The organism is Pseudomonas sp. AU11447 (assembly GCF_001672555.2).
Classification (GTDB): Bacteria; Pseudomonadota; Gammaproteobacteria; order Pseudomonadales; family Pseudomonadaceae; genus Pseudomonas; species Pseudomonas nitroreducens.
In genome coordinates this window covers 1-44,934 of record NZ_LZDG02000060.1, presented here as the reverse complement: position 1 = coordinate 44,934, position 44,934 = coordinate 1, and the positions used below count along the sequence as shown (strand labels likewise).

Sequence of the window (44,934 nt, the reverse complement as noted above, 5' to 3'; positions counted from 1 at the left end):
CTCCAGGTGCCGTCGGGCTGGACTACGGTGGTGCCAAGAGTGTCCGCACCTTCATGGAGGGTGATGGTGGCATTGACCGTGCCGGTGCCGATGATCTCCGGGTGGGTATCAGGGGTCGTACCATCAGGTTCGATGTCCCCTTGCAGGGGATAGACGTCATTGAGCAGCCGGCTGATGGCGACCTGGGGGGCTTCGTCCGGGAGCGGCTCGACGATTGGCGCATCGATGATGACGATCACGAAGGCAGCGGTTGACTGGCTGGAGTGGCCGTCGGCGTTCGTGGCGGTGGCGGTAATGCTGTGGGTGTCCAGCGTCAGCGCTTGTGYGGGGGTGAAGCTCCAGGTGCCGTCGGGCWGGACTACGGTGGTGCCAAGAGTGTCCGCACCGTCATGGAGGGTGATGGTGGCGTTGACCGTTCCGGTGCCGCGGATTTCCGGGGTGGTGTCGCTGGTGGCGCCATTGGGCACGATATCGCCGGCGTCAGTGCCGGAGTCGCTGACCAGCCGGGTAATGGCCACCTGTGGCGCTGCAGCCGTGTCGTTTCCCGAGTGGCCCGAACCGCCCGAGGAGTGCAGCGAGGTGGCCAGCACGCCCAGCGCGCCCGCACCGGCGAGGATCGGCCAGGTGATGAACCCGGCGCTGTAGTCCTGTGATGCGGTGATAACCGGGGTATCGCTCAGGACGGGACCGTTCAGGGCGATGTGCGTCGACTCTCCGTCCAGCAGTGTCAGGTGGCCGCTGATGGCTCCACCATCGGCAGGTATATAGGCACGTGGCTGGCCGTCGTCATCGAGGCCGTAGAGCTGCGCATTCATGCCGGGGTCGAAGTAGCCCAGAAGGGTCAGCTCGGGCGTGCTGTCGTCCTTGAGGAAGACCAGCAGGTCCTGGCCTTCGCGCTTTACCTCGATGGGATCGACCAGGGTACTGGCGGCAGCGGTTCTGAAAATGTATCGGGTGCCCCGCTCTACTTTCACGCCACCGCCACCCTCGACGATCATGCGAGTGGCTGAGTCTTCTTTGGCGGCGATGAGGACGATCTGTCCCATGGGTTGTTCTCCGGATGTCGATAGAGTGGGAAAGCCGCCCAGTATTGACTCGCCATTTCTACCCCGATATCCGAATTCGCCGGGATAGTTGGCGTAGAAGCCCATGGCTGCGTAGGAAATGGCAGGATTGTTTGCCCCGCATGGGGCACGACGCAAACCCGCCGCCGGAGGGGCACGGGCGGGGAAGGCAGTTATGCCGTTGGCCAACGCCACCCATAAAAAAGCCCCCGCACCATGAGGTGCGGGGGCGTCGGCGCCGATGGGGGAAAGCGCCAGGTCCAGTGACCCTCAGCTCAGCGAACCACCGCCTGTACTTCGACGTTCTCGGTGGTACGGCCGTAGACGTCTTCCAGACGCTCGATGTCGTCCTCTCCCAGGTAGCTGCCCGATTGCACTTCGATGATTTCCAGCGGGATCTTGCCGGGGTTGGCGAGGCGGTGGACCGAGGCGATCGGGATGTAGGTGGACTGGTTTTCGGTCAGCAGGAAGGTCTTGTCGTCGCAGGTCACCTGGGCGGTGCCGGACACGACGATCCAGTGCTCGGCGCGGTGGTGGTGCATCTGCAGTGACAGGCGCGCGCCCGGCTTGACCGAGATGTGTTTGACCTGGAAGCGGCCGCCCATGTCCACCGAGTCGTAGGAGCCCCAGGGACGGTAGACCTGGCAGTGGTTCTGGGTCTCGCTGCGGCCGGCGGCGTCGAGCTGGTTGACCACCTTCTTGACGTCCTGCACGCGGTCCTTGTGGGCGATCATCATGGCGTCCTTGGTCTCGACGACCACGATGTCTTCCAGGCCGATCACCGACACCAGCTTGCCGTTGCCGTGCACCAGGCAGTTGTGGCTGTCGTGGACCATCACGTCGCCCATGGTGACGTTGCCGTCGTCGTCCTTGTCATGCACTTCCCAGATCGACGACCAGCTGCCGACGTCGTTCCAGCCGGCGGACAGCGGCACCACGCAGGCGCGGCGGGTCTTTTCCATCACGGCGTAGTCGATGGAGTTGTCCGGGCAGCATTCGAAGGTGGCGGCGTCGATGCTGATCAGGTCGCCGTCGTGCTGGCTGCGCTCCAGGGCCAGCAGGCAGGTGTCGTAGATGTCGGCGTCGTGCTTCTTCAGCTCCTCCAGGAAGCGGCTGGCGCGGAACAGGAACATGCCGCTGTTCCAGAAGTAGCCGCCGTCCTCGACGAACTGCTGGGCGCGGGTTTCGTCGGGTTTTTCGATGAAGCGCTCGACGCGGATAACGCCGTCCGGCAGGCCGCGCTCGTCACCGGCCTTGATGTAGCCGTAGCCGGTTTCCGGGCGATTGGCGGGGACGCCGAAGAGCACCATCTCGCCCTTTTCGGCGGCGTTGGTGGCCAGCGCCAGGGCGCGCTGGAAGGCCCGCTGGTCTTCGATCACGTGGTCGGCCGGGAGGATCAGCAGCAGCTCGTCGCGGCCCTCGGCCATGAGCTTCATGGCGGCGATGGCGACCGCCGGCGCGGTATTGCGGCCGAAGGGTTCGAGCAGGATCGATTGGGTCTTGAGGTCCAGCGCTTCGAGTTGCTCCTGGACGATGAAGCGGTGCTCCTGGTTGCTGACCACCACCGGCGGCTCCATCCCTTCGAACACCAGGCGCGAGAGGGTCTGCTGGAACAGGGTGTGTTCACCGGTCAGGGCCAGGAACTGCTTGGGATACTGTTTGCGCGAAAGAGGCCAGAGTCGCGAGCCGCTGCCACCGGAAAGAATTACTGGAATCATCGGGTTTCTCCTTAAGCGTTTGCGTTCTGTCTGCCGGACCACATCGTGTGGGCCGGCCTGCGGTTTGGGTGACCTCTCCAGTGCTTGCCGTCGCTGCGGCGCACGGGTCTTGCTGCCGGTGTGGGGCCGGTCTTGTTGTTTTGCATCGTTGTTTGGGAGCGGGGTCTAGCACCCTCTCCCCAGCCCTCTCCCTGAAGGGAGAGGGAGTTGTTCGTGCCGACTGATGCCATGGTTTCCACCTGCGCCAATCCAGTCCCCTCTCCCTTCGGAGCGGGGCGCGCAGCCAGGGTTAGGGAGAGGGCGAGTGGTACGCGTTGGCACGTCATCGCCGACCTACTCAGTCCGCCTTCACCGGACGCTTCACCCACACCGGGTTCAGCTTGCTGTCACCGGTGACGTAGAGGCAGACCACTTCGCCGCGCTCGAGGGTGACGGGCTTGAGGTCGCTGACTTTCTTGGCGCCGTCGAACAGGGCGAGGTTGACTTTCACCGGGTTGATCTCGCGGTCGCCGTGGCTTTGCGGGGCGACGTTGCTGACCACTTCGGTCTTGCCATCGGCGGTCTTCAGGGTGAGGGCCTTGCCGCTGAGGTTCTGCACGCGAACCAGGGCCTTCTGCTTGTTCTTGAACGGCGGCTCGGGCACCAGGCGCGGCTGGCCGCCGGGCTGGCTGACGAGGGTGTAGTAGGCGTCCGGATCAAGCTTCACCGGCAGGCTCTGGGAGCCGACCTTGGCGGTGTAGTTGCCCGGCGGGAGGAACTTGAAGTCGCTGGAGCCCAGCGGCGAGATGTCGTTGAGGGTGGCGTTGCCGACGCTGACGGACAGCTCCGAGCTGCCGGCGTTGTAAGCCCGCACGAAGGTGGAGCCCTTGGGTGCCTGCGGGCCGTAGAGCGCGCCTTCACCGCCGGCGAAGGCGCCGAAGGAAGCGGCGCCCAGGGCGAGGGCGAGGGCGGACGACTTCAGGGTGCGAATGCTCAGTCGGTTCATGGGGTGTACCTCCGTCTTTCTCTCTTGGGGGGCACAAGAGGTGCCCAGTTCCAGCGCTTGGTGCGCCGTGGGTGTTCGGGTCAGTGAGCGGCCTGGTTGGAAGCCAGGCGTTCGTCGCGGTTACCGTCCGCACGCAGTTGCGCCAGCCAGTCCTGGTTGAACTGGCTGAGGTCGCTGTGCATCGGCAGGTAGCGTTCGGGGAATTCCCAGACCAGCAGCTTGGCCGGGGCTTTCTTGAAGCCTTCGTCCTGCAGCAGTTCGAGCATCGGTTCCAGGGGGCCCTTGCCCTCCTTGGCGTAGTTGATGACGTCCGCCGACAGCGCCTGCTTCAGCGCGCCAGCGAAGTTCCAGCGCGGGTTGGCGCTGTAGCTGGTGCCGACCAGGGCGATCTGCGGCTGGGCGCTGTCGCCGAACAGGTCGCCGCCACCTTCGGATGCCGCCGTGGCGTCGTCGGCCGGATGGGTCTGGCGCTGTTCCAGCTGGTCTTCGGGCGGCAGTAGGTCGGTGAACAGCGGGTCCAGCGGCAGGAAGGTGAGCAGGTCGCCCTTGTGCGCGCCGCTCTTGCCGGCTTCGGTGACGAAGGTTTGGGTCGGCAGGTCGGCGCCCTGGCCCTGGCGGATGCTTTCACCCAGGCGCTGGGCCACGGCTTCGGCGCCCAGCGGGGTCCAGTGGGTGTCGGTACGCAGGAACACCTGGCCGTTGTCCTTGGCTTTCTCCAGCGTCCCCAGCAGCTCGGGCGCGGCCATGCCGGCCTGGCGGGCACGCTGCAGGAAGTCGGTGTAGAGCGAGGCGTGCAGGGTGGCCGGTTGCTCCTTGCCGACGAACTCGGGATACAGGCGTGTCTTGGCCGGGATGATTGCCAGCACCAGCTTCACGCCGCGGCGTTCCAGCTCCTGCTGCACACCGCGCACCAGCGCCCAGTTGTCGTCCAGCTGCTGCTGGGTCGGCGCGGGCTTGAACTCTTCATCGGTGAACAGCCAGCCGTCCTTGCCGATCACCACGCCGGGGCGGCCCTCGTCAAAAACGGTGTAGTCCAGCGCGGCCCAGAGGTTGGTGCCCAGGCGCTTGATGGGGAATTCGTCGTCGTAGTGGCCTTCGAAAGCGTGGGCCAGCTTGCCGTTGAGCACGGTGGTGCCTTCGGCGGCGGAGAAGCTCGGGAAAGCCTTCAGCGACCAGCCGGCCAGGCCCAGCAGCATGCCGCCGAAGGCGGCGATGTAGGCGTACTGCAGGGGTTTGCTGATCTTGGGTTGAGTGGTCGATTGCATGATCCGGCCTCGCTCAGAACTGGAAGTAGAGGAACGGCGAGTAGCTCTGCGCCGAAAGCTTGAGCACCGAAGCGGCGAACAGCAGGAGCAGGGCGAGTCGGGTGGCCAGTATCGGCAGCTGGGTCATCCAGTGCGGCTGGTAGACGGCGGCGCCGCTGGGCGAATAGGCGATGGCGGCCGGGTCCTGCCGTGCCATGGCCGGGGTACGCGGCTGGGCGCTGGCCGGACCGTCGGCGTTGACCTGTTCAGTCTTCGCGGCGGCCTTGGGTGCCTTGTCCTGCATCGGCTGGTTGTAGAACTGGCGGATGCCGAAGAAGGCCAACACGAGGTAGGCGATCACCAGGGTGCCGACCTGCAGGCCGGTGAGGCTGGCGCGGTTGAGCTCGGAGAGCTTCCAGTCGCCGAAGCTGAACATGGCTTCGTACATGCGCCAGGCCACGTGCAGGTTCTCGGCGCGGAAGATCACCCAGCCGACGATCACCAGTAGGAAGGTGAAGGCCCACTTCAGCGGATGGAGCACGCGCGGCGCGGCGTTCACCCCCAGGGCGCGCTCGATGGCCAGCCACACGCCGTGCCAGGCGCCCCAGATGATGTAGGTGACGTTGGCACCGTGCCACAGGCCGCCCAGCAGCATGGTGAGGATCAGGTTGCGGTAGGTCTGGAAGGTGGTGCCGCGGTTGCCGCCCAGGCTGATGTACAGGTAGTCGCGCAGCCAGGTGGACAGGCTGATGTGCCAGCGCCGCCAGAACTCGGTGATCGACTGGCTGATATAGGGCTGGTTGAAGTTCTCCATGAAGCGGAAGCCCATCATCAGGCCCAGGCCGATGGCCATGTCGCTGTAGCCGGAGAAGTCGAAGTACAGCTGCGCGGTGTAGGCCAGCGCGCCGAGCCAGGCGTCACCCGTGGTGGGGTTCTGCAGGGCGAAGCAGTGGTCGGCTACCGCGGCCAGGGTGTCGGCGATGAACACCTTCTTGACGAAGCCCTGCATGAAGCGGGTGCACCCTTCGGCGAACTTGTCGACGGTGTGGGTGCGGTGGTTGAACTGGTCGACCAGGTCCTTGAAGCGCAGCACCGGGCCGGCGATCAGGTGCGGGAAGATCGCCACGAATGCCGCGAAGTCGATCAGGTTGTGCGTGGCCGGGGTGTCGCCGCGGTACACATCGATGATGTAGCTGATCGATTCGAAGGTGTAGAAGCTGATGCCGATGGGCAGCAGGATGTGGGTCAGCACGAAGGGCTGCATGCCGAACGAGGTGATGATCTCGTTGAGGCTCTCCACGCCGAAGTTGGCGTACTTGAAGTAGCCCAGCACGCAGAGGTCGACCACCACGCCGAGCAGCAGCCAGCGCTGGGCAACCTTGGTGCGTACGCCGGCGGCGCCGATGCGCAGGCCGATCCAGTAGTTGAATACGGTGACGCCGGCGAACAGCAGGAGGAAGTCCACCCGCCACCAGGCGTAGAAGATGTAGCTGGCGACCAGCAGCAGGAGGTTCCGGTAGCGGTTCCCGCTCAGGTAATACAAGCCGAGGAAGACCGGCAGGAACAGGAACAGGAACACGTTGGAAGAAAAGACCATTCCGCGTCTCTCTCTGGAGCTTCAAACCTTGAGTCGCTCCGGACCTTCCGGCGTCTGTTCGACGCCTTGAGGAAAGGCCGGGGCAACCCGCCAATTCCTCCCCATGTGGTGCTCAATCTGCTGCGCCCGCCCGCGTCTTTGGTTGCGTGGGTCGGGTGGTGTAGCTGTTGCATCGGAGCGAGGGCTTGCACTCACCCCAGCCCTCTCCCAGAGGGAGAGGGGGTATTCGTGCTGGCTGCTGTTTTCGTGCATGCCGGCTGACTCAGTACTTCCCGATCACTCGGAAAGCTCCCTCTCCCTTCAGGGAGAGGGCGGGGGAGAGGGGCTCTTGCCTTTCGGCCTCAGCTCCCCGCCCCCTGACGGTTGAAAACCTTGGTCACTTCACCCCCCAGGCGGAAGCTGTTGAACGGCTCCATCTTCTTCTTCCAGTCCTGGGTCTTCGGCGCGCAGCTGTAGAGCGCGCAGTAGGGTTCCAGCCAGGCGAACTTGCTGTTCTCCTTCAGGTCGGCCATGTCCTGGTCGTTGCCGGTTTTCTGGTCGAATGCGTTCTGGTCATCCACGCCTTGCATGACGCGGTTGGCCAGGCGCTGCAGGGCGCCGTTGTTTTCCTGGCGCAGGTCGACGCCGTTCACCTGGGCGAAGGCGGCGATCATGGTCAGCGGCGGCAGCGAGTAGTTGTGGTACGACAGCGCACGCTGGCGGCGCTTGAGTTCGTTGGGCAGGTAGCCGTCGTTGTCCACCTGGTTGGCGGCAACCTTGAACTCCTGCACCGACCAGTCGAACAGGTCGCGGCGGTTGGTCACCACGGCGGTGGACATCACCGACCAGGCGGCCCAGTAGGAGTGGTTGTTGATCTTCTTCAGCGGCAGGTCGCTCCAGTCGCGCACCACCTGGCTGCCCAGGGTGCTGAACCAGTTCTCGATCTCCTTCGATTGTTCGGAGTAGGCCGCCAGCGGGCGGCTGCTGGAGAATTTCAGGCGCATGTAGGACGACGACAGGCTGCCCAGCGCCCATTTGCGCATGGACTTGCCGGTGTGGTTGAAATCGGTGCTTTCCAGCGCGCCGGCCTTCGCCCAGCTATCGAGCCAGTTCATCGCGCAGTCCAGGTCGCCCTTGTTGCCGCTGCGCATGTACTGGGTGATGAGCTTGGTGGCGCCGCGCTCCATGTCGGTGATGTCCTTGATCTGGGTGCGGAACTCCTTGTCCGCATCCGCGTTGAAGGTGGCGCGCGCCGAGTCTGAACCCTTGTACTTGCTGGTGAACTGCAGGCTGCCGGTGTAGGGCGTCGGGGCGGTGGGGCAACTGTCCGCGTCCTTCTTGCTGCCCTTGTCGCCGACGGCGGAGAAGTAGCCCGGCGGTGGCATCAGGTCGGCGGCGTAGGTGGTGCTCTCGCCGAACAGCGCGCCGAGCACCGCGATGGTCAGGCCGATGCGGGCGACAACGGGTGTCTTGATCTTGTGGAGGCTGGGCATGGTGCTTGTCCCTCGCTTCAGTTTGCGGCCACGTCGGCCGACTTGGCTTTGGGCGTCTGACAGAGCTTGGCCTCGACTTCCAGGCCCGCCGGCATGTCGTCCGGCGCCTCGATCTCCAGGGAGAGGAACTGCTGGTTCGACCAGTCTTCGTCGTTGCGCAGTTCGAAGACGTAGCGTCCGCCGGTATCCACGGCCTTGGACTGCTCGATCTTCAGCTGCTCGCGACGACCGTTCATGTACCAGATGGTGTTCTTGAGTTCGTGCACGCCGGGGTCGGAGTAGGTGACGTCGGCGGTGTAGCTGCCCGAGCGGATTGGCAGGGCGCCGCTGTTGAGCAGCACCTCGTTGCTGCCCGCGTGCAGCTTGACCTTGCGGCTGATGGCCGGCTTGCCGTCGGCGCAGCCGTTGTCCACCAGCGGCATGGCCTGGCGGTAGAAGCTCTTCTGCGCCATGTCGTAGTGGGTGGCGAATTCCCAGATGAGGATCTTCGGCGGCTTGTCGTGGAATTCCTTGCTGGTCATGTAGGCCAGCAGGGAGCTGTCGAAGCCGCCGCCGGACACGGCGTTGTTGAGGATGTCGACCTTGCCGTACTGCTCCAGGAAGCCGGCGAAGTTGTAGGCCGGGCCGCTGTTGGACGTACCCACCAGCGCAACCTGGGCATCGCCGCCTTCGCCGAACAGATCGCCGCCGCCCGAATCGCCCACCGGCTCGGTCTCGAAGCGGTCGACGTACTGCGGGGCGTAGCTGCTGCCGCACAGTTGTGCGGCAGCCTTGTGGAAGGTGCCGAGCTTGGACAGCAGGCCTACGCGCTTGCTTTCGAATTCCTTCTTGGGAATGTCGTTGTAGGCGGGGATTTCCTTCAGGGTATCGGCGACGATCTTCGCGCTGCGCATCGCGCCGTACGGCGTCCAGTGGTGGTCGCCCTTGAAGTAGTAGGGATGCTCCTGCTTCTCGTCGAACAGCGGCGAGAAGTCCGGGGTGTAGATGCCGGCCTTGCGGAACTGGGCGATGGCCGCCTGGTAGTTCTTTTTCGCCAGGTCGTAGTTGAAGCTGGCCTTCTCCTGCGGGTTGAGCTTCTCGCGGTTCACCAGGCCACGGGTGGGCTGGTAGACCACGACCAGGTCGATGCCCTTGCGCTTGAGTTCGTCGCGCAGTTGCTTGAGCTCGCGCCAGCCTTCGGCGCTGGTGCCGAAGTCGGTGCGCAGGTCGTAGGTGGTGCGGAACAGCCAGTCTTCCTGCGCCGGTACCAGGTGGGTGAAGAAGCCCAGGTACTTGGTGTTGTACGCCGCGTCGTTGGACGCGGTGGGGCACAGGCCGGCGGCCGGTTGTGCGGTGTAGCTCGGTGCATCGGCGGCGTTGGCCTGGTGGGCGAGCAGCAGGGCAGCGGAGAGGCCCGACAGGCACAGCAGGTTGATGGTCAGTCGTTTCATGTGTCGGGTCCTCAATTTTGCAGTTCGGCCTGGCTTTCGACGGGGTCGATCAGCACCGCGCGTTGCTGGCGCACCAGCAGGTCCAGGATCTGGTCCTGCTTCTCGCCGAGCACGCCGTTGAAGCTGATGCCGGAAGATTTGGTCGGGCCGAGCATGGCCACCTTGTAGAGCTCCAGCGACAGCGGCGAATCCACCGACAGCGGGCCCGAGCCATTGCCGGCCAGCTTGCCGCCGACCACGATCAGCGAGACCTTGGTGTCGAAGGGGTCGAGGTCGATGTTGCGGTCGGTGTCGGTCAGGTCCTTGATGTGGCCGTAGACGCCGATGAGCTTGTTGCCGGCCGCGAGGTTCTCGTACAGGCGGATGTTCACGCTGTTGCGGATGCGGATGCCGTGGCGCAGGTTGGCCAGCACCTGGTTGCCGTAGATGAGGTTGTCGCCGGACTCGTAGAGCGTGATGCCGTCGGAGTGGTTGCGGTACACCTCGTTGTAGGCCACCAGGTTGCGCTCGGAATTACGGTCGAGGACGATCCCGGAGAGGTGGTTGTCGTAGGTCTTGTTGTGGATGATCCAGCTGTCGTTGACCTCACGGGAGACGATGATGCCGTGCTTCTTCTTCGTCCCGTAGACGGTGTTCTCGGCGATGATCAGGCGGTGCGAGCGGTCATGCGGGTCGATGCCGTAGACGATGTTGTTCTTGTAGGTATTGCCGCGTACCACCAGGTCGTCGGCTTCGTAGCAGTAGAAGCCGTACCAGGCGTCCTCGAAGGTCGAGCCGATCACCCAGCCCTTCGGGCGCGGGCGCTTCATGGTCTTGTCCATGCCCGGGCTGTACTGCGAGATGGAGATGCCATAGGCCTTGGAAGCGTTGTAACCGAAGCTTACGAAGTGGCTGTTCACCAGGTAGGCCTCGGCGCCGCCCCAGGAGATCAGGAAGGGGCGGAATTCGTTGGGGGTCTTGAACCACGCGGGTTCCTTCTTCGCTTCGTTCCAGGCGGTGACCTTGGTGTCGCGCACGAACAGCTTGCCGTCGTTGACCAGGAACGATCCGCGGTCCTGGGACAGGCGTAGTTCCTTGACCTTGCCGTCGATCTCCAGGGTCGCGCCCTGGCTGACGACGATGGGCAGGCGGGCGATGTAAACACCTGGTTCGACCTGCTCCAGTGCGGTCTTCGGCAGCTTGCCGACGAGTTCGGCAAGGTTGACGTAGCCGCCGTCGATGAAGATTGCCTGGGGCATCTGGCGCTGGCGCTTCACCCACTCGGCGAGACGGTTCTTGCCGCCGGTGAATTCCTTCAGCGGCTGCTGCTGGACCATCCGCTCGATGTGGGCCCGGCCGGGCTTCTTGCGCTCGATCTTCTTCTCCACCGCTTCGGCGGTGTAGCCGGTGAGGTCGGGCAGCTTGGGCGGTTCCAGGTGCAGTGGTTCGCTGGGCGCGGCGGTCACGGTGTAGTTGCCGGACTCCTTCAGCGTCTGGGTCTTGCCGGGCTCGGCGCCGGGATGTTCCTCGGCGGTTTTCTCTTCGCTGCCTTTCGCGGCGGCCTTGGCACTGCTCTCGGCCTTGGCCGCGGGCTGCGCCGCCCAGACCGGTGCGCCGGCGCTGAGCAGGCCGCCGAGCAGCAGCGCGGTCAGCGGCAGGGCGTGTAACGGGTGGCGGTTCATGGCCATGTCTCCTTGCGCGCGGTCATCCGCCAGGTACCCGGCTACGCGCCGGGAGCGGCGGAGTGCGAGTGCGGGTAGCTGACGGATGTTCATCGCTACAGTCCTCAGAAGCGCCAGATCACATCGACGAAGGCGTGGTGCATGGTCGAGTCGACGTGGCTGCCGTAGGCATCGCCGGGCTTGAACACGCCGCCGCGGAAGCGGATCAGTGCCGACGGCTCGTCGATCGCCTGGCTCATCGAGGCCGGCAGCAGGCCCTGCTTGAAGTACTTGGTGACGACCAGGTCGACTTCCTGGCCGATGTCCTTGGAGTCATTGACCAGCGGCGCGGTGATGCCGCTGTTGCCGATGTCCGAATCGCTGTCCACGCGGCGGAACTTGTTGTAGATGACGCTGGCGTCATAGTCGTCGCGCAGCTGCCAGGAGCCGAACAGCGTGGCGGCCTCAAGGTTCGACAGCTCACCGCGGAAGGCTTCGCCGAAGCGGTGTGCGCGGGCCCGGGTGCCGGTGAAGTTGGAGCGGTTGCTCTCCAGGCCCGTCTGTTCGAACTGGTCTTCGCCGTTCTTGCCGCCGCCGCTGCCACGGGCGTAGGCGCCACCGACGCGCCACTGCTCGTCGATGTTCCAGCGCAGGCCCAGGTCCGCGCCGTAGGCATCCACATCGCCACTCTGCTTGCCGGCGGCGACACGCTCGCCGTTTACCGGGACGGTGGTCAGGCGGTCGCGGTTACCGGTGAGCCAGGTGGCGCTGGCCCAATAGTTGATGGGCATCTGCGAGCGCCAGTTGTAGCCGTCGCCGTTGGCCTCGATGCCAACCCAGGTGAGGTCGCCGGTGGAGCGCTTGTCCAGCGATTCGACGGTTTCACCCGGGTCCGGCAGGCTGCCGCTGTCGTCGGCGTGGTGCACGCGCAGGCCGACCCAGTGGTGGGGCATCCACTGCGTGGAGATGTCGCCGAAGACGTGGGTGCGGTCCTTGTCGTCCGGCGCCAGGTCAGTGATGTCGGTACGGTAGTCGGAGAAGCGCTGGGCGGCGCCAAGGTGGGCGCGCAGCAGGGTGGTGTCGAAGGTCCAGTTCAGGGCCTCGATGTTGGTGTCCTGCCACATGCCGCTGTCTTCGCGCAGGCGCTGGCGACCGAAGCGCAGGTGCTCGCCGGGGTACTGAGTGAGGCCGGCGTAGTCCACCCAGAATTCGCGCAGGGCGAGGTAGGCGTCGTCCGGCTCACGCTTGTTGTCGCTGCGACCGCTGCTGTCGTTGTTGACGTCGTCGTTCTGCAGGGTGTCGGTCTGAATGGTGTCGGTGGCGGCAACTGCCTGGCCCATCACATAGGCGCTCCAGTTGCCCCACTGGCCGAAGGCCCAGGGGCGCAGGTCCAGGCCGATGCCGTTGAGGTCGCCGCCGTGGGCGGTGCCCAGGTCGCGATCATCCTCGGATTCGGCGGTGACCTTGATGTCGATGCCGAAGTTCTTCGGCGGCTCTTCTGCCGCATGGGCGAGGCTGCCGAACAGGGTGCCGGCGAGGCTCAGGCCGACGCCGAACATGGCAGGGAACAGGCGGGCGCGGCGAACAGCGGTAGCCAGAGCTCGCGGCTTAATCCCTTCGATAAGAGCAAACGGCGGGGTGGTCATCGGGTCGATGCGCTTCATAGGTTTTCTTGTTCCTGGTTGTTCTGCAGAAGGCTGACGGTGGCTTGCCAGTTGGCGCCGCGAGCCTGTTCTTCACGCTTGAGCAGTTGCTGCGCGGCGCTGCGGTCGGCCGGCTGGATCTGCGGTTCGAGCTGCGCCATCAGGTCGCTGGCGGTGGGCACCTGCTGGCGCTGGGCGAGTTCGCCGAAGACGTAGGCGTTGACCAGGTTCGGGCGCACGCCACGGCCCTGCGAATACAGCTGGGCGAGGGCCATGTCGGCGCTGGCCTGGCCGGCGCGGGCGGCGATCAGCAGGTGATCCACGGCCTTCTGCGGGTAGACCTGGCCGAGGAAGCCGCGGCGGTAGATCTGGCCCAGGTAGTAGTGCGCCTGGGGTTCGCTGGCGGCGGCCTTGAGCAGGTGCTGCTCGGCTTTCTGCGGTTCCTGCGGGGCCCACTTGCCGTCGTAGTAGAGGCGCCCGAGCAGCAGCTCGGCGCGGGGCTGGGCGGCGTCCTGGGCTTTCTTCAGGTAGTCGAGCATCTGGTCGAGGTCGCCCAGGTCGGGGTTGTCGTACTGCAGCTTGGCGAGGCTGACCCAGGCGGCCGGGTAGGTCGGCGCGATCTCGGTAAGCAGCGCCTGCGCGGCCTGCGGGTCGGCGGTGCCGATGTTCGGATCGGCCAGCACGCCGGCCACCGATTCGACGCGCTCGGAGGGCACGCGGCCGGCCTTCCAGCCTGCCTTCAGCGCTTCGATATGGGCTTTCTGCTTATCCGCGTTGCCCTGCTTCTGGTACACGGTGGCCAGTTCCATCCAGCACACGTCCATGCGGTTCAGCCAGCGCTGGCAGACCTGCTCGACTTCGGTGAGGTGCTGGTCGTAGGTGCCCTGGGTGCGGTACAGGATGATCTGCGCCAGATCGGCCTGCGGCAGTCCCTGGGCGCGCCACTGGTCGATGCGCTGCTGCGGGTTCACGTTCGGCCAGGCCTGCGGGTACTGCAGGTAGAGGACCACCAGCGGCACCAGCGCGCTGTCCTCGCCTTCGTTGAAGGCACGGGTCAGCAGTTGCTCGGCTTCGCGGTGTTCGGCGTCGGTGCCGCCGGGTTTGGCCGCCAGCCACTTGCCCAGGCGGGCGCGGGCGCGCGGCGAGCTCTCGGCGGCTTCGCGGTAGAGCTTTTCGGCGCGGGCCTGCTCGTCGGGGTCGCCGGTGGCGGCCTGCATGTCGGCCAGTCCGACCTGTGCGTCGGCGTAACCCATGGTCGCCAGGGCCTGGAAGTTGGCCTGGGCGGTGGCGATGTCGCCGCGCTCCAGGGCTTCCTGGGCCAGTCGCTGGTCGGGCAGGCCGGCGCAACCGGCGGCTGCGGCGATGGCCAGCGCCAATCCAAGGTGTCGGGCCAGGTCCGGGGCGTGTCGCAAGACAGGTCGATTCATGCGGGCAGTCCTCTTAGCGAGCGGTGGCCAGGGCCATCGCCTTGTTCAGCAGGGTGCGGCCCGGCAGGCCGCCGATGCTGACTTCAGTCGGGCGGCCAGCCATCTGGCTGTCGAGCGGCTGGTCGGGGGTGATCTGCACGCGGATTTCCGAGGACAGGTCACCGTCCACCGGTGCGGTGCGCAGGATGCGGCCGCCGCGTACTTCGCTGTCGCCGGCGACCTGGAAGTTCACGTGGGTGCCAGGGGACAGCTCGGCGGCGTTGCGGTAGGGGAAGCGCGCCTCGACGGTGGCGGTGCTGTCACGCGGGGTCAGGGTGAAGATCACGTCGCCCTTGTTGGCGAACTGACCGTTGGCGACGCGCTGCTCGACCACGCGGCAATCGCACGGGCTGGTCAGGGTGCCTTTCATCTGGTGGCCGAAGAGCTTCTCGATGTTGCTCGGGTTGAGCTGTTCTTCGGTCAGGTTGCCCTTGAGCAGGTCCAGCAGGTTGGCGGAGAAGGAGGCGATCGGCGCGCCCTTGGCGACTTCCGCGCCCGGCTCCACCAGGCTTTCCACGGTGCCTTCGCGGGGCATGGTGATCTGCTGGTTGGCCACGCTGACCACGCCCGAATCGGCATGGGTGACGAAGTACAGGTTGTAGATCTGGTTGAGGATCACCGCGAAGGCGCCGACGCCGACCACGAAGATCGCGGTGCTCACGGTGACGGCGCGGAAGCGCCCGAAGAAGCCCATGCCGCCCGAACCTGCGCCGTGCTTGCGGGCCTTGGTGAAGTTCTCGCGCTGCAGGGTGTTGAGCATGTCGCCCACGCTGATCACTTCGCCAGCCAGGTAGGAGGTGATCAGGTAGCGCAGGGCAGCGATCTCGCGCGGCTTCAGGTGTTGGAATTCACACCCCACGCGGCCGCTGTCGCGGTCATAGGAGCGCACCTGGAATTCCACCTCCAGGGAGAAGCTGATGCTGTCGATCTGGAACAGCAGCTTGCCCTTGTGCAGGTCGCCGACCTGGACCGGGGTGTTGTTCGCCGAGCTGAAGGCGAAACCGCCGGCGGACAGGTCCAGCAGGCGCGCATCGACGCCTTCGCGGTTGCCACCGATGTAGCGGATGCGCGCGGGCAGCTTGACCCGTGCGTGCTGGCGCTGGGCTTCGGATTCATGCACGACATTGACGTTGACGGCGGTATTCATGGGGTCGAGTCCTGTTCGTAGCTAAAAGGGGCGTGGCTAAAGGGAGCCTTCAGACGATGGTCAGCAGTACGGCGACGAAAACGCTGGCCGCGGAAAAGGTCATGGCGCGCGAGGACCAGGTGTTGAACCAGCGCTGGAAGCTGGCCAGGCCGCGGTCGAGCTTGGTGTTCTGGCGGGTCCAGGACTGCTGGTCGAGGCGGAAGAACACGTAGATCTTCACCAGGGCGCCGACGATCTGGTTGTAATAGAGAATCGCCGGGTAGGCCGGCCCGATGTGGTGGCCCGACAGCGACAGCAGCAGGGTCAGCACGAAGCGGGTGATGCCGATCCACAGCAGGTAGATGAGCAGGAAGGCGATGCTGTACTTGATGCTGGCGATGATCGCGGCGACCAGGCCGAGCAGGCAGGTCCACATCGACAGGCGCTGGTCGAACAGCACCACGCTGGTGAACCAGCCCAGGCGTTGCGGACCGAGGGCCAGGGCGCGGGAGTTCTGCCGAAGGTTGTTGCCGTACCAGCGGAACATCAGCTTGCGGCTGGCCTTGATGAAGCTCTTCTCCGGCGGGTGCTCGACCGTGTTGATCGCCGCGTCCGGCACGTAGAAGGTGTCGTAGCCCAGGCGCATCAGGCTGTACCAGCTGGACTTGTCGTCACCGGTGAGGAACTGGAAGCGGCCCAGGCGCCAGTGGTCCAGGTGGTCGCTTTCGACGTCGGTGATGAAGTCCGGGTCGGTGACCACGGCAGCACGGAATACCGACATGCGCCCGGTCATGGTCAGCACGCGCTTGGACAGGGCCATGGAGCACATGTTGATGTGGCGCTGGGCGAAGCGCAGCTTGTGCCACTCGCTCATCACGTAGCTGCCGCGCACTTCGCAGAATTCGTTGGTGGTCAGGCCGCCGACGTTGGGGAAGAGCTTGAACCAGGGCACGGTCTTTTTCACCACGCCGGGTTCGAGCACGGTGTCGCCATCGATCACCGCGACCACCGCGTGCTCATCCGGCAGGTGGCGGGAGATGGCACGGAAGCCGTGGGCCAGGCCGTCGCGCTTGCCGGTGCCGGGGATACGCACGAAGTCGAGCTTGACGTGGTCCGGCGGGTTGAGCTTCTGCCACTGCTGCTTGATCAGCACCTCGTCGGACATCTCGACGATGGAGCACACCACGGTGGTGGGGTAGCCGCAGGCAATGGCTTCTTCGATGACCGAGCGATAGACCATGGAGGTGGTCAGCGCGTCGATGCGGAAACTGGTGACCATCAGGTAAACGTGCGACGGGTCGGCTGCGTCGCCGAGCTTGCGGACCTTGCGCCGGTAGTGCGGGTAGACCAGGTAGAGGAACAGCATGCCGCGCAGGAAGTGCAGGCCACCCATGGAATAGCGCCAGATACCGACCGCGCCGATCAGCAGCAGGAAGTCCTTGGACTCGGCGTCGAATACGGTCGGTGGCACCAGCAGCGCCAGCAGCATCAGCAGGCTGAGAAAGACCAGCCAGCCCGTGGCTTCACCGATCACTCGTTTGTAGGTTTCCATCGTCGTCTATCCGTCTGGTGGGGCTTGGTTACCGGCCCGCTGGGCGGGTCGGTAACCGGCGCTTTTGGTTTCTGAAGGCATGGACTCGATTGAGCGAGCTAGAGTCCGGTTAGGCAGCGCCCGCTCCCGGCGGGCCTGCTGCATTCACCACATCCATGTGGATCGCGGAGAGGGACGAGGAAGCGGAGTTCACTGAAGTGAATGAGCATTTCCGAGTTCCTCTCCAACGACACCGGGCCGACGCGCAGCCAATCGAAACCCAATTACCAGCAGATGCCTTCGGCGCGGTCGTCTGTGACGCTCGGCATGAAGCCGATCAGGTCGACGACCTTCTTGCCCTCGGGCGCCTGCTTGACGACGTCGACGAACAGCTCGTCGCCGTTGCCCAGCACCAGCACGTCGGAGGACTTCACGACCGCGTCCAGGTCCGAGACCAGCAGCGAGGAAACGTGCGGGATCTTCGATTCGATGTACTCCTTGTTCGCGCCATGGACGCGGGCGTACTCGACGTTGCGGTCGAAGATCTGCAGCTCGTAGCCCTTGCCGATGAGCATCTCGGCCAGCTCCACCAGCGGGCTTTCGCGCAGGTCATCGGTGCCGGACTTGAACGACAGGCCGAGCAGGCCGACCTTGCGGCTGCCGTGGGCGGCGATGATGTCGAAGGCCTTCTGCACCTGGTGCTGGTTGCTGCGCATGATCGAGCCGAGCATCGGGTGTTCGATGTCCAGCTGGCTGGCGCGGTAGGTGAGGGCGCGGACGTCCTTGGGCAGGCAGGAGCCGCCGAAGGCGAAGCCGGGCTTCATGTAGTAGCGCGAGAGGTTCAGCTTGCGGTCCTGGCAGATCACGTCCATCACCTCGCGGCCGTCGACGCCGACTGCCTTGGCGATGTTGCCGATCTCGTTGGCGAAGGTGACCTTGGCGGCGTGCCAGACGTTGCAGGTGTACTTGATCATCTCCGCGACCTCGATGGTCTTGCGGATGATCGGCGCGTCCAGTTCGCGGTAGATTTCTTCCAGCAGGTCGCCGGTCTGGGCGTCCAGCTCACCGATGACGGTCATGGGCGGGAAGTCGTAGTCCTTGATCGCGGTGGATTCGCGCAGGAACTCCGGGTTGGTGCCCACGCCGAAGTCGGCGCCGGCCTTCTTGCCCGAGCAATCCTCGATGATCGGGATCACCACGTTGTTCACGGTGCCCGGCAGCACGGTGCTGCGCACGACCACGGTGTGGCGCGCTTTCTTCTCGCGGATGGCGTAGCCGATCTCGCGGCACACGGACTCGATGTAGCCCAGGTCCAGGTCGCCGTTCTTCTTGCTCGGGGTGCCGACGCAGATGAACGACACGTCGGTGTCCAGTACGGCCTTCTTGAAGTCGGTGGTGCCCGACAGGCGACCGGTGCGGATGCCTTGCTCCAGCAGAGGCTCCAGACCCGGTTCGACGATGGGCGACTTCCCGTTGTTGATCAGATCGATCTTGGTGGTGGAGACATCCACCCCAACGACTTCATGGCCTCGTGCGGACAGGCAGCCGGCACATACTGCGCCAACATACCCAAGACCAAAGATGCTGATACGCATCGCATTCACCTCTTCAATGGTCGAACTGTTTAAGTTGCCCCGTGGGCGTTTTTAAAAGGGTGCAAGAACCCTCGGAAGATGCTCTTTCGAGTTCTTCCGTACTTCCTTCCAGGCAGGCATGGGAATCGAGTGCTAAACTTTCGAGCACAGTCTTGGGGCGAACTTTTAATAGTTGCCCTGTTATGTTTCAGGCGGATTGCAAAGTTGGTGCGTTCTCCGTCCTGGCGTGCTCAAGTCTGGTTAGATGATTGCCTCGTCATCTTAAAAGTTCAGTTTTTTCATTGGGTTAGGTGCTTAGTTCAATCGCTGATTGCCAATCGAAATAACCTTGGAACCTAATCTCCAATTTCTCACCGAGGCACTTTCTGGTCGCCATCGATGATCGTTGCGCAAATAGGATTTATCTCAAATGCGGTTAGTTCCTTCCGCTCATCCCACCTCGGAAATTATTTGAAATATCCAATTGATATCACTTGATGCTGGATTAATGGCCATTCGCGACTTGGCCCTTCCAGTGCAAAGTGCATGGTCGGGAAAAGTTCCATTGAATTTTTCGTTAAAAACGACCGTGTATCGTCGGTAAGACATTCGTTCAGCTGCCGTTCAGCTTTCTCTCTTGCAAAGTGCAATCGTGAAATGCATGTCATGGCCAAGGGCTGTTAATGGCCAATGGATTACAAGGGCAGGAGCGAATCGGGACGATTTCCATCCATCCGGTCGGTTCGGATGGCGGAAAAAATTTCTCACGATTAATCCCGAAGCAGACGAACGGTCATTTTGACCATTTTCACCGTGTGGGCATTAGGGGGTGTTTTGAGCAGTAAACGTACAGTTCAGGCCCCCGTGACCGCGCAGTTCCATGGTCAATGGCTTACAGGCCACTTGGTATCAGGCAGGTTTTTGCGGGGCGTGCGGGCTCAGCAACCGGCGTCACCGCACCATCGAGGCGCCCCACCGAAGCTCGCGCGTCCGACAGGAAGGGGGGATCGAAACGAAAACGGGAGCCTCAGGGCTCCCGTTCGGTGCAGCAGGTGGGGCAACTTAGTCGTCGGCGTGGTCGCGCAGGAACACCAGCTGGTCCGCCTTGGAGTGCTCGGCACTGTAGGCGTAACCCGCGTAGTTGAAGTCCTTCAGGCCTTCGGGGTTGCTCAGGCGCTCCTTGATCACGTAGCGCGCCATCATCCCGCGGGCCTTCTTGGCGTAGAAGCTGATGATCTTGTACTGGCCGTTCTTCAGGTCCTTGAACTCGGTGTCGATCACCCGCGCGTTCAGCGCCTTGCGCTTCACCGCGCCGAAATACTCGTTGGAGGCCAGGTTGAGCAGCACATCGTCGCCCTGTTCGGCCAGGGACTCGTTCAGCCAGCCGCTGATGCGCTCGCCCCAGAAGGCGTAGAGGTCCTTGCCGCGGGCGTTGGCCAGTTTGGTGCCCATCTCCAGGCGGTAGGGCTGCATCAGGTCCAGCGGCCGCAGCACGCCGTAGAGGCCGGAAAGCATGCGCAAATGCTGCTGGGCGAAATCGAAGTCGTCTTCGCTGAAGTCCTCGGCCTGCATGCCGGTGTAGACGTCGCCCTTGAAGGCCAGCAGCGCCTGCTTGGCATTGGCCTGGGTGAACTCCGGGTGCCAGCTGCCGAAGCGCGCGGCATTCAGGCCGGCCAGCTTGTCCGACAGGTGCATCAGTTCGGCGATCTGTGCCGGGGCCAGTTCCCGCAGGATGCCGATCAGCTCCTGTGCGTCGTCCAGGTGCTCGGGCAGGGTGAAGCGCTGCGTCACCGGCGCGGTGTCGTAGTCCAGGGTCTTGGCGGGGGAAATCACCATCAGCATCGTGCGGTCTCCTACAAGCGAGCGGCGATTGTAAGGAGTCGCGAGCGTTGGCTCCACCTATGGGGACGATTAGCTTCTCTATAGAGGAAGGCGCAGGGCGCAGAGGCTGGGCCTGGCGCGGCGCCAGCTGCCGGAGTGCTGGGCTAAGGGACTGATCCGTCGAGGGAAAGACTGGGAAATACGGGAGGTGGGACCCCTAAAACTAGCGCTGTCCGAGGCCCTCGCCAAGGTATTTCGTCGTACGACGAAAAAAACCTTCTTAGGAAGGAAAAAGACTTTTTATCGTCATGTTTTTTCCTGTATTTGTTGAGACGTAGACCGCCGAACCCTGCAGACAGGTGGCGGCCCCGGCCCGGCCCGTCCTCTTCATGCAGTTCTCTCGATTCCTGCCCTGATCCCAGGCTTCGAGAGCAGGTGGTTCGCAGCACGGCGGAGCGCTGTAGCGGCATTCCGTCGAACGCCCCCACAAGAGGTGACCCGCGTATGGATGACCACGGACGCTCCCGCCCCACCCAGCCCACCCTGTACGTCCTCGACACCAACGTCCTGATCCACGATCCCAACGCCTTGCTGAATTTCCAGGAGCACCACGTCGCCATCCCGATGACGGTGCTGGAGGAACTGGACAAGCTCAAGACCGGCAAACACACCGTGGCCGCGGAATGTCGCCAGGCGATCCGTCTGATCGACTCGGTACTGGGCGAAGCCTCGCCCGAGCAGGTCGAGGATGGCGTGCCCATCCAGCGCGGCAAGAGCGGCCCCTGCGGCAGCCTGTCGATCCTCATGAGCAAGCGCGCCGAGCCGATCACCTGGCTGCCCGAGCACCTCAACGACAACAAGATCATCAACCAGCTGGTGGAGCTGAAGAGTCGTCATAGCAGCAAGCGCGTGGTGCTGGTCACCAAGGACATCAACATGCGCCTGAAGGCGCGTGCGTGCGGGGTATTTGCCGAGGACTACCACACCGACCAGCTGGTCGATGACATCAACCTGCTGTCGCGTGGCTACCACTCGTTGAGCGGATCGTTCTGGGACCGCGTCAGCAAGGTGGAGACCCGCCAGGACCGCGGTCGGACCTGGCACCGCGTGCAACTCACCGACAACCTGCCGGCGGTCCACATCAACGAGTTCATCGTCGATGAGCAGGGGTTCGTCGGCTGGATCAAGGGGATCGACCAGGACGAGCTGACCATCCTCGACTTGCACCAGGAGCCGCTGCTGCACCAGGAAGCCTGGGGCCTGCGACCGCGCGATGTGTACCAGTCGCTGGCGCTGTACGCGCTGCTGGACCCGGACATCCACCTGGTCAACCTGTCCGGCGCTGCCGGCTCGGGCAAGACCATCCTCGCGCTGGCCGCCGCCATCGAGCAGACCATGGTCACCAAACGCTACAAGCGCATCATCGCGACTCGCAGCGTGCAGGGCCTGGACGAGGACATCGGCTTCCTGCCCGGCACCGAGGCGGAGAAGATGGAGCCCTGGCTCGGCGCGATCACCGACAACCTCGAGGCCCTGCATTCGGATGACGAGTGCACCCACGGCAGCGTCGACTACATCCTCAGCAAGGTGCCGCTGCAGTTCAAATCGCTGAACTACATCCGCGGCCGCAGCTTCCAGCAGAGCCTGATCCTGATCGACGAGTGCCAGAACCTCACCCCGCACCAGATGAAGACCATCATTACCCGGGCGGGCAACGGTTCGAAGGTGATCTGCCTGGGCAACCTGGCGCAGATCGACACCCCCTACCTGTCGGCCACCAGCTCCGGCCTGACCTACCTGACCGAACGCTTCAAGGACTTCCCCCACGGCGTGCACGTGACCCTGCAAGGGGTGCCGCGCTCGGTGCTGGCGGAGTTCGCCGAAGCGCACATGTAGGCCACTTCCACTCACTCAGCAGGGCCCGCCATTTGGCGGGCCTCTTTATTCCTGCTTCCAGGTTGTTCGCGAGCAAACTCGCTCCCCAAGGTCCGGCGCGACATGCTCTTGTAGGAGCGAGCTTGCTCGCGAACCCTGGCGACGCCGGCGGTAGCCCGTGCATACCTCTTCTTGTATACAATCCTCCCCCCAACGCGCCGCTCGCCGGTCTGCCAGCCCCGCGTGTCGGGGTTAAACTGTTCCCCTGATTCTCCGGAGAGTGCCCACTCGTGCTGACCCATCTCGATTCCCAGGGCCGCGCCAACATGGTCGATGTCACTGAAAAAGCCGTGACGTCCCGTGAAGCCGTGGCCGAAGCCCGGGTGCGCATGCTCCCGGCGACCCTGCAACTGATCCAGGACGGCGGCCACCCCAAGGGCGACGTCTTCGCCGTGGCGCGCATCGCCGGCATCCAGGCAGCCAAGAAGACCCATGAGCTGATCCCGCTGTGCCACCCGCTGCTGCTCACCAGCGTCAAGGTCGAGTTGGCCGCCGAGGGCGAAGACACCGTGCACATCGTTGCCCGCTGCAAGCTGGCCGGGCAGACCGGTGTCGAGATGGAAGCGCTGACCGCCGCCAGCGTCGCCGCGTTGACCATCTACGACATGTGCAAGGCCGTGGACCGTGGCATGACCATCGACAGCGTGCGGGTGCTGGAGAAGCTCGGCGGCAAGAGCGGCCATTACGTGGCGACAGATCGTTCCGCAGGAGACACCCCATGATCCGCGTGCAGTACTTCGCCCGCTACCGCGAAGCCCTCGGTCTCGATGGCGAGCAACTGAACTGGAGCGCTTCCCTGGCCAGCCTCGACGACCTGCGGCGCCTGCTGCTGGAGCGCGGTGGCGCCTGGGACGTGCTCGGCGAGCAGAACCTGATGTGCGCACGCAACCAGGAGCTGTGCTCCCTGGACGAGCCCCTCGCCGATGGCGACGAGGTGGCGTTCTTCCCCACCGTTACCGGAGGCTGAGCCCATGGCGATCCGCGTCCAGCCCGCGGCGTTCGATCCGGGCGCCGAACTCAATGCGATGCACGCCGCCAACGTCGGCGTGGGCGCGGTGGTCGGCTTCGTCGGCTACGTGCGCGATTTCAACGATGGGCGCGAAGTGGGCGGCATGTTCCTCGAACACTACGCCGGCATGACCGAGAAGGCGCTGGAAAAGATCGAAGTGGAAGCCAACCAGCGCTGGCCGCTGTTGCGCCTGGAAATCCTCCACCGCATCGGCCGCCTGGAACCGGGCGAGCCCATCGTCTTCGTCGGCGCCGCCAGTGCCCACCGCCAGGCAGCGTTCGATGCCTGCAACTTCGTCATGGACTACCTCAAGACCCGCGCGCCGTTCTGGAAGAAGGAAGACACCAGCGACGGCCCGCGCTGGGTCGAAGGCCGTTGCAGCGATCAGGAAGCCGCCGACCGCTGGAAGGGCTGAGCCGTTATCCCCGAGGCGACGGTTGGCGGATAACGCCGTAGGCGTTATGCGCCCTAGGGTTTGTCCGGAAGCTACGAAAGCGCTCAACGTAGGGCGGATAAAGCGGAACGCTTTATCCGCCGTCTCTGCTGAGCGGCGATGCCCCGCACGCGCCGGGGCAGTACCTCCGAGGAGGAATGGGCGGCAGGGGAGAAGGGGCGCAGGCTGGCGCCAGCCCTTTTTGCTCCGAATCGGAGAGCCCCCTCATGAGCCATCTCAGCACCCCGGAATTCCAGCCGCTGGAGATCGCTGTCCTCACCGTCAGCGATACCCGCAGCCTGCACAACGATACCTCCGGCCAGGCCCTGGTCACCTCCCTGCAGCGTGCCGGCCATGCCCTCGCCGAGCGCCGGCTGGTGATCGACGACATCTACCAGATTCGCGCTGTGGTCTCGGCCTGGATCGCCGATCCCAAGGTCCAGGTCGGCCTGATCACCGGCGGCACCGGCTTCACCCTGCGTGACAACACCCCGCAGGCCGTGGCTCCCCTGCTGGAACGCACCGTGGACGGCTTCGGTGAACTGTTCCGGCAGATTTCCCGTGAGGAAATCGGCACTTCCACCATCCAGTCCCGCGCCATCGCCGGTATCACCAACGGCACGCTGATCTGCTGCCTGCCCGGCTCCACCGGCGCCTGCTTGACGGCCTGGGAAAAAATCCTCGTCCAGCAGTTGGACAGCCGCACCAAGCCCTGCAATTTCGTTCCCCATCTCAAGCGCCTGCCCGAGCGCCCGGTGCTGGCCTGCGGTACCCGCTCGTGAGCGGCTGCGGCTGTTCCGGCGCCGGCCTGCGCCCGGTGGATGAGGCCATCACCGCGCTGATGGATTTCGCTCCCGTGGCGCCGCCGACCGTACACGTCGACCTGGAAAGCGCCCTGGGTCGCGTCCTCGCGCAGGACATCCGCTCACCCATCGACCTGCCCCTGTGGGACAACAGCGCGATGGACGGCTACGCCCTGCGCAGCGACGACACGGGAGAAGCCGGCGCGCGGCTGAAGATCGCCGGCTACATCGCCGCCGCGGGCGATGCCGCCGACGTTGTGCTGCAACCGGGCCAGGCCATGCGCATCTTCACCGGCGCGCCGCTACCACCGGGTGCCGACAGCGTGATCGCCCAGGAGGACTGCGAGGTCGAGGGCGAACGTTTGCTGGTTCCCCAGGTAGCCCTCGGCAGCCATGTGCGCCGGCGTGGTGAAGAGCTCCGCAGCGGTGAGGCCCTGCTCAGTGCCGGACAGAAACTGCGCGCCCAGGACATCGGCCTGCTGGCCAGCGTCGGGCTGGATCGCGTCGCGGTTTACCGGCCGTTGCGGGTCTGCCTGCTGAGCAGCGGCGACGAGTTGCGCGAGCCCGGCGAGCCGCTCGCGCCGGGGCAGATCTACAACGCCAACCGCTTCAGCATCGGCGCACTGCTGCGCGGTTGGGGCATCGAAGTGCATGACTACGGCGTGCTCGCCGACACCCTGGCGGCCAGCCGCGATGCACTGAGCCTCGCTGCGTCCGAATGGGACGTGCTGATCACCAGCGGCGGCGTCTCCGTGGGAGACCGCGACTACCTCAAGCAGGCGATCCGCGAACTGGGCGAGCTGCACCTGTGGAAGTTGAAAATGCAGCCGGGCAAGCCACTGGCTTTTGGCAGTGTTTCGGGCAAGCCGTGGATCGGTCTGCCGGGCAACCCGGCCGCTGCCCTGGTCACCGCCCTGGTCGTCGCGCGGCCTTTCCTCTGGCGCGCCCAGGGACGCAGCGATGTGCAGACGCTGCCGGTGACGTTGCCGGCAGGCTTCGACTGGCCCGCCGCCAACTCGCGCCGCCAGTACCTGCGCGCGCGCTTGGAACTCGATGCCAGCGGCGTGGCGCGCATTTGCCTGCACCCGCAGCAGGGCTCGGCCATGCTGCGCGCGGCGAGCTGGGCGGATGGCCTGGCGTTGGTGGAGGCCGGGCGCACCCTGCACGCTGGCGAGCCGCTGCCGTTCCTGTCTTTCAGCGAACTCGGCGCCTGACGCCGTTCCCGGCTGCCGGCGGGGGCCGGCGGCCTCCGTAGTACCAGGGGGAAACATGCAACTGGTCTGCCCGGCGGGAAGTCTGCCCGCCTTGAAATCGGCCCTGCGCGAAGGCGCCGACGCCATCTACGTCGGCTTTCGCGACGACACCAACGCCCGGCACTTTGCCGGCCTCAACCTCGATGATCGCCAACTGCGCCAGGGCGTGGACCTGATCCACGACGCCGGCAAGCAGATGTACGTGGCGGTCAACACCTATCCCGGCGCGGCTGGCTGGGCCCGCTGGCAACGCGCCGTGGACCACGCCGCCGACCTGGGCGTGGATGCGCTGATCGCCGCCGACTGCGCGGTGCTCGGCTACGCCGCCAAGCGCCATCCGAACCTGGTGCTGCACCTCTCGGTGCAGGGCTCGGCCACCAATGTGGCGGCGCTGGCGTTCTACCACGAGCGCTACGGCATCCGCCGCGCCGTGCTGCCGCGCGTGCTGTCGCTGGCGCAGGTGCGCCAGGTGGCGGCGAACAGCCCGGTGCCCATCGAAGTCTTCGCCTTCGGCAGCCTGTGCATCATGGCCGAGGGGCGTTGCCACCTGTCGTCCTATGTCACCGGCGAGTCGCCGAATCTGTGCGGGGTCTGTTCGCCGGCCAAGGCGGTGCGCTGGAGCGAGGAGCCCGAAGGCCTGACCTCGCGCCTCAACGACGTACTGATCGACCGCTACGCGCCGGATGAGCCGGCCGGCTACCCGACGTTGTGCAAGGGCCGCTTCGTGGTCAACGGCGAGCGCTTCCATGCGCTGGAAGAGCCCACCAGCCTGAACACCATCGACCTGATTCCGCAGTTGGCGGAGATCGGTGTGGCGGCGGTGAAGATCGAGGGCCGGCAGCGCAGCCCGGCCTATGTCGAGCAGGTCACCCGCGTCTGGCGCCAGGCGCTGGATGCGTGGCAACGCGCACCGGAGAACTACCGTGCGCTGACGCAGTGGCAGGATGCCCTGGACAAGCTTTCCGAAGGCCACCAGACGACCCTGGGCGCCTACCATCGCTCCTGGCAGTGAGGACATCGAGATGAAACTCAGCCTGGGACCGGTGCTGTTCTACTGGGACCGCCGGACACTCCTGGATTTCTATGCGCAGATGGCGGAGCAGCCGCTGGACGCCATCACTATCGGCGAGACCGTCTGCTCCAAACGCCGGGCGCTGTCGCTGGACGACTGGCTCGGACTTGGACGCGAGCTGCAGCAGCAGAGCGGGGCGCAGATTCTCATCGCGGGGCTGGCGCTGATCGAGGCAGCCTCGGAGCTGTCCGCGCTGCGCCGCCTGTGCGCCAACGGCGAGCTGCGGGTCGAGGCCAACGACATGGGCGCGGTGCAGATTCTCTCCGGCCTGGGTGTCGAGTTCGTCGGCGGGCCGGCGTTGAATGTCTACAACGGCCATACGCTGGCGGAGCTGCATGCCGCTGGCCTGCGCCGCTGGGTGCCGCCGGTGGAGTGCTCCGGCGAGCAGGTCCACGCAGTTATCGAGCAGGCGCGCGAGCTGGGCATCATTGATGTGGAGACCGAGGTGTTCGCCTACGGCCATTTGCCTTTGGCCTACTCGGCGCGCTGCTTCACCGCGCGGGCGGAGAACCGGCCCAAGGACGATTGCCAGTTCTGCTGCCTCAACTACCCCGAAGGGATGTCGATGCTCAGCCAGGAGGGTTTCCCTTTGTTCACCCTCAACGGCATCCAGACCCTGTCCGGCGAGTCCAGCAACCTGCTGGCGGACTACGCCTCGCTGCGTGATTGCGGCGCCGACCTGCTGCGCCTGAGCCCGCGCGCGGAAGGCATGGTGGAGGTCGTGCAGGCCTTCGACCGCGTGCGCAAGGGCGCCACGCCGCCGCTGGCGGTGGAGGGTTGCAACGGATACTGGCATGGCCGACCGGGCATGCTGCGCAGTGATGAGGTGAACCTGTGCTGACTCTTGAAACCGGTGCCCTGCGCGCCGCCGACCGACTCCTGCCGCTGGCCGCGCGCGTCCCGTCGGGATTGCAGCGCGCGGTGCTGCAGCGTGCTGCCAATCGCCTGTTCGCCGAGGCGCTGGCCGACGGTGCCTTCGATATCCTCGACGGCCACTGGCTGCGGCTGGAAGTCAGCGATCTCGGCCTGGCCTGGAGTTTCACCCACGACCGCAAGGGCCTGCGTTTCGCCGATGCCTGCGTGCCCAGCGTGACCATTCGCGGCAGTTGGCGTGACTTCCTGCTGTTGGCGGGCCGCCAGGAGGACCCGGACACGCTGTTCTTCCGCCGTCGCCTGGTGATCGAGGGCGATACCGAGCTGGGGCTGGCGGTGAAGAACCTGATCGACAGCCTCGACCCGGACAGCCTGCCAGCCTGGCTGTGGCGCGCCATGCGTCGCGCCAGCCGGGCCGTACAGGAAAACGCCTGACCGGCATTTCGTAGGATGGGTGGAGCTTGCGATACCCATGCTGCCCTGACACGCCAATCGATGGGTATCGCTTCGCTCCACCCATCCTACGTCGGCGCCTGTTCTTTCGCCTTGTGCAGTGGTGGTTCAGGCCGGCGTGCGTACGAGGAACTGCAGTTCCTCGTAGAGCATCTCGAAATCCTGCACCGGCGCGTCCTGGCCGTAGCGTTTCTTCAGGCCGTACTCGGTCAGGGTGACCTCGTGCGCGGCCTTCACACCATGGCGCGCCAGGCAATTCTGCACGCAGTGCAGGTGGCAGCCGTCCACGGCGATGATCGGGCGGCCGGAGCAGGCTTTCTTCACCAGCGCCGGTACGTCGCCGCCCACGCCGGCGATGCAGGACATCTCCGCCAGGCCGTCACGGTCCAGGCGCAGGGCGAGGTCGTTGGCCAATTGCGCAAGATTGGAGCAGCCGGAGCAGGAGTACACGAGGGGCAGGTTCGGCGAGGGCGGCATGGGGACCTCCTGGGTGAGTCCCGCAGTGTCCTGCCGCCGTGGGCTGGCGCGACATGATCTGAATCAAGTCGGCGATCGGACTACTACCAGCGAGGTAGAGGCTTCCTTGTAGGAGCGAGCTTGCTCGCGAACCAGCCCCGCAGCGGAGTCTGTTCGCGAGCAAGCTCGCTCCTACAGGTAAGGTCACGTCCAGTGCGGGGGGTCAGACCAGATGGTTCTCCACCGCCCACACCGCTGCTTCCACCCGTGAGCGCATGCCCAGCTTGTGCAGCACGCGCTTCACGTGGACCTTCACGGTGCCTTCGGTGATGTCGAGTTTGCGCGCGATCATCTTGTTGCTGTAGCCGTGGGCGAGTTGGCGGAGGATCTGCCGCTCGCGATCGGTCAGCTCCTCGATGCCCTTGGGCCGGTCATCGCCACGCAGGGCCTGGGCCAGTACCTGGGTCAACTGCGGGCTGATGGTGAGCTGGCCGGTGGCGGCCTGGCGGATGTGTTCCAGCAGGCGCTCGGGTTCCATGTCCTTGAGCAGGTAGCCGTCGGCGCCAGCGCGCAGCACGTTGATCACGTCGTTGCGGTCATCGGAGACGGTGAACACCACGATGCGCGCGTCCTCGCCGTTCTCGCGCAGGGCGCGCAGGGTGTCCAGGCCGGTCATGCCCTTCATGTTGAGGTCGAGCAGGATCATGTCCGGTTCCAGCTCCGCCGCCATGCGCAGTGCTTCCTCGCCGCTGCCGGCTTCGCCCACCACTTGCAGGTCGTCCTCGAACTCCAGCAACTGGATCACGCCCTTGCGCATCATCGGGTGGTCGTCGACAAGCAGGATGCGCGCGCGGTCATCGGTGGGGGTGGCCGTCATGGGTGGGTCTCCGGGTACTGCGACAGGGGTTTGTGGGTGAAGCGCACGCTGACGCGGGTGCCCTGCGGCTCGCGCGGGGCGATGCTGAAGTTGGCTTCCAGGGTCTGGCTGCGCTCACGCATGATGCTAAGCCCGTAGTGCCCGTTGCGGCTCTGCGCTGGGTCAAAGCCGACGCCGTCATCGTCCACGGTGATGCATACCTGCTCATCCGCATCTTCGCCCAGGGTCACCTTCGCGTGGCTGGCGCCGGCGTGGCGAACCACGTTTGACAGCGCCTCGCGGACGATCTGCAGGATGTGGATTTCCTCGTTGGGGTTGAGCGGGATGTGCGCCAGGCGATTGTCCAGTTCGATACCCAGGTTGCCGCGCTCGGCGAACTCTTCCACGGTCTTCACCAGCGCCGCTTCCAGGCTGGATTGCTCCAGGCTCAGACGGAAGGTGGTGAGCAGTTCGCGCAGCTGGCGGTAGGCGCTGTTGAGGCCTTCGCGCAGTTCGTCGAGGGTCTCGTCGATCTTCTCGGCCGGCACATCGCGCTTGAGCAGGGTGGCCAGGCGGCTGACCTGGATCTTCAGGTAGGACAGCGACTGCGCCAGCGAATCGTGCAGCTCGCGGGCGATGGTGCTGCGCTCGGCGAACAGGGCCAGGCGGTTCTCCTGTTCCTGCTGCAGGGACAGCGCGAAGGTGCGCGCAATGTTGTCGCAGAAGCCCTCGATGAATTGCTGCTGCCAGTCTTCCAGGCGGCCGCTGGCGGTCTCGATGAACAGCTCGCCGAAGCGGTGTTCGCCAATGGAAAGGGGCTGCATCAGCAGCGGATTGATGCCCTGGCTTGGCTCGCCGCAATGGTCGGCCTGGGCGCGGCAGTCGCCGCAGTTGCCCTGCAGGCAGAAGCTGCCGGTGATGCCGTCGGTGGTCAGCGAGGAATAGGCGCGCTCGACGCCGTCCTTGTTCAGGCACAGGGTTACCTTGCCGGCCTGCAGCACGCGCTCCAGCTGGTTCAGCAGCGGTTGCAGGGAGCGCTCGTCGTACGGGTCCTGGCCCAGGCGGCGGGCGCTGTCGTAGAGCAGCTCCAGGCGCTGGTGGCTGTTGGAGAGGGCGCGGGTCTTCTCTTCCACCCGCGCTTCGAGCTCGCGGTAGCTGGCCTGGAGTTCCTCGGCCATCTGGTTGAAGCGCTCGCCCAGCTGGCTCAACTCGTCCTCGCCGCTGCTGCTGACCCGTGCATCGAGGTCGCCTTCGCCCAGGCGGCGCGCGGTTGTGGTGAGTTCACGCAGTGGGCCGACCACGTGATAGCTCAGGTCATAGAGGCTGATGAACACCACCAGCAGGCTGAGGAACAGGCACAGCCCCTGCACCGTGCTGAGCATCTGCGAGCGGTATTCGGCATTGCTCTGCAGGGTGCCGACGAAGCCGTCGATGTGGCTGACGAAGGTGTCGAGGGTCGCCAGCGCCGGTGCTTCGGAAAGGTCGAGGTTCTGCAGCTCCTTGCGCAGTTGCGCGTGCTGCTGGCGGATCGGCGCGTCAGCATCCGAGCGGCGCAGCAAGCGGGTGATCTCGTCGTTGTCCAGGCGTGCGGCGAGGGTTGCCTGCAGGGCCTGGCGGTTGATCGGCGAGGGGTCCAGCGCCAGGCGGTAGGTGAGCATGCGCAGCGAACCGGCCTGGTTGATCACCGCCGCATCCTGGTGCGAATAGTCGGCGAACAGCAGTGCGCTGAACATGCCGGCCAGGGCCAGGGATACCAGCAGGGTGAGGTAGCAGCCGAAGCGCACGACGATGGATTTGCGCAGGGAAGGGCGTCCGGCGGGGGGACTACCCACAAAGAATCGGTCGCTGGCGGAGGGCTCGGGTCGGGACGCCGTATTCATGTTAAATGCCTTTAAAAACAACGACTTATATGTTCGTTTCAGAGATACCCACTAAGGAGTAGCGGCGCGCATCTGCTCACGAATCGCCCTTTCGCTCATTGATGACGATCAAGAGAAGGACGCGAGTCCTTACCTAACGTGCGGGCAAAGGCTGTCAGGAAGTGAGCTTAGCCATGTTGTCCCACCGTCAGAAACAGTACTCCGTGCTCGGCATGAGCACACTGGCGTTCGCCGTGAACTTCGCGGTCTGGACGATGTTTTCGATCATCGGTATTCGCATCAAGGAAGAGCTGGGGCTGTCCGAAGCCCAGTTCGGCCTGATGGTCGCGTTGCCGATCCTTACCGGTTCGCTGGTGCGCCTGCCGCTGGGGTTGATCACCGACCGCTTCGGCGGTCGCCGGGTGTTCTTCATCCACATGCTGCTGGTGGCCATCCCGATCTACGGCCTGGCCTTCGCCACCCTCTACTGGCACTACCTGGTGCTGGGCCTGTTCGTCGGCCTGGCCGGCGGCTCCTTCGCCGTGGGCATCGCCTACACCTCCTCGTGGTTCGAGAAGGAACGCCAGGGCACCGCCATGGGCATCTTCGGTGCCGGTAACGCGGGCGCGGCGATCACCAACCTGGTGGCGCCGATGATCGTCGTCGCCTTCGGTTGGCGCATGGTTCCGCAGATCTACTCGGTGGCCATGCTGGTCACCGCGCTGCTGTTCTGGTTCTGCACCTGGACCGACCCGGCCCACACCAAGGGCGGCGACGCCGACCCGAGCCGCCCGCGGCCGACCCTGGCCAAGCAGCTGGCGCCGCTGGGCGAGCTGCGCGTCTGGCGCTTCGGCCTGTACTACTTCTTCGTTTTCGGCGGTTTCGTCGCCCTGGCCCTGTGGCTGCCCAAGTATTACATCGCCGAGTACGGCCTGGACCTGCGCACCGCCTCCTTCATCACCATGCTGTTCACCCTGCCGTCGGGCCTGATCCGCGCCCTGGGCGGCTGGTTCAGCGACCACTACGGCGCCCGTGCGGTGAACTGGGGAGTGTTCTGGATCTGTCTGGTCTGCCTGTTCTTCCTCTCCTACCCGCCGACCACCATGACCATCCACGGCATCAAGGGTGACGTCAGCCTCGGCATCGGCCTGAACGTCTGGCTGTTCACCTTCCTGGTGTTTGTCGTCGGCATCGCCCAGGGCTTCGGCAAGGCCAGCGTGTACCGGATCATCCACGACTACTACCCGCAGAACATGGGCACCGTCGGCGGCATGGTCGGGGTCATCGGCGGCCTCGGTGGCTTCTGCCTGCCGATCCTGTTCGGCTTCGCCGCCGACCGCATCGGCGTGCGCTCCTCCTGCTTCATGTTGCTGTTCGGCCTGACCGTGGTGTGCATGGTCTGGATGCACTACGCGATCAAGCAGCAACAGCGCCTCGACGGCCAGCCCAGCGCGGCCGATGTCGACGCCTCTCCCATTCCTTCCAGCCACTCCTGAGGTAATGCCGTCATGGGCATGATCGCCAACCCCCAACTCAAAGCCGCCAGAGGCCCGCTGCTGGTCGACTGGCGCCCAGAGGACCCCGAGTTCTGGGCGCATAGCGGCAAGCGCATCGCTGCGCGCAACCTGTGGATCTCGATTCCCGCACTGCTGCTCGCCTTCGCCGTGTGGATGATCTGGAGCACCGTCACCGTGCGCCTGAACGCCGCCGGCTTCAGCTTCAGCAACGACCAGCTGTTCCTGCTCGCCGCGCTGCCGTCGATCTCCGGCGCCACGCTGCGCATCTTCTACTCCTTCATGGTGCCGATCTTCGGCGGCCGTCGCTGGACCGCGCTGTCCACCGCCTCGCTGCTGATCCCCTGCCTGTGGCTGGGCTTCGCCGTGCAGGACCCGACCACGCCGTACTGGGTGTTCGCGACCATCGCGTTGCTGTGCGGCTTCGGCGGCGGCAACTTCGCCTCCAGCATGTCCAACATCAGCTTCTTCTATCCGAAGAACCAGCAGGGCACCGCCCTGGGCCTGAACGCCGGCCTGGGTAACCTGGGCGTGTCAGTGATGCAGTTCGCCGTGCCGCTGGCCGTGGCTGGCGGGCTGTTTGGTGCCTTCGGTGGCGAACCGGAAACCCTCTCCGATGGCAGCCGCCTGTGGCTGCAGAACGCCGGCTGGATCTGGGTGCCCTTCATCGCCGTGGTGTCCGTCGCCGCGTGGTTCGGCATGAACGACATCGCCGATGCCAAGGCCTCGTTCCGCGACCAGTCGGTGATCTTCAAGCGCAAGCACAACTGGCTGATGTGCTGGCTGTACGTGGCCACCTTCGGCTCGTTCATCGGTTTCTCCGCCGGCTTCGCCATGCTCAGCAAGACCCAGTTCCCGGATATCAACCCGCTGCAGTACGCCTTCCTCGGCCCGCTGGTAGGCGCCCTGAGCCGGCCGCTGGGCGGCTGGCTGGCAGACAAGTTCGGCGGCGCACGGATCACCCTGTGGAACTACGCGGCAATGATCGCCGGCGTATTCGCGGTGATCAGCTTCCTGCCCGGCGCCAACGGTGCAGGCAGCTTCTTCGGCTTCCTCGGCTCCTTCATCGCGCTGTTCTTCTTCGCCGGCATCGGCAACGGCAGCACCTTCCGCATGATCCCGGTGATCTTCCGCAACGAGTGGGCCGCGCGCCTGAAGCAAGGCGGCTTCACCGAGGCCCAGGCCGCCAAGGGCGCGAGCATGGAATCGGCCGCGGTGATCGGCTTCTCCGCCGCCATCGGCGCCTTCGGCGGCTTCTTCATTCCCAAGGCGTTCGGCACTTCGCTGGCCATGACCGGCAGCGCCGAGGGCGCCCTCTACGTCTTCGTCGCCTACTACCTGACCTGCATCGTCGCCACCTGGTGGTGGTACGCGCGCAAGGGAGCGGAAAGCCCCTGCTGAGTTTCGCGGCGGACAGCGCAGAGCGTTGCCCTCCCCATGTGATTCGCAAGTCCTGATTTGAGATTGAACGCCCGGCGCAGACCGGGTGAGGAGATACAGATGAGTTACCTGCTCGACCGCCTGCAGTTCTTCAAGAAGAAGCAGGGTGAATTTGCCGATGGTCACGGCGAAGTCTCCAACGAAAGCCGTGCCTGGGAAAACAGCTACCGGCAGCGCTGGCAGCACGACAAGATCGTTCGCTCTACCCACGGGGTGAACTGCACTGGCTCGTGCTCCTGGAAGATCTACGTGAAGAACGGCCTGATCACCTGGGAAACCCAGCAGACCGACTACCCGCGTACCCGCCCGGACCTGCCCAACCACGAGCCGCGTGGCTGCCCCCGTGGCGCCAGCTACTCCTGGTACATGTACAGCGCCAACCGCCTGAAATACCCCAAGGTGCGCAAGCCGCTGCTCAAGCTCTGGCGTGAAGCCCGCGCCGCCCACAACGACCCGGTGGACGCCTGGGCCAGCATCGTCGAGGACTCCGCCAAGGCCAAGAGCTACAAGAGCGAGCGCGGCCTGGGCGGTTTCATCCGTTCGAGCTGGAGCGAAGTCACCGAGATCATCGCCGCCGCCAACGTCTACACCGCCAAGACCTACGGCCCGGACCGCGTCATCGGCTTCTCGCCGATCCCGGCCATGTCGATGGTCAGCTACGCCGCCGGCGCCCGTTACCTGTCGCTGATCGGCGGCGTGTGCCTGAGCTTCTACGACTGGTACTGCGACCTTCCTCCCGCCTCGCCGCAGATCTGGGGCGAGCAGACCGACGTGCCGGAATCGGCCGACTGGTACAACTCCAGCTACATCATCGCCTGGGGCTCCAACGTCCCGCAGACCCGTACCCCCGACGCACATTTCTTCACCGAAGTCCGCTACAAGGGCACCAAGACCGTGGCCGTCACCCCGGACTACTCCGAAGTGGCCAAGCTCACCGACCTCTGGCTCAACCCCAAGCAGGGCACCGACGCCGCACTGGGCATGGCTTTTGGTCACGTCATCCTCAAGGAATTCCACCTCGAGAAGCCCAGCGCCTACTTCGTCGACTACTGCCGCCAGTACACCGACATGCCGATGCTGGTGCTGCTCGAACCGCACACCGAAGGCGTGCTCAAGCCGACCCGCTACCTGCGCGCGGCGGACCTCGCCGGCAACCTCGGCCAGGACAACAACCCCGAGTGGAAGACCATCGGCCTCGACGAAATCAGCGGCGAACTGGTCTCGCCCACCGGCGCCATCGGCTACCGCTGGGGCGAGTCGGGCAAGTGGAACATCGAGGAGAAAGAGGGCGGCGCGCAACGTGAAACACGCCTGGCGCTGAGCCTGATCGATGGCCCGGAAAACGCCTGCGACGTCGGCTTCCCGTACTTCGCCGGGCAGGAACACCCGCACTTCAAGGGCGTGGACAACGACGAGGTACTGGTGCGCCGCGTACCGTTCCGCGAGTTCACTGGCGCCGATGGCCAGACCCTGCGCGTCGCCACCGTGTATGACCTGCAGATGGCCAACTACAGCGTCGACCGTGGCCTGGGTGGCCGCAACGTCGCCGCCTCCTACACCGATGCCGACGTGCCCTACACCCCGGCCTGGCAGGCGCGCATCACCGGCGTCCCGGCCGCCCGTGCCATCCAGGTGGCTCGCGAGTTCGCCGACAGCGCCGACAAGACCCACGGCAAGGCCATGGTCATCATCGGCGCCGCGATGAACCACTGGTACCACATGGACATGAACTACCGCGCGGTCATCAACATGCTGATGATGTGCGGCTGCATCGGCCAGAGCGGTGGCGGCTGGGCGCACTACGTGGGCCAGGAAAAACTCCGCCCGCAGACCGGCTGGGTCCCGCTGGCGTTCGGCACCGACTGGAGCCGCCCGCCGCGGCAGATGAACGGCACCAGCTTCTTCTACCTGCACAGCTCGCAGTGGCGCCACGAGAAGATCTCGATGCACGAGGTGCTCTCGCCGCTGGCCGACACCAAGCAGTTCCCCGAGCACGCGCTGGACTACAACATCCGCGCCGAGCGCATGGGCTGGCTGCCATCCGCCCCGCAGCTCAACCGCAATCCGCTGCACATCGCCGCCGACGCCGAGCGCGCTGGCATCCCGGTACAGGACTATGTGGTGCGCGAACTCAAGGCCGGCAACCTGCGCGTGGCCAGCGAACAGCCGGACGACCCGCAGAACTTCCCGCGCAACATGTTCATCTGGCGCTCCAACCTGCTCGGCTCCTCGGGCAAGGGCCACGAGTACATGCTCAAGTACCTGCTGGGCGCGAAGAACGGCGTGATGAACGACGACCTCGGCAAGGCCGGCGGCCCCTGCCCGGGCGAAGTCGACTGGGTCGATGAAGGCGCCGAGGGCAAGCTGGACCTGGTCACCACCCTGGACTTCCGCATGTCCTCCACCTGCATGTACTCGGACATCGTCCTGCCGACCGCGACCTGGTACGAGAAGGACGACCTCAACACCTCCGACATGCACCCCTTCATCCACCCGCTGTCGGCCGCCACCGACCCGGCCTGGGAAGCCAAGAGCGACTGGGAAATCTACAAGGCCATCGCCAAGAAGTTCTCCGAAGTTTCCGTCGGCCACCTGGGCGTGGAGAAGGACCTGGTCACCGTGCCGTTGCTGCACGACACCGCCAACGAACTCGCGCAGCCCTTCGGCGGCACCGACTGGAAGACGGGCGAGTGCGAACCTGTCCCCGGCCGCACCATGCCGACCCTGCATGTGGTCGAGCGTGACTACCCGAACACCTACAAGAAGTTCACCTCCCTCGGCCCGCTGCTGGACAAGCTGGGCAACGGCGGCAAGGGCATCGGCTGGAACACCGAGAAGGAAATCAAGCTGCTCGGCGAGCTGAACCACAAGGTCACCGAAACCGGCATCAGCGAAGGCCGCCCGCGCATCGAAAGCGCCATCGACGCCGCCGAGGTGATCCTCGCCCTGGCGCCGGAAACCAACGGCCAGGTGGCCGTGAAGGCCTGGGAAGCGCTGTCGAAGTTCACCGGCCGCGACCACACCCACCTGGCGCTGCCCAAGGAAGAAGAGAAGATCCGCTTCCGCGACGTTCAGGCGCAGCCGCGCAAGATCATCTCCAGCCCCACCTGGTCGGGCCTGGAAGATGAACACGTGAGCTACAACGCCTGCTACACCAACGTCCACGAGATGATCCCGTGGCGCACCATCACCGGTCGCCAGCAGTTCTACCAGGATCACCCCTGGATGCAGGCCTTCGGCGAGGGTTTCGTCAGCTACCGGCCGCCGGTCAACACCCGCAGCACCGACAAGCTGTTCAACAAGAAGCCCAACGGCAACACCGAGATCACCCTGAACTGGATCACGCCGCACCAGAAGTGGGGCATCCACTCCACCTACAGCGACAACCTGCTGATGCTCACCCTGTCGCGCGGTGGCCCGATCATCTGGATGAGCGAGAACGACGCGAAACGCGCCGGCATCGAGGACAACGACTGGGTCGAAGTCTTCAACGCCAACGGCGCCGCGACCTGCCGCGCGGTGGTCAGCCAGCGCGTGAAGGACGGCATGGTGATGATGTACCACGCCCAGGAACGCATCGTGAACCTGCCGGGCAGCGAGACCACCAAGACTCGCGGCGGCCACCACAACTCGGTGACCCGCGTGGTCCTCAAGCCTACCCACATGATCGGTGGCTACGCCCAGCAGGCGTGGGGCTTCAACTACTACGGCACGGTCGGCTGCAACCGCGATGAGTTCGTCGTGGTGCGCAAGATGAACAAGGTCGACTGGCTCGACGAGCCGGAGCAGGGCGGGCTGGGCGGTGACGCTCTGCCGCAACCGCTGCCCCAGGACATTTGAGGATTACTGCCATGAAAATTCGTTCGCAAGTCGGCATGGTGCTGAACCTCGACAAATGCATCGGTTGCCACACCTGCTCCATCACCTGCAAGAACGTCTGGACCAGCCGCGAAGGCGTCGAGTACGCCTGGTTCAACAACGTCGAAACCAAGCCCGGCATCGGTTACCCGAAAGAGTGGGAGAACCAGGAGAAGTGGAAGGGCGGCTGGAAGCGTAACGCCGACGGCTCCATCGTCCCGCGCATCGGCGGCAAGTTCCGCGTGCTGGCGAACATCTTCGCCAACCCGGACCTGCCGGAAATCGATGACTACTACGAGCCCTTCGACTTCGACTATCAGCACCTGCACACCGCGCCCAAGGCCCAGCACCAGCCGGTGGCCCGCCCGCGCTCGCTGGTCTCCGGCAAGCGTATGGAGAAGATCGAGTGGGGCCCCAACTGGGAGGAAATCCTCGGTACCGAATTCGCCAAGCGCCGCAAGGACAAGAACTTCGACCAGATCCAGGCGGACATCTACGGCGAGTACGAAAACACCTTCATGATGTACCTGCCGCGCCTGTGCGAGCACTGCCTGAACCCGGCGTGCGTGGCATCGTGCCCGAGCGGTGCGATCTACAAGCGCGAGGAAGACGGCATTGTCCTGATCGACCAGGACAAGTGCCGCGGCTGGCGCATGTGCATCAGCGGCTGCCCGTACAAGAAGATCTACTTCAACTGGAAGAGCGGCAAATCCGAGAAGTGCATCTTCTGCTACCCGCGCATCGAGGCCGGCCAGCCGACCGTCTGCTCGGAAACCTGCGTGGGCCGCATCCGCTACCTCGGCGTGCTGCTGTATGACGCCGACCGCATCCACGAAGTGGCCACCTGCGAGAACGAGCGCGAGCTGTACCAGAAGCAGCTGGAAATCTTCCTCGACCCGTTCGACCCGAAAGTGATCGAGCAGGCCCGCAAGGACGGCGTACCGGACAGCGTCATCGAGTCCGCGCAGAAGTCGCCGGTGTACAAGCTGGCGATGGACTGGAAGCTGGCCCTGCCGCTGCACCCGGAATACCGCACGCTGCCGATGGTGTGGTACGTGCCGCCGCTGTCGCCGATCCAGAACGCCGCTTCCGAAGGCCACATCGGCAGCGACGGGGTGATCCCGGACGTCGAGTCCCTGCGCATCCCCGTGCAGTACCTGGCCAACCTGCTGACCGCCGGCGATACCGCGCCAGTACTGTTGGCCCTCAAGCGCCTGCTGGCCATGCGCGCCTACAAGCGTGCCGAGCACGTCGAAGGCAAGCAGGACCTGGCGGTACTGGAGAAGGTCGGCCTGTCGGTCAACCAGGTGGAAGAGATGTACCGCTACCTGGCGATCGCCAACTACGAAGACCGTTTCGTCATCCCGACTGCCCACCGCGAGGAAGCGCTGTCGGATGCCTTCGCCGAGCGTTCGGGTTGCGGCTTCAGCTTCGGCAACGGTTGCTCCAGCAATTCTGGCGTGAACCTGTTCGGCGGCAAGGCCGTGGACAAGCGCAACGTCATCCAGACCGTGCAGATACAGGAGTGACGACCATGGCCATCTCAATGGAAAGTCACAGCCAACTGCTCAAGCTCAGCGCCCTGATGCTGGACTACCCGCGCGTTGAACTGCGTGAGGAAAGCCTGGCCCTGCATGCCCTGATCCGCACCTGCAACCTGCCGGAACAGCAGCGCGACGGCCTCGCCGCGCTGCTCAACGAGCTCTGCAAGGGCGACATCCTCGATGTGCAGGCGAGCTACGACGGCCTGTTCGAGCGCGGTCGCTCGGTCTCGCTGCTGCTCTTCGAACACGTGCACGGCGAAAGCCGTGACCGCGGCCAGGCGATGGTCGACCTGATGGACCGCTACACCCAGGCGGGCCTGGCCATCGACGTCAACGAGCTGCCGGACTACCTGCCGCTGTACCTGGAGTTCCTCGCCCTGCAGGACGCCGAGTCGGCCCGTGCCGGCCTGGCCGAGGTCGCGCACATCCTCGCGCTGATCGCCCTGCGCCTGGAAGAGCGCGGCAGCAGCTATGCGGCGGTCTTCCGCAGCCTGCTGGAACTGTCCGGCGAGCAGCCCGACCTCGGTGCGCTCAAGCGCGACCGCGAGCAGGAAGTGCGCGACGACAGCCTGGAGGCCATCGACAAGGCCTGGGAGGAAACCCCGGTGAGCTTCACCGAGCCCGCCGTTGGTTGCCCGTCCACCAGCGCTCGCCGCGTCTCCACGTCCGCCGAACAACCCATGCAGTGGGTCGCCCAGCCGGTGCCGCAGATGCAGTACCGGGCGGCCAGAGAAGGAGTCTGAACATGTCCCTCGATCTTCTAGCGTTCGGGATCTACCCCTACGTCGCGCTCGCCATCTGCCTGATCGGCAGCTGGGCGCGCTTCGACCTCTCGCAATACACCTGGAAAGCCGGCTCCAGCCAGATGCTGAGCAAGAAGGGCATGCGGGTCTACAGCAACCTGTTCCACGTCGGTGTGCTGTTCATCCTCGCCGGCCATTTCGTCGGCCTGCTGACCCCGCACTCGGTCTACGAGCACCTGATCAGCACCGAGCAGAAGCAACTGCTGGCGATGGTCTCCGGCGGCTTCTTCGGCATCCTCTGCTTCATCGGCCTGACCGGCCTGATCCTGCGCCGCCTGACCAACGAGCGCGTGCGCGCCACGGGTAATGCGTCGGACCTGATGATCCTGCTGGTGCTCTATGTCCAGCTGATCCTCGGCCTGTCGACCATCGTCGCCTCCACCCATCACCTGGATGGTTCGGTGATGGTCATGCTCGCCAACTGGGCGCAGTCCATCGTCACCTTCCAGCCGCTGGCCGCGGCCGAAGCCATCGCTCCGGTCTCGCTGGTCTACAAGCTGCACGTGACCCTCGGCCTGACCCTGTTCGTACTGTTCCCCTTCACTCGCCTGGTGCACATCGTCAGCGCCCCGGTGTGGTACTTCGGCCGCCGCTACCAGGTGGTCCGTACCAAGCGTCGCACCGTGTGATGAAGCGGCGGATAACGCCACCGGCGTTATCCGCCATCCGGAGGTAATCGAAATGAGTTGCTCCCACTACGAAGCCAAGGTCGAACACGTCGACCTGCCTGCCATCTCCGTCAACGGCGTCGCCATCGCCGAGGACGAACTGGCCCGCGAGCTGCAATACCATCCTGCCGCCAGCCACGCCGAGGCGCTGTACTCCGCCTGCCGTGCCCTGGTGGTGCGCCAACTGCTGGTGCAACGCGCCGCAGAGCTTGGTGTGACGGGGCAGGTCGAGGAGGGCGAGGCCGCCGAAGAGGCGAACATCCGCGCCCTGATCGACCGTGAAGTCGGCGTACCCGAGGCCGACGAAGCCAGCTGCCGGCAATGGTACGAAGCCAACCCGACTCGCCTGACCTCGCCCTGGCGCATGCGTCTGCGCCATGTGCTGCTCGGTTGCGCGCCGGATGACCTGGAGGGCCGCGCCAAGGCCCGCGAACAGGCCGAGGAACTGCTCGCCGAACTGCGCGAGCATCCCGAACGCTTCGCCGAAAAAGCCATGCGCTTCTCCGACTGCCCGTCGAAAGAAGAGGGCGGTGAACTGGGCTGGATCGAACCGGGACAGACCGTTCCCGAGTTCGAGAAGCGCCTGCTGCAACAGCAACCCGGCCTGCTCGGCCATCCGCTGGAAAGCCGCTATGGCCTGCATGTGGTCGAACTGATCGAGCGTGAAGGCGGCGAGCCGCTGGACTTCGCCGAAGCTCGGCCGCGCATCGCTGGCTACCTGCGTGCCCAGGTGCTGCAGCGCGCGGTCAGCCAGTACATCAGCGTGCTGGCCGGCGAGGCGCGGATCGATGGTTTCGTCTTCGACGGTGCCGAGAGTCCGCTGGTGCAGTGAACCGGTTCCGGACCCCTCTCCCCCAATTCCTCCCCCGGAGGGGAGGGGGGCTTCGGAAACGGCCATGAATATCGGCTTCCCCGCGAACGCGGACGAGGCTGGCCGGAGTGAAACACGATGTCCGAATGGATCGACGGCCAGGGCCGCAAGATCGACTACCTGCGCCTGTCCGTAACCGACCGCTGCGACTTCCGCTGCGTCTACTGCATGTCGGAAAACATGCGCTTCCTGCCGCGCCAGCAAGTACTGACCCTGGAAGAGATCGAGCGGGTAGCTCGGCTCTTCGTCGAGCGCGGCGTGAAGAAGCTGCGCCTTACCGGCGGCGAACCGCTGGTGCGCCCCGGCATCGTCCACCTCTGCGAACGCCTTGCTGCGCTGCCCGGCCTGCGCGAACTGTGCATGACCAGCAACGGCTCGCAGCTCACCCGCTTGGCCGGCGATCTGAAGGCCGCCGGTCTTTCCCGCCTCAACATCAGCCTCGACACCCTCGATCCGCAGCGCTTCGCCGCCATCACCCGCACCGGGCGGCTGGAGCAGGTACTGCGTGGCATCGATGCCGCCCAACAGGTCGGCTTCGAGCGCATCAAGCTCAACTGCGTGGTGATGAAAGGCCGCAACGCCGACGAGGTACCGGCGCTGGTGGACTACGCCATCGCCCATGGGCTGGACATCAGCTTCATCGAGGAAATGCCGCTGGGCCAGGTGGGCCGCGAGCGTGAGGAAAGCTTCTGCTCCAGCGATGAAGTCCGCGCGCTGATCGCCGAACACCACGAGCTGCTGGACAGCGCCGAAAACAGCGGTGGCCCCGCGCGCTACGTGCGCCTGGCCCAGCATCCGGGCACGCGTATCGGCTTCATCTCGCCGCATTCGCATAACTTCTGCTCAACCTGCAATCGCCTGCGACTGACCGCCGAAGGTCGCCTGCTCCTGTGCCTGGGCCACGAAAACTCCCTGGACCTGCGCGGCCTGCTGCGCCGCCATCCACTGCACGACGAGCCCATCCTCGAAGCCTTGCGCGGTGCCCTGCAGCGCAAGCCAGCACGCCACGAGTTCAGCATTGGCGACGTGCAGGTGCTGCGCTTCATGAACCTCAGTGGCGGCTGAACCTTCCTCCCTTGGCGGGCAGGATGTCCGCCGCGTGCCTTGCGTTCCTGTATGCACCCGTAGGGCGAATAACGCGCAGCGTTATCCGCCGTTTCGGTGCGCGCTTACCGAATCCCTGCGCTTCATTAAACGCGCGGACGCCCGCTTTTCGTAGGAGCGAGCTTGCTCGCGAACAACCCCCGACTTCGGAGTCAGGCGGTTCGCGAGCAAGCTCGCTCCTACAAGCCCCTGCGTTCTTCCCTGGAAACGGGCACAAAAAAGCCCCGGCGACATGAGCGTATCGCGGGGGCTTCGGGCATCTGCCAAAGGTATAACCGTGGAAGCTACGGTAAATCATGCGAAAGAATCGTTTCGAATCCTCCTCGGATCGCCTTGGAACGCTTCCCAGACTAAGGCTGTAGCCCAGCGCGTGACATTCCTCCGAAGGAGTAGGGCTGCGGTCGCAAAAGGGAGTGTGCCGTGCGGTCGCAGGGCGATTGACGTTGTGTACTTTTTAGTCCAGATTGGATTTTAAGTTTACGCGCCAGCGCGCGTGGACGAACGATAACAAGCTGGTCGCCTGGGTCAGGGCAAGGCAATGCCGCTGCGACGTGCCACGTCGCGCCCCTGGACGAATCACAAGATGCCGATACTTCTCTGCCAAGACGCAGCGGCCGGCCGCCCGGCCCTGTCACCGAACATGCCACGGAGTTCATCGATGAATCGCAAAGCCCTGCTGGGCGGCCTGATGCTGGCCGCTTTCGCCACCTTCTCCCACGCCGACGACAAGCCGCTGCGCATCGGCATCGAGGCGGCGTACCCGCCCTTCGCCTACAAGACCCCGGAAGGCGGCATCGCCGGCTTCGACTACGACATCGGCAACGCGCTGTGCGCAGAGATGAAGCGCAAGTGCCAATGGGTCGAGCAGGAATATGACGGCCTGATCCCCTCGCTGAAGGTGCGCAAGATCGACGCCGCGCTGTCGTCCATCACCATCACCGAAGAGCGCAAGCACTCGGTGGACTTCACCCACAAGTACTACTTCACTCCGGGCCGCCTGGTGATGAAGGAAGGCTCGCAGCTGGACGAGCAGTTCAGCCAGCTCAAGGGCAAGAACATCGGCGTGCAGCGCGGCTCCACCGCCGACCGCTTCGCCACCGAAGTGCTGGGCAAGGCCGGCGCCAACGTGGTGCGCTACACCAGCCAGGACGAGATTTACCTGGACCTGCTGGCGGGTCGCCTGGACGGCACCTTCGCCGACTCCATCCCGCTGGAAATCGGCTTCCTGGAAACCCCGCGCGGCAAGGGCTTCGCCTTCATCGGTCCGGAGTTCAAGGACCCGAAATACTTCGGCGAAGGCGCCGGCATCGCGGTGCGCAAGGGCAATACCGAACTGGTCGGCCAACTGAACGCCGCCATCGACGCACTGCGCGCCAACGGCAAGTACAAGGAAATCGAAGGCAAGTACTTCAAGAGTGATATCTACGGGGACTGATTTGCCCGTTAAGTTGCAGCTAAGGCCGCCTTCGGGCGGCCTTTTTCGTGGAGCCGAAATTGCTCTTCGTAGGATGGGTGGAGCGAAGCGATACCCATGCTGCCCATGCACTGAGTCCGACGTCCGTGCTGGGCGTAGCTGTGTCCGGTCTGGTAGGGCGGATAACGCCTATGGCGAAATCCGCCAATCTTTCGTGTTTCTGCGCCGCTTCGGTTTGCTCGGATGTATTGGGTTTCGCCCCCTCGGGCGACCTACTTTGGCAAACGACCCAAAGTAGGCAAAGGTCTTGCCCCTCCATCCGGTTTTTCGCTTAGGCGAAAAATGCCCTCGTTGAAGCGAAGTTTCAGGGGCACGCGGCGAAGGGCCATCCCTGGCCCATCGCCG

Annotated in this window: 35 protein-coding genes; 18 read left to right on the top strand and 17 right to left on the bottom strand. The window is 64.9% G+C overall.

The features are described from left to right. The 14 genes from A6723_RS22800 to yaaA form a co-directional block, all read right to left on the bottom strand. A partial coding sequence (locus A6723_RS22800) for an Ig-like domain-containing protein (protein ID WP_218188784.1) occupies window positions 1-1,046 on the bottom strand: 1,046 nt, incomplete at its 3' end. Window positions 1,047-1,339: 293 nt separating this feature from the next. After that, complete coding sequence (locus tag A6723_RS22795) at window positions 1,340-2,782, bottom strand: mannose-1-phosphate guanylyltransferase/mannose-6-phosphate isomerase (RefSeq protein ID WP_054910089.1); 1,443 nt, start codon at window positions 2,780-2,782, stop codon at window positions 1,340-1,342. A 337-nt stretch (window positions 2,783-3,119) separates the two neighbouring features. Further along, the gene (locus A6723_RS22790; protein ID WP_024765849.1) at window positions 3,120-3,767 is read right to left on the bottom strand and encodes an alginate O-acetyltransferase AlgF; all 648 of its coding nucleotides are present in this window, start codon (window positions 3,765-3,767) and stop codon (window positions 3,120-3,122) included. 80 nt (window positions 3,768-3,847) lie between these two features. Continuing rightward, a complete protein-coding gene (locus A6723_RS22785) occupies window positions 3,848-5,032 on the bottom strand; it encodes an alginate O-acetyltransferase (protein ID WP_054910088.1) in 1,185 nt (394 codons plus the stop codon). A gap of 13 nt (window positions 5,033-5,045) precedes the next feature. Further along, the gene (locus A6723_RS22780) at window positions 5,046-6,608 is read right to left on the bottom strand and encodes an MBOAT family protein (protein ID WP_054910087.1); all 1,563 of its coding nucleotides are present in this window, start codon (window positions 6,606-6,608) and stop codon (window positions 5,046-5,048) included. 341 nt (window positions 6,609-6,949) lie between these two features. Next, on the bottom strand, window positions 6,950-8,062 hold the full coding sequence (locus A6723_RS22775; protein ID WP_054910128.1) for a mannuronate-specific alginate lyase: 1,113 nt from the start codon (window positions 8,060-8,062) through the stop codon (window positions 6,950-6,952). A 35-nt stretch (window positions 8,063-8,097) separates the two neighbouring features. Further along, a complete protein-coding gene (locus A6723_RS22770) occupies window positions 8,098-9,510 on the bottom strand; it encodes an alginate O-acetyltransferase (RefSeq protein ID WP_054910086.1) in 1,413 nt (470 codons plus the stop codon). Window positions 9,511-9,521: 11 nt separating this feature from the next. After that, entirely contained in the window at window positions 9,522-11,171 is a 1,650-nt protein-coding gene (gene algG, locus A6723_RS22765) for a mannuronan 5-epimerase AlgG (protein WP_054910085.1), read from the bottom strand. A 104-nt stretch (window positions 11,172-11,275) separates the two neighbouring features. Next, window positions 11,276-12,709, bottom strand: coding sequence for an alginate export family protein (locus tag A6723_RS22760; protein WP_054910127.1), 1,434 nt, complete (start codon window positions 12,707-12,709; stop codon window positions 11,276-11,278). Between the two features lie 101 nt (window positions 12,710-12,810). After that, entirely contained in the window at window positions 12,811-14,220 is a 1,410-nt protein-coding gene (gene algK, locus A6723_RS22755; protein WP_054910084.1) for an alginate biosynthesis TPR repeat lipoprotein AlgK, read from the bottom strand. Window positions 14,221-14,233: 13 nt separating this feature from the next. Then, the gene (locus A6723_RS22750; protein WP_054910083.1) at window positions 14,234-15,406 is read right to left on the bottom strand and encodes an alginate biosynthesis protein Alg44; all 1,173 of its coding nucleotides are present in this window, start codon (window positions 15,404-15,406) and stop codon (window positions 14,234-14,236) included. A gap of 49 nt (window positions 15,407-15,455) precedes the next feature. Beyond that, window positions 15,456-16,937: a mannuronan synthase gene (alg8, locus tag A6723_RS22745; RefSeq protein ID WP_037015978.1), complete on the bottom strand. Its 1,482-nt coding sequence runs from the start codon at window positions 16,935-16,937 to the stop codon at window positions 15,456-15,458. Window positions 16,938-17,200: 263 nt separating this feature from the next. After that, on the bottom strand, window positions 17,201-18,511 hold the full coding sequence (algD, locus tag A6723_RS22740) for a GDP-mannose 6-dehydrogenase (protein ID WP_024765840.1): 1,311 nt from the start codon (window positions 18,509-18,511) through the stop codon (window positions 17,201-17,203). 1,041 nt (window positions 18,512-19,552) lie between these two features. Next, window positions 19,553-20,332 (bottom strand): peroxide stress protein YaaA, encoded by a 780-nt coding sequence (gene yaaA / locus A6723_RS22735; protein ID WP_024765839.1) that lies wholly within the window; start codon window positions 20,330-20,332, stop codon window positions 19,553-19,555. Window positions 20,333-20,815: 483 nt separating this feature from the next. Between yaaA and A6723_RS22730 the strand changes: the two genes are divergently transcribed. The 9 genes from A6723_RS22730 to A6723_RS22685 all read left to right on the top strand — a co-directional run bounded on the left by A6723_RS22730 (window position 20,816) and on the right by A6723_RS22685 (window position 28,124). Next, the gene (locus tag A6723_RS22730) at window positions 20,816-22,207 is read left to right on the top strand and encodes a PhoH family protein (protein ID WP_024765838.1); all 1,392 of its coding nucleotides are present in this window, start codon (window positions 20,816-20,818) and stop codon (window positions 22,205-22,207) included. Window positions 22,208-22,476: 269 nt separating this feature from the next. After that, window positions 22,477-22,968 (top strand): cyclic pyranopterin monophosphate synthase MoaC, encoded by a 492-nt coding sequence (gene moaC / locus A6723_RS22720; RefSeq protein WP_054909146.1) that lies wholly within the window; start codon window positions 22,477-22,479, stop codon window positions 22,966-22,968. Beyond that, the gene (locus tag A6723_RS22715) at window positions 22,965-23,213 is read left to right on the top strand and encodes a MoaD/ThiS family protein (protein WP_024765836.1); all 249 of its coding nucleotides are present in this window, start codon (window positions 22,965-22,967) and stop codon (window positions 23,211-23,213) included. Before moaC ends, A6723_RS22715 begins: the two co-directional genes overlap by 4 nt. A gap of 4 nt (window positions 23,214-23,217) precedes the next feature. Then, on the top strand, window positions 23,218-23,670 hold the full coding sequence (gene moaE / locus A6723_RS22710) for a molybdopterin synthase catalytic subunit MoaE (RefSeq protein ID WP_054909145.1): 453 nt from the start codon (window positions 23,218-23,220) through the stop codon (window positions 23,668-23,670). Window positions 23,671-23,915: 245 nt separating this feature from the next. Next, window positions 23,916-24,470, top strand: coding sequence for a molybdenum cofactor biosynthesis protein B (gene moaB / locus A6723_RS22705; protein WP_037015987.1), 555 nt, complete (start codon window positions 23,916-23,918; stop codon window positions 24,468-24,470). Continuing rightward, complete coding sequence (glp, locus tag A6723_RS22700) at window positions 24,467-25,705, top strand: gephyrin-like molybdotransferase Glp (protein WP_054909144.1); 1,239 nt, start codon at window positions 24,467-24,469, stop codon at window positions 25,703-25,705. The genes moaB and glp overlap by 4 nt, the downstream gene beginning before the upstream one ends. 55 nt (window positions 25,706-25,760) lie before the next feature. Then, window positions 25,761-26,756 (top strand): peptidase U32 family protein, encoded by a 996-nt coding sequence (locus A6723_RS22695; RefSeq protein ID WP_054909143.1) that lies wholly within the window; start codon window positions 25,761-25,763, stop codon window positions 26,754-26,756. Window positions 26,757-26,766: 10 nt separating this feature from the next. Further along, window positions 26,767-27,657: a U32 family peptidase gene (locus tag A6723_RS22690; RefSeq protein WP_054909142.1), complete on the top strand. Its 891-nt coding sequence runs from the start codon at window positions 26,767-26,769 to the stop codon at window positions 27,655-27,657. Then, complete coding sequence (locus tag A6723_RS22685) at window positions 27,651-28,124, top strand: SCP2 domain-containing protein (protein WP_054909141.1); 474 nt, start codon at window positions 27,651-27,653, stop codon at window positions 28,122-28,124. The genes A6723_RS22690 and A6723_RS22685 overlap by 7 nt, the downstream gene beginning before the upstream one ends. 126 nt (window positions 28,125-28,250) lie before the next feature. Here the strand turns inward: A6723_RS22685 and A6723_RS22680 are convergent, their stop codons facing one another. The 3 genes from A6723_RS22680 to A6723_RS22670 all read right to left on the bottom strand — a co-directional run bounded on the left by A6723_RS22680 (window position 28,251) and on the right by A6723_RS22670 (window position 31,334). After that, window positions 28,251-28,619 (bottom strand): putative zinc-binding protein, encoded by a 369-nt coding sequence (locus tag A6723_RS22680; protein ID WP_054909140.1) that lies wholly within the window; start codon window positions 28,617-28,619, stop codon window positions 28,251-28,253. 202 nt (window positions 28,620-28,821) lie between these two features. Next, window positions 28,822-29,475 carry a two-component system response regulator NarL gene (gene narL, locus A6723_RS22675; RefSeq protein WP_024765829.1) on the bottom strand — a complete coding sequence of 218 codons (654 nt, stop codon included), beginning with the start codon at window positions 29,473-29,475 and terminating at the stop codon, window positions 28,822-28,824. After that, window positions 29,472-31,334, bottom strand: a complete 1,863-nt coding sequence (locus A6723_RS22670) for a histidine kinase (RefSeq protein ID WP_064979862.1) — start codon at window positions 31,332-31,334, stop codon at window positions 29,472-29,474. Before A6723_RS22670 ends, narL begins: the two co-directional genes overlap by 4 nt. 173 nt (window positions 31,335-31,507) lie before the next feature. On the opposite strand from A6723_RS22670, the gene A6723_RS22665 reads away from it, so the two are divergent. The 9 genes from A6723_RS22665 (at window position 31,508) to A6723_RS22625 (ending at window position 44,550) form a co-directional block, all read left to right on the top strand. After that, entirely contained in the window at window positions 31,508-32,809 is a 1,302-nt protein-coding gene (locus A6723_RS22665; RefSeq protein ID WP_054909138.1) for a NarK/NasA family nitrate transporter, read from the top strand. Between the two features lie 12 nt (window positions 32,810-32,821). Then, window positions 32,822-34,228 (top strand): NarK family nitrate/nitrite MFS transporter, encoded by a 1,407-nt coding sequence (locus tag A6723_RS22660; RefSeq protein ID WP_054909137.1) that lies wholly within the window; start codon window positions 32,822-32,824, stop codon window positions 34,226-34,228. A 99-nt stretch (window positions 34,229-34,327) separates the two neighbouring features. Continuing rightward, window positions 34,328-38,107, top strand: a complete 3,780-nt coding sequence (locus tag A6723_RS22655; RefSeq protein WP_054909136.1) for a nitrate reductase subunit alpha — start codon at window positions 34,328-34,330, stop codon at window positions 38,105-38,107. An 11-nt stretch (window positions 38,108-38,118) separates the two neighbouring features. Beyond that, a complete protein-coding gene (gene narH, locus A6723_RS22650; RefSeq protein ID WP_054909135.1) occupies window positions 38,119-39,654 on the top strand; it encodes a nitrate reductase subunit beta in 1,536 nt (511 codons plus the stop codon). A gap of 17 nt (window positions 39,655-39,671) precedes the next feature. Beyond that, window positions 39,672-40,412, top strand: a complete 741-nt coding sequence (gene narJ, locus A6723_RS22645; protein ID WP_054909151.1) for a nitrate reductase molybdenum cofactor assembly chaperone — start codon at window positions 39,672-39,674, stop codon at window positions 40,410-40,412. A 2-nt stretch (window positions 40,413-40,414) separates the two neighbouring features. Further along, window positions 40,415-41,101: a respiratory nitrate reductase subunit gamma gene (gene narI, locus A6723_RS22640; RefSeq protein WP_054909134.1), complete on the top strand. Its 687-nt coding sequence runs from the start codon at window positions 40,415-40,417 to the stop codon at window positions 41,099-41,101. Window positions 41,102-41,153: 52 nt separating this feature from the next. Next, window positions 41,154-41,972 (top strand): peptidylprolyl isomerase, encoded by an 819-nt coding sequence (locus A6723_RS22635; RefSeq protein ID WP_054909133.1) that lies wholly within the window; start codon window positions 41,154-41,156, stop codon window positions 41,970-41,972. A 117-nt stretch (window positions 41,973-42,089) separates the two neighbouring features. Further along, window positions 42,090-43,076: a GTP 3',8-cyclase MoaA gene (moaA, locus tag A6723_RS22630; RefSeq protein ID WP_054909132.1), complete on the top strand. Its 987-nt coding sequence runs from the start codon at window positions 42,090-42,092 to the stop codon at window positions 43,074-43,076. Between the two features lie 679 nt (window positions 43,077-43,755). After that, on the top strand, window positions 43,756-44,550 hold the full coding sequence (locus A6723_RS22625) for an ABC transporter substrate-binding protein (RefSeq protein WP_175405574.1): 795 nt from the start codon (window positions 43,756-43,758) through the stop codon (window positions 44,548-44,550). The last annotated feature ends 384 nt before the right edge of the window (window positions 44,551-44,934 follow it).

What these genes read in the sequence shown, in the direction of transcription:
- narJ (WP_054909151.1), top strand. Translation starts at nt 39,672, where the DNA reads ATGGAAAGTCACAGCCAACTGCTCAAGCTCAGCGCCCTGATGCTGGAC.
- algD (WP_024765840.1), bottom strand. Translation starts at nt 18,511, where the DNA reads ATGCGTATCAGCATCTTTGGTCTTGGGTATGTTGGCGCAGTATGTGCC.
- A6723_RS22665 (WP_054909138.1), top strand. Translation starts at nt 31,508, where the DNA reads ATGTTGTCCCACCGTCAGAAACAGTACTCCGTGCTCGGCATGAGCACA.
- A6723_RS22670 (WP_064979862.1), bottom strand. Translation starts at nt 31,334, where the DNA reads ATGAATACGGCGTCCCGACCCGAGCCCTCCGCCAGCGACCGATTCTTT.
- A6723_RS22690 (WP_054909142.1), top strand. Translation starts at nt 26,767, where the DNA reads ATGAAACTCAGCCTGGGACCGGTGCTGTTCTACTGGGACCGCCGGACA.
- A6723_RS22625 (WP_175405574.1), top strand. Translation starts at nt 43,756, where the DNA reads ATGCCACGGAGTTCATCGATGAATCGCAAAGCCCTGCTGGGCGGCCTG.
- A6723_RS22785 (WP_054910088.1), bottom strand. Translation starts at nt 5,032, where the DNA reads ATGCAATCGACCACTCAACCCAAGATCAGCAAACCCCTGCAGTACGCC.
- algK (WP_054910084.1), bottom strand. Translation starts at nt 14,220, where the DNA reads ATGAATCGACCTGTCTTGCGACACGCCCCGGACCTGGCCCGACACCTT.
- A6723_RS22715 (WP_024765836.1), top strand. Translation starts at nt 22,965, where the DNA reads ATGATCCGCGTGCAGTACTTCGCCCGCTACCGCGAAGCCCTCGGTCTC.
- narI (WP_054909134.1), top strand. Translation starts at nt 40,415, where the DNA reads ATGTCCCTCGATCTTCTAGCGTTCGGGATCTACCCCTACGTCGCGCTC.
- A6723_RS22660 (WP_054909137.1), top strand. Translation starts at nt 32,822, where the DNA reads ATGGGCATGATCGCCAACCCCCAACTCAAAGCCGCCAGAGGCCCGCTG.
- moaE (WP_054909145.1), top strand. Translation starts at nt 23,218, where the DNA reads ATGGCGATCCGCGTCCAGCCCGCGGCGTTCGATCCGGGCGCCGAACTC.
- A6723_RS22780 (WP_054910087.1), bottom strand. Translation starts at nt 6,608, where the DNA reads ATGGTCTTTTCTTCCAACGTGTTCCTGTTCCTGTTCCTGCCGGTCTTC.
- A6723_RS22770 (WP_054910086.1), bottom strand. Translation starts at nt 9,510, where the DNA reads ATGAAACGACTGACCATCAACCTGCTGTGCCTGTCGGGCCTCTCCGCT.
- A6723_RS22750 (WP_054910083.1), bottom strand. Translation starts at nt 15,406, where the DNA reads ATGAATACCGCCGTCAACGTCAATGTCGTGCATGAATCCGAAGCCCAG.
- A6723_RS22655 (WP_054909136.1), top strand. Translation starts at nt 34,328, where the DNA reads ATGAGTTACCTGCTCGACCGCCTGCAGTTCTTCAAGAAGAAGCAGGGT.
- algG (WP_054910085.1), bottom strand. Translation starts at nt 11,171, where the DNA reads ATGAACCGCCACCCGTTACACGCCCTGCCGCTGACCGCGCTGCTGCTC.
- A6723_RS22680 (WP_054909140.1), bottom strand. Translation starts at nt 28,619, where the DNA reads ATGCCGCCCTCGCCGAACCTGCCCCTCGTGTACTCCTGCTCCGGCTGC.
- A6723_RS22730 (WP_024765838.1), top strand. Translation starts at nt 20,816, where the DNA reads ATGGATGACCACGGACGCTCCCGCCCCACCCAGCCCACCCTGTACGTC.
- narL (WP_024765829.1), bottom strand. Translation starts at nt 29,475, where the DNA reads ATGACGGCCACCCCCACCGATGACCGCGCGCGCATCCTGCTTGTCGAC.
- moaB (WP_037015987.1), top strand. Translation starts at nt 23,916, where the DNA reads ATGAGCCATCTCAGCACCCCGGAATTCCAGCCGCTGGAGATCGCTGTC.
- alg8 (WP_037015978.1), bottom strand. Translation starts at nt 16,937, where the DNA reads ATGGAAACCTACAAACGAGTGATCGGTGAAGCCACGGGCTGGCTGGTC.
- A6723_RS22635 (WP_054909133.1), top strand. Translation starts at nt 41,154, where the DNA reads ATGAGTTGCTCCCACTACGAAGCCAAGGTCGAACACGTCGACCTGCCT.
- A6723_RS22790 (WP_024765849.1), bottom strand. Translation starts at nt 3,767, where the DNA reads ATGAACCGACTGAGCATTCGCACCCTGAAGTCGTCCGCCCTCGCCCTC.
- A6723_RS22695 (WP_054909143.1), top strand. Translation starts at nt 25,761, where the DNA reads ATGCAACTGGTCTGCCCGGCGGGAAGTCTGCCCGCCTTGAAATCGGCC.
- moaA (WP_054909132.1), top strand. Translation starts at nt 42,090, where the DNA reads ATGTCCGAATGGATCGACGGCCAGGGCCGCAAGATCGACTACCTGCGC.
- narH (WP_054909135.1), top strand. Translation starts at nt 38,119, where the DNA reads ATGAAAATTCGTTCGCAAGTCGGCATGGTGCTGAACCTCGACAAATGC.
- yaaA (WP_024765839.1), bottom strand. Translation starts at nt 20,332, where the DNA reads ATGCTGATGGTGATTTCCCCCGCCAAGACCCTGGACTACGACACCGCG.
- A6723_RS22760 (WP_054910127.1), bottom strand. Translation starts at nt 12,709, where the DNA reads ATGTTCGGCGTCGGCCTGAGCCTCGCCGGCACCCTGTTCGGCAGCCTC.
- A6723_RS22795 (WP_054910089.1), bottom strand. Translation starts at nt 2,782, where the DNA reads ATGATTCCAGTAATTCTTTCCGGTGGCAGCGGCTCGCGACTCTGGCCT.